This is a genomic window from Pseudophaeobacter sp. EL27, from assembly GCF_900313025.1.
Taxonomy (GTDB): Bacteria; Pseudomonadota; Alphaproteobacteria; order Rhodobacterales; family Rhodobacteraceae; genus Pseudophaeobacter.
Map to the genome: position 1 here is coordinate 57,672 of NZ_OMPQ01000012.1, position 46,504 is coordinate 104,175.

Genomic DNA, 46,504 nt, shown 5'->3' on the forward strand with positions numbered 1-46,504 from the left:
CCACCCAGGGGTTGGATCAACCCGGCTCCGCCGCCTTTTACCAACAAATCGAGAGCCTGCGACAAACTCTGGGCTGTGCAATACTGATGGTCAGCCACGAGCTGCACGTGGTGATGGCCGCGTCAGATCGGGTGATCTGCCTCAACGGTCATATCTGCTGCGAAGGCGAACCCGAACATGTGGCCTCGGCACCAGAATACCGCGCCCTGTTTGGCAGCGGCACCCAGGGCGCCCTGGCCCTGTATCGCCACGAACATAATCACAGCCACGACCACAGTTGCGGCCATGATCACGGCCTGGAAGAGGCTATCTCCCAAGCCTCCCATGCCAGGGAAGAGACCAAAAGATGATCACCCTGTTTGACAGTTTTCTGCTGCGTGCGGCCTTTGCCGGAACTGGAGTAGCGATCGCCGCTGCCCCACTGGGCTGTTTTGTGATCTGGCGCCGCATGGCCTATTTTGGCGATGCCACGGCGCATGCCTCGATCCTGGGTGTTGCTCTGGCCCTGGGATTTCAGGTCCCGATCTTTGCCGGTGTGCTGATCATTGCCCTGCTGATGGCCACCGCTGTCTCCAGCTTGAGCGGCCGGGGTTTTGCAATGGATACTCTGCTGGGCGTATTGGCACATTCATCCCTGGCCTTTGGACTGGTCGCCGTATCCTTTTTGCAGGGCATCCGTATTGATCTGATGGCCTATCTGTTTGGGGACATCCTGGCGGTAAGCCGGATGGATCTGGCGGTGATCTGGGGCGGCGCCGCCCTGGTTCTGCTGCTGCTCTGGGCCAGATGGTCCGCTCTGCTCACCGCCACGCTCAGCCCTGATCTTGCCTATGCTGCAGGGATCAACCCAAAGCGTGAACAACTGGTCCTGACCATTGCCTTGGCTCTGGTAGTGGCTGTGGCCATCAAGGTGGTCGGGGTTTTGCTGATCTCTGCCCTGCTGCTCATCCCCGCCGCCGCTGCCCGTCCTTTTGCCACAACACCCGAACGTATGGCCGCGATTGCCGCCGGGATCGGTGCTCTCGCAGCCCTTGCCGGTCTGCAGCTGTCCTTTATGCTCGACACTCCGACCGGGCCAACTATTGTCTGCGTTGCTGCTGTGCTGTTTGCGCTGACAAATCTGGGTAGCACGGCCTATCGCCAGATGGCGGCCAATTCAGACAGGCGAACCTAGGTCTGACAGTAAACCATCAGGTCTGGCGCAGCCGAACTTCAGCCCCGAGATCTTGAGGGTCTTCGATCCAATCGTGTATGGCTGCAAGCAGCGCCTTTTTGCTTATCGGTTTGCTGAGGAAATCATCCATGCCAGCCGCAAGGCATTTTTCACGGTGGGACTCCAACGCATTGGCGGTCAGGGCGATGATATGACAGCCCGGGCTTTGACTGGCGGATTCAATCTCGCGGATCTTCATCGTTGCCTCGACCCCATCCATCACCGGCATCATCATATCCATCAGGACAATATCTGGCCGCACCTCCTTAAACCGCTCGACGGCCTCCGCCCCATTTGCGGCGATAACAATATCAAACCCAGCATCCTTGAGCATCCGGGTCACCACCAACTGGTTGGTCCGGTTGTCTTCTGCAATCATCAGCTTGATACAATGGGCCTTCTGCGGGTGCACCGAGCTGGGAGAGGTGGCGCTCTGCTCTGGTTGCTCATGGCTGTGTGCCCGCCCCAGAACCTGCTTCAACTGCGCCGCGCGCAGGGGCTTATGTATGATATTACAGCCCTCCAGCCCAACCTGATCGGGTTGCATCGCCGCGAGATCACCTGACGAGAGCATGACAATTGGCAGTGTCGCAAATTCTGGCATGGCATGAATGCGCCGCGCCAGTTCACGCCCGTCCATCCCCGGCATTTGGTCTTCCATGATGACAAGATCTAAACGGTCGGAAGTCAGACGCAAATCCAACATCACCTCCACGGTCTGACTTGCGCTACTGGCCTCAAGACTGTGCATGCCCCAGGCGTTCAACTGTTCCGTCAAAATCAGACGATTCAGCTCCTGACTACCAACAACCAGGCCCGTCAATCCCTGAAGAGCCAGCGGTTTTACAGGGATCTCTTCAACCTGTTCAGCAAGCGGCAAAGGCAGTTGAACCACAAAAACAGAGCCCTCCCCGGCTGTGGATTGCACTGTAACCTCCCCCCCCATCAAGGTCAGCAAACGCGCTGAGATAGCCAGGCCAAGCCCAGTACCTTCAAAATTGCGCGTCGCACCACTATCCACCTGTTCAAAGGCACTAAAGACCGTATCAAGCCGATCTTCGGGAATGCCTATCCCAGTATCAGTGACGTTGATCGTCAGGCCGTAGCCGTTGGAATTTTTCTCACCAGAGACATCAACATAGACATGGCCGATATCAGTGAATTTGACCGCATTGCCAATGATATTGGTAACCACCTGACGGATCCGGCCAACATCGCCCTCAAAGAACTCCGGCAGCTCGGGATCATATCGCAAGATGATCTCAATCCCCTTGGAAGTGGCCTTGGGTGAGAGCAGAGTGACCACATCCTCGATCGCGGTCTGTAGATTAAAAGGCGCTAAATCCAATTCGATCTTACCTGCTTCGATCTTGGAAAAGTTGAGGATATCATTGATAATTGTCAGCAGCGCCGCGCCAGATTTTGAAATGGTTTTCGCATAGAATCTCTGATCCTCATCCAGATCGGTCTCCATGATCAGCTCTGCCATGCCAATCACCCCATTCATCGGCGTGCGGATCTCATGGCTCATGTTGGCCAGGAATTCCGACTTGGCCTGATTGGCAATGTCAGCTTCTTCGCAGGCCCGCTCCAGAGCCAATTCGCGTTCGTTGCGCTCAATAAAGGTATCTTCCAGTACACCCACCGAGAAGTTGAGCGCCCAAAACTCCCGCGAGGCGTACCAGGGCAGTTTCCCCACTCGCCCATGTGCACCGGCTAGAACCTCCGACATCCTGAGGTGGATAGTTTGCAACGGCTGCAAGGCCAGCATGTTCAGCAAACCCAGAATGGCAGCCGACAAAGCGGCAACCGCAAGAACTGTCCACAAAATCGCATAGCGGACTCTTTCCTGGACCATGGCCTGCCCTTCCAGCATAGACCACTGCACAATCATTGTGCCGAACTTGAACCCTTCCATTTCCACCGGTTGTTCATAGGTCACAAATTCTTCCTGTGCCGCCGCCCCCCTTCGCGTGGCAGTGGCAATCATCATGTCCTCGGCATTCAGAATTTGGATGGAGCGGATTTTTGGGGTTCGCTCCAAAGCCTCATAAAGCCCGGTTTCCAACACAGGCACATCTTCCACAATGATGGATTCAAGCATCAACCCACTGAGCAGAGAAATAGTCAGCCCGGCCTGTTCACTCAACTGCTCGCGCATCCGATTGCCTTCGGAGCGCTGTGCAGCAGCACCCACAACCAGCGCAACCAAAAGGGCGGCCAGCGACAGCGACAGCACGATCTGAAACAGGATACCAGTGCGTTTCATTTCTCTGCTTTTCCAGCGCTAAAAGCTACGGCTTTGTTCGATAGCGTCGCGGATCAGATCGTAGTCGGCATCTTCGCTCGCCAAAAACCCATTCTTGGAAACACGCCGGACAATCTCTTCGTTTTGCGTTGCCAACATGATGTCCTGCATCGCCTGCACGATCTCACCATCAAGGTCGGCTGCCGCCAGCCAGGGCTTTGTCACATTTTCAAAAGAGAGAAGAACCCGGATAGGAACCCCCTTGGCAACAAGTTTTCTATAGGTGCTTTCTTTCAACGCCCCAGCCGCAAACTTCCCGGCGCCAACCGCTTCGCCGACCAAATCATGCCTACCCAGATAGGAAAAACTGTGCAGATCCTCGCCTGAAATACCAACATCGAGCAATTGCGCCTGTGCCAAGTACCGTCCGATTGTGGACAGCTCATCCCCAAAGGCGAAGGTCAGCCCCGCCAGCTCTTCCAGAGATTGGACCGGGCTGTCACGATGAACCACAATTACCCCATTGAACCGCTTTTTGCCCTTCTTGGACTCGATCGCCACGATCCGAATCTGCGGATTGAGATCCTTGACCATGACATAGGAGGCTGGGCCAAAACGGGCGAAATCCACTTCGCCTTCGGCCAGCTGGCGAACGCCTTCGGCATATTCCTTGGCAATCGTCATCTTGATCGTGACTTTTTCTCCCAACCGCTCGGTCATCCGGTCCGCCAAAAAGGTCAGGAAGGGACGATACTTACGTACCGTTTCGGTCGGTTTGTCAGCCGCATAAGTTCCAAAAGTAAGAGTTATCTCAGCACGCGCATCATTTGGTGCAAAGCTCAACAACCCCAAGACCAGCAAAAGCAGGCCCTTCTGGGCAAAAGAAAATACAAAGCTATAAAATTGCCGCATGGTTGAGCCTCCTGGCTTAGTTGCTGCGTACCGACCACGTTGGTTATGTCTTGTATCAACCAATAAGTGCGTTGATCACGTTAATTTTCCTTCACCTCTTCCAGAAAATTTAAGTGAAAACCCGGCTCAAGGTCTACATTTAACCATTCGGTAATACTTTGGGTATTTTTTCATAAAATTGTTACAACTATAAAGATCTCCTCAACGGACAACAGGTCACTCAGTGCACATACCCTCCTTCTCCCAGAAAAAACGCAGACAATGCTGCACGTCCCTATCGGCGGCAATTCTTTTGGTTGTACCCCTTGAAGCCCAGGCCATTCCCTCACCCGAGTTGGTCATTGGCTCTGTCACCTCACTGTCGCAAGTTTTTGCTGTTGGCCTGGCCATGCTTTCCGGTGCAGGCGCAATTGTAGCTTCAAAACTGGGCCTCAAACCCACCGCCGCGGCGCAGCGCTACCCGGTTAAGCTCATTAGTGCTTTGTCGCTCTTTGTGGCCCTGCTGGCGGCGGCAAATTACTGGCAATTCAACGCACAGAAGACTGCAGAGCAGACCCGCCTGCAAGCCACTTTGCTGCGCCCTGCACAGTTTGCAGGCACTGAAATCAAGGATGACACCCTAAAAGAAACCAGTTTCTCCAAACAGGAAGGCAATCCTCTGGCCATCTCTACCGATCAGGCCGCCGCCCTGCTGGCAACCGGAGAGGCCGCTTTCTTTGACATCCGCGAAACCGGCGAAAACGCCATGGGCAGCCTGCCCGGCGCCGCCCATATCCGTTTCCCTGATTTTCTAGAGTCCCGTCCGCTTCAGCCCGGACAGCGCGCGGTGGTGTTTTGTCACAACGGCAATCGCAGCTCCGAGACCTGCGCCGAACTTGCCAAGCTGGGCATTGATTGCAGCTTTATTGCCGGGGGCATCGAGAAATGGATCGTCGAAGGGCGCTCCTTCAGCGATGCTGATGTGCAGACCCTTGCCGATCTGCGCGCCATTCCGGAATATGACAACAAGGATACCCTGCTCAGCACCGCCGACTTTACCGCGCTGGTCGAAACCGAAGATCTGCAGATCGTCGATACCCGCTACCCCGGTGATTTTGCGGCAGGCCACCTGCCGGGTGCCATCAATATTCCAATCCGCGCCCTACCAACGGATGAGCTGATGCGCCGCATCGCCGCGCTGGACGACAGGCCAACCGTGGCCGCCTGCTATGATCGACGCAGCTGCTTCATGGGGCAGGTTCTGGGGCTAGAGCTGACCCAACAGGGTATCGATTATCAGGGGCGCTACACCCTGCCATGGGAATACTTCATTGCCCCTGCCCCCAAACCCCATGTTCAGGACTGGCTGGCAGAGCAACAACAGACCTATTGGCAACAGGCGGTCTCGGCAGTTGCTGCGGCTTTGATCTGGACGCATGAGCGCAGCCACCTCTTGCTTGGGCTATTTGCCCTGTCTCTGCTGACCCGCCTGCTGGTACTACCTGTGGCGCTCAAATCAGAACGCGACCAGATCATTACCAATGACAGCGCCAACGAACTTGCGGCGCTCAAATCCAAACTTGCCCAGGATCCCGTGCGCAAGGCCCGTGCCATTCAGGCCTTTTATGCTGCCAAGGGGCTGACGCCTTTGCGCAACCTGACTGCACTTCTGTTTTTGCCCGTGATGATGCTTGGCGTCTCTGCCGCCGGCGAGGCCAGCGGCTTGCTCTCAATCAACCTGCTCTGGATCGCGGATCTTGGTCTGCCGGATCCGCTGTTTGCCCTGCCGCTGCTGTTTTGTGGATTGGCGGCACTCTATCTGGTCTGGGCTGTCGCCAAGACGGCGCGCCAGGTCAAGATTTGGCTGTTTCTCGGCGTGCCCGTGTTGTTTGCAATGGTCTACGGGCTCAGCGCGGCGGCCAATGCCTACCTCTGCTTCAGTCTTAGCCTGTTGCTCCTGCAACGAGCCTATGTGACAGGACTGCACCGCGCTATGAACCAGCGCTTGTCCCTGTGGCGCCATCAGCGCCGCTTGGCACAGCTGCCCGCCGGGGTGATCCCTATGGGTTATACCGAAGAACTGGCAACCGCTGGCAATAAGGCACTGCGCCTGTCAGTGTTGAAAAATGCAGGACTACCAGTTCCCGGCGGTGTTGTACTGCGCCAGGAAGCCATTGCCAGTTTTCAACAAATGACCCAGCCACAGCAGGAACGCTTTGCCGCAACCCTCTGGCAGCTGCTGGGTGAGAAACCCTGTGCCGTGCGCAGCAGCGCCAGCAACGAAGACGGCGCCGATCAAAGCTTTGCCGGTGTGTTTGAATCTGAGCTGGACGTCACAGGCGATACCCTGCGCGCAGCACTGAACAGCGTGATCGCCAGTTTTTCTTCCGAACGGGCCGCCAGCTACGAAGGGCAAGCCCAGGACGAGACAGCCGCCAATATCCTGGTGCAACATATGGTAGAGGCCGACTATGCCGGGGTATTGTTCACCCAAGATCCCACTGCCCCTGGCATGACCATGGTGGAATGGGTGCAGGGCTGCGGAGAAGATCTCGTCTCTGGCCGGGTGACCCCAGTTTCACTGCGCTTTGGGCGCTGCACTGGCTTGCCCGCCACAGACGATCAGGATCAAACCCTCGATCTGGCGCCGCTCCTGGCGCTGGCGCAGCGGGTTGAAGAGAGCTTTGGCTGTCCTCAGGATATCGAATGGGCCTATGCAGATGGTCAGTTCCAGATCCTGCAAAGCCGCGATATTACCACTCTGGCACGTGGCCCCGAGGCAGAACAGATCCGCCTAGCCGAATGGCGCGAGGTTCTGGACAATTTTGGCGCTGCGGAACCCGATGAGATAATCCTGGAACAGGACGAAATGTCCGAAGTCCTGCCCCGCCCGACGCCACTGTCTTTTTCCCTCATGGGCAGTCTTTGGGCCCCCGGTGGCAGCGTTGACCACGCTTGTCGTGCGCTAGGTGTCCCCTATGGCCTGCCCGAGGGGCGTGACGGCCATCTGGTCAATCTCTTCGGCAAGACCTATGTCGATGCGCGCCTAAAAACGGCGATGACCCTGAAACTGTCAAAGACCAAAGCAAAACAGTTGCGCCGTCAGGCCCGCCCGCTGGTCAAAGACTTCCGCACTCAAACTCTGCCGGATCTAACCGACAGGCTGGCGATCTGGCAGGCCATCGACTACGCCGCCCTGCCCCAGCACAAGCTGATTGAGGTCATTCAGACCCTGCACGGGCTCTTTGCCCATGAGATTTATGTCGAGGCGGAGAAGATCAATATCCTCGCGGGTTTCACCATGGGGGAAGCCACGGCCACCACGGCCGGCGATGCCACACTGCGCAAACTTCTGATGCAGGCAGAGCTGCCCAACGCCCCCTCTACGCTGCTGGGATCCTGTCACGGCAACCGCGACAAAGCTCTGGCCCTGATGGGACATCGCTCCATCTTTGACTATGAGCTCAGTTCACCGCGCTACAGCGAGGCCCCTGCCCTGCTCTGGCCCTTGCTGGAAAACCCGGTTGAACAGATCTCTGGTCCAACACCCCTGCCCGCCAATCTGCCGCATGAGTTGAAGGACAGCATCTCACTGGCACTGACCTTTCAGGATCTCAAGGAGCAGGCCAAACACGAGGCTCTGCGCATTCTGGCAGAACTGCGCCGGGCTGTGCTGGCCTTGGGGGCGAATTCAGGGCTCGATGATTTGGTTTTCCAGCTCACCCTGGAAGAGCTGCACCTCAGCGACTGGTCCAACCCCAAAGAGCTGCTGTGCCTGGCGCAGGCGCGCAAGTCCCATGAAGATCTGCGCAAGACCTCCGCGCCAACCCAGGTGCAGCTGACCCTGCGCGATTGCGAATTGCTGTCTCTCGGGGCACAGGCAACGCTGGCAGAGGGCGCCTTGGGCGGAACCTGCGTGGCAGGTAGTGGCGCTGTGACGGGCCGGGCCTTTTGGGTCACGGATGAAACCGCCACCGGGCCAGAGGTGTTTGCCGGGTTTAACGACGGCGACATTCTGGTTTGCAGCATGATCAACCCGGCCTGGTTGCCCTATGTACAGCGCTCTGGCGCGGTGCTGAGCGAGGTTGGCGGCTGGTTGAGCCATATGGCCATTGTCGCCCGTGAAAAACACATCCTGATGCAGGTCGCCTGCAAGGGGCTTGGCCAGATCGAAACAGGCGCCTGGGTAACTGTCAGCGAGGACGGCAGCATCCTCCTACAAGAGAACGAAAATCCTCAGGCCGTCTCTGCCTGAGGGACCAAAGGGGCTGCCCGGCTGAAAGCCGGGTGGCATTCCATGACCAAACCAACAGAACAGATGTTTTGAATTCCATATGGGGCAATCATATGATTTTATTGCCCCATGGATCCACATCTCGACCCAAAACAAACCGCCCGCCTGATTGCGGCCCTAAAAGAGCAGATTGCGCAGATGCCTGCCAAACTGGCTTTGGCGGCAAAATACATTATCGACAACCCGGGCAGCTTTGCGCTGGATCCGGTGCGTGACACGGCGCACAAAGCTGGCATCAGCGCCAATAGTTTTGTCCGCCTTGCCGATCGGCTGGGCTATGACAGTTTTGAGGCCCTGCGCCACCCCTTTCGCGATGCTCTGATCACCACCAATGAGAGCCACCTCGGGGCGGGTTGGCTGGACCAGATGGCGGGGCAAGGGCATGCCGCAGCGCTACAGGCGCGTGCTGTTCAAAGCGAGCTGAACATGGTCGCCCGGTCGCTGCGCCAGATGGGAGCACAGCGCACCAATGCCATTGTGGAGACCCTGCTCACCGCCAAACAGTGCTATGTGACTGCAAGCCGCGCCAGCTATGCGCTGGCCTACTATTTTCACTATGTGGCCCGTATGGCGCTGCCCGCAATTGATCTGGTGCCGCGTCATGTGGGCACCACGTTGGATGATCTGATTGGATTGGGGCCTGAGGATTGCCTGATCGCCATCACCTTTGCCCCCTATTCGACCAGCACCATTCAGGCCCTGCGTCAGGCCCGCAAGCAGGGCGCCCGTATTGTGCTGATTTCAGACAGCGAGGTCATCGCACCGGGGGTTGAGGCGGATCATGTGCTCACGGTGACCACAGCCTCATTGCACCCTTTTGGCGCCTATGCCGGGGCGATGGCGGTGCTGGATTGCCTGCTGTCCCATCTGATCGAGGCCGGCGGCACCGAAGCGCGCCAGCGGATCGAGGCCTATGAAGCGCTGAGACAAGACAGTGGCGCCTATTGGACAGGCGCAAAACTGCCGCAGATCCGCAGCTGAGCAGATCTGCGGGGCAAGCTCAGATCAAAACCGCAGCGACAGGCAGGACATGCCACCATCCAGCTTGGCGCAGTCACTATTGTCGATCTGCACCACTTCAAACCCGGCCTTGTCCAGCATCTCGGCTGTGCGCGGGAAGCCTGCGGGACAAAGCACCAGATTATTGAACCGGATCGCATTGGCCGCCGCCTCTTCGCCCTCAGCCACGTCCAGAATGCGATACCCTTCAAAACAGCCTGAGGCCGACAACCGTTTGGTCGACAGGATGGTTTCACCATCCATCAAGGAACAGTCGGTCTTGAAATGCAAAACACCAGGCGGGGTAAACACCTCGCGTAAGTTATGCCCCCAGTCAGCCAGGACCTCTACCAGTTCGGCAACCCCAGCGGCATCGGTGCGCTCCGAGCGCCCCACCAAAACTTCACGCGCTGTCACCAGAACATCGCCTCCTTCGACATGTCCTGGCCCGCTGATTTCGCGGACATCCTCGTAGCAGCTCCGCAAGATTGGCGCCATTTCTGCCACTTCGCCCATGCGCGATGGGGCACCGGGGCGCATCAGAACCGCTCCCTGTGGCAGGCAGAGCGCGGTATCCTCAACAAAAACCGCATCCGGAAACGCCTCCAGAGGTTCCAGTTCGATCACCTCTGCACCAGTGCTTTTGAGCGCTGCCACATACTGTGTATGAGCCGATAGCATGCCCTCCAGACTGGGTGTGCCCATATCGGTGGCGCGTAGCCCATCGATGATGCTGGCTGCCGGGCGGCGGGTGACGGCACGAGAGAATTCAAAACTTGGGTTTCTCATCAGTTTATTCCTCAGCTGGCGTAAAACCAGGCGCAGTAACTTCGACGATGCGGGGCCCCTGCCCTAGGTTTTTGGCAATGGCCGTCGCAACATCTGCCGGATCAGTCGTGACAGAGACATGCGGAATACCGAAGGATCGTGCCGTGGCCGCAAAACTTGGCGGTGTCGGATCGCAACCGATAACCGCAACGCCGACATCCTCCATCGAAGTGGCGATCTCGCGGTAGCCCTGATTGTTCCAGATCACAAAGGTAATCGACAGGTTCTCGTCCACCGCTGTCATCACTTCGGGCAGCGAGAACTGGGCGCCGCCATCACCAACGATGCAAATGACTGGCCTATTCGGCGCAGCAATCGCAGCCCCGATAGCAGCCGGTATCGCATAGCCTAGCGCACCATAGCCGGTGGCCGCATTGAACCAGCCACCGGGTCGGTCGTGATCATAAAAGAGATTGCCTGCATAGATCGGCTGGGTGGAATCCCCCACCATCAGGCTACCAGGCATCGCCTCCCGCATCGCCCCGAGAAGGGCCACTTGCCCCCGGTAATCTGCGCCAATTTCCTCAAAGGCCGCTGCGCGGGTCTCCGTCGCACGGGCCTCGCCACCCGACCCGGCACATTCAGCAGGCAAAGCTGCAAGCAGTTCAGCGGCAAAACCAGCAGCCTCAGCCCTAATCGGCAAGGCCGCCGCGTGACGGTCCAGTTGCTGATCGCAGATATCCACCCGGATCAACTGCTGCATCTGCGGCCACTCACCGGTGGCATACATGTCGTAATCTGTGGGCCCAAATTCACTCCCCAGCGCCAGGACAACATCGGCCCCCTCGATCAGGGAGCGCACTGCCTTCAGGCTCGGGCTTGCTGGCACGCCAAGGGGGTGTTGATACATCAATCCCCGGGCATTTGCGGTTTGCACCACTGGGGCATCCAGGCGCTCAGCCAAGGCCCGCAGCGCCTCCCCTGCCCGTTTGGCACCCCCACCGGCTAGAATGACCGGGTGCTTGGCCGCAGCCAGAAGGCGCGCAGCCTGCTGCACCAGTGCCACCTCCACCGGGGGAGCCTCTGTCACCTTTGGAGCAGAGAGCCCCGTTGCGGCACTGCCCGCAACATCCAGCGGGATCTGAATATGGGTTGGGCCGGGTCGGCCTGATGAAAAGGGCGAAAAAGCCTTGTTTAGAGCCGGTTCCAACTCTTCAGCCTTGGCGACATGCTGCGAGGTCAAGGCCACAGTCTGCGCCAGCGCATGCTGGTCTGGCAACTCATGCAAATGGCCCATGCCCTTGCCGAGGCTTGATTGGGCATTGGCACCGGAGACCACCAGCATTGGCACTGAATCCGCCCGCGCCTGAGCCATTGGTGTCAGCGTATTGGTCAGCCCCGGCCCAGTGATAACAAAAGCAACACCCGGCTTGCCGGACACCCGCGCATAGCCATCGGCCATAAACCCCGCGCCCTGCTCGTGGCGCGGTGTCACATGTCGTATACCTGATGCCGCAAGGCCACGGTACAGTTCAACCGTGTGCACCCCGGGGATGCCAAAGACACAAGAGACATCCCGGGCCTTCAGCCCGTCTACCAGTGTCTCACCAATTGTTTTTACAGGATCAGTCATGCCGCCCCCTTTGCCAAAGTATGTGCGTGGGAAACAAGCCGCGCGAGAGCCATCTCAAACGCCGCATCCTCAATAGTCAGTGCCACCCGCACCCAGGAGGTCAGGCTGTCACTAAAGGCCGATCCAGGCATCACTGCAACGCCATGTTCCAACAGATCCCAGGCATATTCATCACCAGTCATTCCGGTTGCCGCTACATTGATCATGGCAAACATGCCGGCTTCGGGGCGGTGCACCTGCAGGGCGGTTTCCGCCTCCAGCCGTTCAGCAAGCAGCTGCGCCCGTCGGCAAAAGCGTTGGCTCATCCCGGCGGAGACCGAAGAGCCCTCGCGGATCGCCAGTTCGGTCATATCAGCAATAAAGGGCTGGTTGCCAAAGAGCATGGTTTCGGAAAAGGGCAGCAAGGCATCGCAAAACGCCTTGGAACCCACACACCAGCCACTGCGAAACCCGGGGGAGGCATGTGATTTTGAAATGGATGAGACCGCAATGACCCGGTCTGCATAGTCCGGCAAGGAAAGTGGCGAGGCAAATTTCGCGCCTTCAAAAACCAACTGCTCATAGACTTCATCTGAAAGGATCCAGAAATCATGGACCCGTGCCAATTCGCACAGCGCCATGAGCTCAGACTGGCCCAGAATGGCTCCGGTTGGGTTGTGGGGACTGGTCAGCAATAAGGCGCGAGTGCGCGGAGTTATCCGTGCGGCCACATCAGCAGCCTGCATGCGGAACCCATTTTCTGGGCTAAGCGGTACGGGCACCAGGCTCGCCCCACTGGCTGCAACCACGCCTTCGTAGGTGGCATACATCGGATCGCCGACCAGAACTTCATCCCCATGCTGTGCCACCCCCATCATCGCGGCAAACAAGGCCGTCTGGGTGCCGGGGAAACACAGAAAGTTATCCGGTTCAAAAGCCCGCCCACGACTGGCGGTGTAACTCTCCGCCAAGGCGCGGCGCAGATTGATTTCGCCCCGCCCGTCTGAATAGCCGGTGCGCCCTGCCCGCATCGAGGTGATTGACTGTTCCATCAGTTCCGCCGGAACCGGCACATCAGGCTCGCCAATAGTCATCTCGATGATATCCGCACCTGATGCCACACGGTCCCGCGCGGCAAGGTGGAGATCCCATTTGGCGCCACCAAGGGAGGCCAGCCGTGACGTCACATCCGTGGTTTTCATGATTCCCGCCTTTTGAGCGCAGCTCCCGGTCTTCCCTGCCTTGATAAGCCGTTGGGATTGTTGGGGAGCCTGCGCGTTCCAGTAATTATGCAGTTGTATAATTACTGGAACGCGCATTTTCGGCAAGCCCCAAAATCACATAGGTTTTTTGATGGCCAACTCTTGGTTTCACCTTCTTAATCTCAATGTGAAACCAAATTCCATTTGAAATCAAACCACTACTTTGATGTCGGAGATCTGAGCGTCAACATCGCGACAGGCGGCCAGTAGTCTGGGTTTGAGATGCGACAAGACATAATTGGCGTGAAAACGGCTGGGCGCCGTCAAAACCAGCCGCCCCCCTGCCCGTTCACTGCGCGTCAGCGCATCAATCCAGGCTGTGTAGATGGCTGGGTCATCGCGGTGTAGAACAGCCTTCGCCAGGCTCCATTCATTGCCGTCACTCAAATCAGGTGCGGCAGCAACCTGGCCGGTACGCAGGGGAACAACATTTGTTGGCGGGGCTTCTTGTCCGTTCATTCGGTGTTCATAGTCAGGGCCGACATTGGCCCAACATGCGCGGGTATCCTCATAGATCAGATCCAGATCCAGGCCATGCTCGCTGACCCGACCGCGCACGCCCTGCTTTTTGACGACCAGCCACCCCATCGCCCGGAGTTTTGCCATTTCACGTTTGACGGTGCGCTCATCAACACACCACAATCTGGCTATTTCGCGTTGCCCCACGGCAAGTTCGTTGCGGGACCAGTTGTAGCGAGCCGTGACAAGGGTCATGAACCGCAGCACCAGCCGTTGTGGCGATTTCGGCTGTGACAAAGCAAAAGCGCCAAGGGCAGTCAGGATATCGTATTTCACTACCGAAGCATGTCGCCCGGCGGGTCGCTTCACCTGCATGGGTCTCTTGGTCCTTCTAGATTTACCCAAGCCATTATTCAAAGTGGCCAATCAAACATGGCTTCAGATTTGAAGCCAAGCAGTGATCCGGGGTAGGCTGCCTCATTTCATCGGGTTAGTCCCGAATTTACGTTGGCCCCTGATGACAGCAACTCAACGCTATTTACTCAATGTAGACGATTTGCGTCCTAGATGTCGATTCTGTCAAGGGCTGAGTTGGTTTCACCATCCCCCCAATTCCTTTTTAGAAATAAAAAATTGGTATCAATGGTATTGGGGGACATGCTGGCTGTCCCCCAATGGGGCGAAAATGTCCCCCATTAGGTAGCGGTTTGTCATTCACTGTCACCCTATATTTGGTGTGCAGCTCGATCTAGATCGTGCCGTGTCAGGGGGAGTGGGCACGGCGAATCGCGAATCGGTTCTGTCCCTCTCGCTCTTGTTTTTAAGGTCTTTTCTTTCCTGTGTCCCCGCGGGGACAGGACGCTCATTTTCAGAGTAATAGGTTTTGCGTTTTTGGCAAATCCGGCGTAAATGGGTATCTAGGAAAGATTAGCGTCCTGCCGAAAAAGGGCGAACCATATAGAAAGAGCGAGAGGCAGTCATGTTTACGCACGAAGACTTGGCAAAATTGCAGGCCCAATCCCTTAAGATGCAGAGCTGGATCCGGCAGCAGACCTTTTCCCCCGAGATGGAAAAGACCCTGCGGCGGTTTTCCAGTTGGGAGGTGGCTGAGCTGATCTTTAAGGTCAATCAGTCCACTTTGCGGGGGCGGCTGGCAGCAGATCCTTCGCTGCCCCAGGGCCATGTCGAGGAGGACGGGCGCCAGCGGTGGTATTCGCTGGAGGAGATCAACGAGCTGCGGCGGCGTATCAAGATCAACCGCAAATCGCTGATGCCGCCACGCCCTGAAGGCAAACGCGCCCTGCGGGTGGCAATTTCCAACTTCAAAGGTGGGGCTGGAAAATCGACCGTGGCGCTGCATTTCGCCCATGCCGCCGCGCTGGATGGCTACCGGGTGCTCTGCGTCGATTTTGACCCCCAGGCAACACTGTCCCATTCCATGGGGCTGAGCGACGTGACCGAAGACTACACCGTCTGGGGCATCATGGCGCGGGATCTGGTACGGGAGACCGAACGGATGAATGCCTCGGCCCGTGGCGCAGAGTCTGGGGCCGCCCTGCCTGAGCGCGTCCTTCCAGATGCCATCACCGGTATGGGTCTGCAGGATCTGCGCATCAATGACTTCATCAAGCCCACCAGCTGGCCAACAATCGACCTGGTGCCTAGCTGCGCCAATGCCGCCTTTGTCGAATTCGCCAGCGCCCAGTATCGTCACCTCAATCCGGAGTGGTCCTTCTTTGCCGCGGTCTCGCGCTACCTCGATCAGGTCTCGTCTGATGATTATGACATGATCATCTTTGATTGCCCGCCCGCCATTGGCTACCAGTCGATGAATGCGGTTTTTGCTGCCGACATGCTCTATATCCCCTCTGGCCCAGGCTATTGGGAGTATGACTCGACGACCTCCTTTATCGGCCAGCTCTCTGAGGCGCTGGAGGACCTGTCAGCCTTTAACGGTGTTGTCCCCGCGGGGACATTCACCCTGCCCAAGGCTTTCCTTGATGTGCGTTTTCTGCTGACACGCTATGAGAGCGGCAATGATCTGCACCGCGCCATGCGGGATGCCTTTATCAAGGTCTTTGACGGGCGCATGGCGGACCATCCGATCGAGATGACCCGCGCTGTTGAGCAATCGGGACGGTTCCTCAGTTCGATCTACGAGATCGATTACCGGGACATGACCCGCGAAACTTGGCGCCGCGCACGGGCTTCCTTTGATCAGGCCTATGAAGAATTCAAAGGCTACGCCGCCGAAGCCTGGGAACAGATGGAGGATAAGCCATGAGCAAACGTCGCGTATTTGATATTAACTTTCCTACGGACCCCGCGCCCAAAACACCAGCCGCCTCCCCTGCCCCGGACGTGGCTAAGGACGACAACGCCGCTGCGACCGAGAGTCGCCGAGGCCCCATGGCCACGGCGATCTCGGAAAACGCCGAGGCCCTCAAGGCCCGTGCGGCAACCGAGCAAAATATCCGCGCTGAAAATGACCGTTTGGCACATGAGTTTGTGCGGCTCAAAAAACTGGGGCTGGTGGTGGACCGGATCCCGCTGGATCAGATCTCGACCAGCAAATTGGTCCGGGACCGGGCGACCTCTCGTGATCCCGAGTTGGAGGAGTTGCAGGCCTCGATCCGCAGCATTGGTCTGTCCAATCCGATCCGCGTCGAAGAAGAGGCGGATGGCAGTTATCAGCTGATCCAGGGGTTTCGCCGTCTTTCTGCCTACCGCGCGCTTTATGCAGAAACAGGTGCAGAAGAATTCGCTGCAATCCCCGCTGGGTTGATTGCCAAGGGCCAGGATCTGCAGGGGCTGTATCGCCGCATGGTCGATGAAAACCTTGTGCGCCGTGATATTTCCTTTGCGGAAATGGCGCAGCTGGCCCTCTCCTATGCCCAGGACCCAGAGACCGGCTGTGAACTGGTAGAAGATGCGGTCGCTCATCTCTATGCCTCGGCGGGGCGGCAAAAACGCAGCTACATTCGCCATTTTGCAGAGCTGCTGGAGATGATCGGAGCGCGCCTGCGCTTTGCGGAGGCAATTCCGCGGGCGCTGGGGTTGGACCTGAAGAAGCGGCTATCTGAAGACGAAAGCCTGGTGCAACAGTTGAACGCCCTATTGCAGAGCACGCCCCGCCCCAATGCCGAGGCAGAGCTCACGGTGCTGCGTGGATTTCTGTCTGGCTCGTTGGGCGGCAAGGCAACTATCAAGCAGGATGAAAGTGGTGGAGGGCAGGCTAGAGCGGGTGTCGCCAAGACCACATTGCGCTGCGCTGTACCCTCGGGGACGGTGCGCTGTCAGGCGCGGGACGGGCGGATTGAGCTGGCAATGGAACGCGATTTCTCTGTGATTGATCGCTACCGGTTGGAAACCGCGATCTCGGCTTTCTTTGCGGCGCTCGAGGAGGGGGAACCACCCGAGTGATTTTGAATGAGGTGATTTGAAATCCAAAAAGGGCTGTCCCCGCGGGGACAGCCCTTTTGCCATTCTTGGTTATCTGCACGAAACTAGTTGAGAACCTTGAAGGCAATACGTCGGTTCTTTGCCCGGTTCTGAGCAGTATCATTGGGGACCAAAGGCGTCGCTTCGCCGTAGCCTACGGATTGCAAACGTTCCTGAGGGATCCCCTTGTTGGACAGGTAGCGGACCACAGAGTTTGCGCGTTTCTGGCTCAGCCGGGTATTGGATGCAGCACTGCCTTTGTCATCGGTGTGACCTCCTACCTCGACGACCATGTCCGGACAGCGGCTGACGATGTCAAACAAGCTGTCCAAAAAGCTGGTGGAGCGCTGGTCCAACCGTGAGGTGCCCGGTGCAAAATTCACGCTGCGGCTTCGAGACAGAATGTCAAAGCGTCCAATGCAGGCCTCGCGGCTGAAATCGCCTGCGGCTTCCAATGCTGCGGTTGCCCCGCTTGTCGCAGGTGCCGCCAAGACAGGGGTGCCTGGCGCTCGCCGATCAAAGGCGAGGTTCAGATTAACAATGCCAAGAGGCGTGATGGTGACATTTGCCGCTTCCTGTAGCTTGTCACGCCCGCCCATCAGGTTGAAATCTTCGAGTTGCAGAATAACGGGGTTAAGCGTCGAGATATTTATCCGGTCATTGCTAACCAGGGTGACGGCAACTTCGACCTCCAGCTCGACCTCAACGCCATGCAGCGACAGGGTGACGGGTAGGGCAATTACCTTGCGCCGCAGGCTGGGCAAGTCCTGTAGCGGCACCGGATCAAGTACCGCAGTGACAGTAGCCTCGGGGAAGGTGAAGGTTTCAAAAAACAGGAACCGCATGCGGACATTGCGCAGGTCAATCTTTGTATCAACAGAATCCAGTGCAATGACCAATTGGGCGACACCGCCTTCGGTGATCTGACCGCTGACGGCAGCAAATCGGCTGGTTTCTGCAACCTTGTCTTTTTTCACCGACAGGAATGTGATGGCCGAAGCATCAGCATCGAGCTGCCAACCATGTTCAAAGGGATCCGCTGCCAGCGCAGGCTGTGCCAACAGATATAATAGGATTAGGAGCGGGCGAAGAAACTGGCGTAACATGGCAAAATACTCATACTAGAAAGGACAATTGGGGCAGCCCCGTAGATGGCCGGATGTTGGGTCCCTGCTTAGATTAACGAAAATCCTAGGGTAAATTGCAAGTAAAGCGTAGCCTCGGTCAATAAATACCTCGAGTTCGCGAGGTGTCCCCGCGGGGACAGTGTTTTTGGAGTTTACTATAGTGACTGGTTTTTGGGCAAAATGCCTGTTTCGCATATCCGTGCTTATTGCACTCCTATCAGTGCCGGCGCGCGCCTCTGCGACGGAGGATGCTGCCCGGCTCGCCCTGATCATCGGCAATGCCTCTTACGGTACCGTTTCCGCTTTGGATAACCCGGCAAATGATGCGCGGATGATCTCCAAAACGCTGGAGGGGCTTGGTTTTACGGTTACCCTGGCAGTTGATCTTGGTCAGATCGAGATGAAACGGACCATTGCCCAGTTTGGCCGCGATCTAAGGGCCGCAGGCACAGAAGCCACCGGGTTGTTCTACTATGCGGGGCACGGGGTTCAGAGCTTTGGCAATAACTATCTCTTGCCGGTTGATGTCGCCCTGTCCGACGCGGCAGATCTGGATCTGATGGCGGTTGAGGCGCAGTCGGTGCTGCGGCAGATGGCCTCCGCGCGCAATCGTACAAATCTGGTGATCCTTGATGCCTGCCGCAACAATCCGTTTGAAAATGTTCCGGACCTGAACGAAAGCGGCCTGGCAGAAATGAAGGCCCCAACCGGAACCTTCCTGGCCTATGCTACGGCTCCGGGAAGTGTCGCCTTGGATGGTCAGGAGCAAAACAGCCCCTTTACCGAAGCCCTGGTCGAACAGATCGTGGTGCCAGGACAACCAATCGAGCAGGCCTTCAAAGAGGTCCGCCGCGCGGTGCTTGCCCAAAGTGGTGGGCAGCAGACCCCCTGGGATACCTCCTCTTTGGTGAGTGACTTTATGTTCGCCCAGGCGCCCCCCAGTCCGATTCTGACGGCGGCGGAAACAGAAGAGCTGCAGCTTTGGCGTTCTGTAAGTGCGGCGCGGGACCCCGTGCAGTTGATGCTGTTTTTGCGGGGCTATCCTGACGGAAGATTTGCACAGGAAGCACGCGACTTGCTGGCAGAAGTCATGGCAGAGGAACTCTCGGTAGGATCTTCGGCACCTACAAAACCCTCACCAGCTCCGGCCACACCAGATGAAGCCGAAACGGCCCTGTTCAAAGCTGCGCAGGAAGACGGGTCTTTGGCGGCTTATGAGGCCTATCTGCAAAGCTACCCTGCGGGGACATATGCTGAAATCGCGACCTCCGAAATAGCGGCCCTGAAAGTGGGGGAAAGCACGGATCCGATTGGCGAGGGAGTTGAGAGTGCCAGGGTGGCGCCAAGCCCGCAGCCTGGCGCCTTGCCGCGTCAACCGGAGGCGGGGCCGGTGACTTTTGCCAGCCCATTGGTGTCTGATTTGAGTGAGATCAGCGGTCTCAGTCTTGCCGAGATAATCGAGCAGGCTCCGATGTTCCCACCGGTTGAAGGCCTGCCGGAAAGCTATTGGAAGACGCAGAACTGCAGCGCTTGCCATCAGTGGACACGCGCACGGCTCTGTACCCAGGCCAATACCTATTTGAGCCTGAACATGCAGCGATCGCTGAGCAAACAACATCCCTTTGGTGGGGTTCTGAAGCGGAGTCTGAAATCCTGGGCTGCGGGCGGGTGCCAGTAGCGGGAGAAACAGGCGGGGGAGAGACTGGCGTGGCCAGACCTAAGCTCCGCTTAAAACGCTGCCACAAAGGGGGGGCTCCCGCCCAAGACCGTGCAATCAAAGATTACCCAATCTTCGTTGGGCCGGGCAGCATGCCTTTGGCATGCTGCAGAGTCCTAATTGGCCCGTGTTTCGATCAAAAAGTACACCCATTCTCCTTTAAAATCAGTATCTTGATCTCGCTTTACAGCCACTCGGCTGCGTAGGAAATCGAGATAGGGAGCGGCAGGCTCACTAAGGGGGCGTTGGGTATCGTAGAGGGGCGAGGATGCCGCAAAAGCCACGGCGATTTCCTGGCCATAGGGTGGCCCAACGGTGATTTGCAGGCCGGGGTCCTCCGGGGTTTTTGCTCCAACGCGTTGCGCAGTTTTAGGCGCGGCGAGTTTTAGCGGGATATGCGCATTGGGGCTGAGATGGATGACATCGCCGGCCGCGTCAAAATAGTCAACATAGAGATAGGCTGGGTAGTCCGGAGCGGTCAGGTCAAAGTAGAGCTGCTCGCCGCCGGAATAGCCCAGAACCCGGGCCTGGGCATCGGCGCCCAGGAGCAGGGGGTTGGTGATTTGGTCGGTGCTTTGTGGCAGTCCAACTGAGGAAATGCCGCTGAGCGCGCCACACTGCGGGCGCGGTAGCAGCCGCATTTTGTCGGAGACCGCTATATCGCGACCCATCTGGGCCTGTAACGCGGCCAAAACGGGCCCGCGCAGCCCGTCTTCGGGCAGGTGCCCGCGCAGTTCCAGCCGCGCGGTTTCGGGATCAAAGACCACCTGTAGACGGGAACAGGGCACGGCGCCCAGCAGCCCTGCCAGACCGTCCCGTAGACCTGCTGCCTGGCTGCTGGGGTCTCCGGGTCTGGTAAAGCTTTGAAAGGCAGCGATTGAAGCGGGGTCTAGATCCTTGGTGGCATCGCCCTGAAAGGCCAGTGCTGCGGTGATTGCATCAGAATTGGGCTGGATTTCGGGGGTCGGCTGCGGGTTGGTCACGACTGAGAGGAGAGGCCTGGTTTCAGCGGGCTTGGGCTGGGCCACCTCGGCATGGGCCTGTGTTGGCACATAGTTGGCTGTGTTGGATCTTGGCGCTGTTAAGGAGACCTCAAGCAGGGAGGGCACCTGAGCCTGTGCGGAGGGGAGATCAGGGTTTTGGGCGACAAGGGGTTGGGTCGGGGCAGGGCGGGCCGGTAGGGATTGCCCGGGTGCCGCCAGAGCGGGGGAGACCTGTGGTTCGGGCGCTTGTGTGGATGCGACGGTGCCTGAGTCCACAAGACTGGCGATCTGATCACCCAAGGCTGATGCCGCGGCAACAGGCTGCAGGGCAGGGGGGCTGGCGCGGGCGCTGGTTTCTCTCACTGTTCCCGCATCCAGGTTCTCGCCCTGGGCTGGTACTTGCTTGCTGGGGTCTGGATTGGCGGCTTGCTCCTGTGCTCTACTGTGCACAACCTGTTGCGACTCCATCGATAGCGCACTTTGTGGGCTGGGTTGCTGCGGTACAGGGTCTGGATCAAGAAACGGTATGAGGACAGCCAGTATCGCAAGATGTAGGCAGGCAGAGCCCCCTAGCCCCAGAACCCAAAGCGCCCCTCCGGATTTAAACGCATCCGGGGCTGGAATGTTTGACTGCGGTTTCACGGGCGGCCACCTGATGGCAGGGATCGTTCCGGTGTGACCACAAGGATGACATCAAGAATACCCAAGGCCTCTGCCTGGCTGACAAGCGGCAGAACATGGCGCAGATCCGCGTCACGGTGGGCATTTATGCGGAGCCTGAAGGCCGGATCCTTCGTCAGTTCTTTTGTCAGTGCAGCGGGAAGGACCCCGGCAGAAATTCCGTTGCCATCCAGGGCGAGATCCCCGTCTTCAGAGACTGCCAGGGTAATGCCACCAGCGGGCATGTCACGTCCGGTTTGGGCCTGCGGCGGGACGACGTCAAAGGGCGCGGTGGCATCCATGCGGCCTATCAGCATAAAGAACACCAACAGGAAAAAAACCACATCGATCAGCGCAATAATGGTCTCTGACTGGGGGGCGCGGTGGGCGCGTTTCAGCTTCATTGCCGCGCCTCCAACCGCAACACACGCATGTTCTGCACCCCCGCAGTTGCGGATTGGTCCATCACCGAAATCAGCGCCTGCGTTGGCGCCGAACCGGAGGGCAGAATGACCAGCTGTGCCGATGGATCTTTGGCCAGGGCCTGTGCCAGAACCCGGTCCAGATCCTGTGGCGACAGGGTCTCTCCGCGCAGGCTGGGCCTGCCATCTGCCTGAATACGGACCATCAGGCGCAGATCTGATGTGGCGGTGGGACTTGCCGCACCCTCAGCGGGGCGCAGGGCCGGGATCATATCCAGATTGAGATAGGTTGAGGTCACCATAAAGAACACCAACAGGATCAACATGACGTCGATCATCGGCACCAGTGAGATCAGGGCCTTGGGGGGGATGCGGCGGTTCAGGACCATCAGGGCTCACTCCATGCGCTAGCGGGCATGATCCGCCAGCATCAACTGCCCAACAGCGCTCTCAATCTGCATCGCGGCGCTATCGATACGGGCCGAGAACAGTCCGGCTGCAATGGCGGCGGGAATTGCCACAACCAGACCCGCGGCGGTGGTCAACAGGGCCTGCCAGATCCCCCCGGCCAGCACCGAGGCATTGGCGGCGCCCTGCGCCAGCTCCAACTCTTGAAACGACTGAATCATGCCCAGCACGGTGCCAAGCAACCCCAACAGGGGCGAGACCATGGCAATGAGCTCCAACAGCCGGATCAGGCCATTCATACGCTGGACCTCTTCATTGCCGCGCCGTTCCAGTTCGGAGGTCAATACCGGACCTTTGAGCCCCCCCTGCATCGCGCCCATGGCAAAATGAAGGATCCTGTCGGCGGGTGATTTGCCCGCTGTTAATTTGGCCTGGGCGCCATGTTTGTCGCCGCCCTGCCACAGCTCGATTGCGGACTCGCGTTGTTCCTTGCCGGAGGTCACCCCCCAGAGCTGCGCCAATTTTACCCCAATTAGGGTGAGCGACAAAAGTGAGATCACGGCCAATAGGGCGATTACCGGCCCGCCAGTGGTAAGGTTTTGCAGAATTGCCCCCATGGCTATTTCACCAGTTTGGCGCTGGCGCGTGAGCCAAGCGTGAGGATTGGGAAGCAATCCATCTCAGCCTCGTTCTGGGGCTGGCAGGAGGTCACGTCATGGAGCAGAATTTCAGAGATATTGCCGCATGAAATCTCAGGAACTTCAAAGAGTTTTAGGGTTGTTCGCTGGACGGGCAGGGGGGAGGCATCCACCGAGAGAAGCCGATCAATTATGCCGTCGCCATTTAGAATTGCCAGGGACATTTCAAAGCCGGCAAAGCTTTTGCCAGTTTGGTTGCGAAACAGGAAAAAGGCGCGACAACCGCCGCCGTCTATCTCCTCCATCTTGTTCAGCTCGACCAAGAGCGGCCCGGTTTCGGCCCGGCTGAGCTGCGGCACCATAAGCAGCAAGACAATGGCAAAGCTGCGGCACAGCAGGGATAGGAGTGAGGAGGTGAAGGGCATCGCGGTCTCCGGCTTTGATAGGATTAGCTGTTCAAATTGGTTCTTTATCTTTGGGCTTTGGGCGTTGGATCTGGTTTGTTTGAAACGTAGCAATTGGGTCTTGTTGAGGGGGTCAAACCAGTGAAGTCAGGGCCTTTTCGATCTTGTCCATGGCGTCTTTGGCGCCGTTCAGGTCGCGCTGCTTCAGCAGTCTTGCGGCTTTGTGGATTGCCTGTGTCAGCCGGTCCCGGGCAGGGCCAGGGGCGCGGGCCACATGCGCCTGCAACCCCTGCGCCCGTTTGACCTGGGCCCCGAGAGAGCGCTGGTCAGACTCACGCTGGCCGCGTTTCAAGGTGGTTTCCTCGTCTTCACGATCCTTGCCAAGTGCGGCCAGGGCGCGTTCGATCACCAAAATCAAAGTTTCGGCCTCCTGCAGCCGACCGGCATTGATGAGGGTGACGGATTTACCCAGAGCGCGGTTCAATTTCAGTTCCAGTGGGCCGGGGGCCAGGGCGATTCGAGGTTGGATGCGTTTTAGCCTGCGTTTCAGCGGTTGGATTGCTTTTGAGTCAATTCCTGGGGCCGAAATATCCCCGCTGTCAGCCTGCTTTGCAGCGGCATCATTTGCGGCTTCAGGCTTGATACTGTCGAGGGTATTGCCACCATCGTCTAAGAACAGCACGTTCACCTTGGGGCGGTTGGCTTTGAGAAAACGTTTGAGCTGCAAGAGCATTTGGGTTGGCGCCTGCTCGCAGGTCATTTCCATCTGATCGCCTTGTACAACATATGTCCCCCAAAGCATGGGCGGCTTACCACCGGCCTGTTTAAGGGGCGCACGTAGGGCTTCGGGTTTGCTGCCCGGCTGGATCATCATCAGCGGGTCTTTGAGAGGATCCAGACAGAAAGCAAAGCTCGTCCGTCGCTTGGCGCCTTCACGCACCATGGCCCTGATTTCGTCACCAGTAACACGGTCTGCACACATCACTACCACTCACAAAAAGGTGCAAAAACAATTGACTTTAAGATGGCGATAAGGCTCACTCGACGTCAAGTTATTGTTTTGTTAGTGGCGCACCTGGGGTCGCCGCATGTCTGTATGTTAGTATAGTGTGTGGGTTTTCAGACTGCGTTTGACCTGTTTTTTGGGGGGTCAGCCGTATGGATCTGGCTGTTTTTCTACAGTCCATTGGGGAGGACTCCCCAAGTGGGGATAACCTCGTTTACGACCCGGGTTTTGCCGAAATGGAGCGCGCCGCTCAACCCAATCAAGATGACAGTGGCAATGATACTCCTCCGGACTATCCGACCGTAGAAGAGAAGGCGCTTGAGATACTCGGGCGTAGCCATGAGATGCGCGCGGCGGTGTTCTTGGCTGAAGCGCTATTGGCACGTGGTGAGCTGGAGAGCTTCGCCGAGGTGAGCAGTTATATGCGCAGCTGTCTTGAGCAGTTTTGGGAAACCTGCCATCCCGAGCTGGACGAAGACGATGGTGATCCGATCATGCGGATCAATGCGGTACAGGATCTTTGCGGTCAACCGGATGGCATGGCCGGTCCTTCGCCGGTGTATCGCGCTTTGCGGCGCGTTCATCTGAGTGACAGCCGGAACTTTGGTCGCTTTTCGCTGCGGGATATTGAAATCGCAGAGGGGCATTTGAATGCGCCCGAAGATATGGACACCATTCCGGACCAGGCCACCATTGGTGCTGCGTTTCAGGATAGCGATGATGCGTTTATCGCGGCGCGGCTGACGGCAATCGAGCTGGCAGAAGAGAACATCAAGGCGATCTCTGATGTGTTTTCTGAACAGACGCCTGGGCAGGGACCGGAATTGGATCCGCTGGTGAAACTGCTGCGTCAGATCAGCAAGCGGCTGCGTGACTATGGCAATTTGGCTGAGACCAGCGAGGCCGAAGAGGACGAGGCCGGTGAAGCGATCGATGAGGCTGAAGATGCGCCGGTCGCAGGTGGGGCTGCGCGGGTTGTGGCGGCGCCTGGGGCGATCAATTCGCCAACTGACGTGGCCAATACGCTGGACCGGATTATTGCCTATTACCAGCGGGAAGAACCCTCTAGCCCGCTGCCGCTGCTTTTGGAGCGCGCCAAGCGGTTGGTGGGGGCCGACTTCCTCACGATTGTGAATGATATGGCGCCGCGCGGGCTCGAGAATGTGCAGCTGATCGGCGGCCTGGAGGACGAAGACTAAAGGGGAGGCAAGGGGCTTTGGCGACCTGAGGAGATCCGGACGCTGCACCTTTTGTTAAGTTAGATTACGAGTTGAAGGAGAGCTAGATGGCTGGAAGTGCACAAAAATTTGTTGGCCGCAATCGGGCGCCACGGGTCCAGATCGAATATGATGTGGAACTATACGGCGCTGAGAAAAAAGTTCAGCTGCCCTTTGTCATGGGTGTTCTGGCGGATCTCACCGGGAAATCCGAAGTCGAGCAACCTTCAGTTGCGGATCGTAAGTTTCTCGAAATCGATGTCGATAACTTTGACAAGCGGATGAAATCCATGGCCCCGCGTGCGGCCTTTACCGTGCCCAACACGCTGACCGGCGAGGGCAATATGGCGGTGGATATCACCTTTGAAAGCATGGATGACTTCAAACCTGCCGCCATCGCCGCCAAGGTTGAGCCGCTCAAAGAGCTGTTGGAGGCCCGCACCCAGCTCAGCAATCTGATGACCTATATGGATGGCAAGACCGGTGCAGAGGATCTGATCACCAAGATCATGCAGGATCCGAGCCTTTTGAAAACTCTGGCAGCCCAGCCGAAACCCGGCGGCGACGCCGGTGGTGAGACGGAATAAGGAGGGATAAAATGGCAGACGAAGCACTCCAAACCGAAGCCGCCCCGGCAGAAGCCGCTTTTGGCTCTAGTGAATTTGCAAACCTGTTGCACAAGGAGTTTCGCCCCAAGTCGGATCAGGCCAAGACCGCAGTTGAAAGTGCCGTAAAAACCCTGGCGGAACAGGCCCTAGCCAATACCGGTCTGATCTCTGATGACGCTCTGCGCTCCATTGAGAGCATTGTCGCCGAGATCGATAAAAAGCTGACCGAACAGGTGAATCTGATCCTGCACAACAAAGAGTTCCAGCAACTCGAAAGTGCCTGGCGCGGGTTGCACTATCTGGTGAACAACACCGAAACCGACGAGATGCTGAAGATCCGGGTGATCCCGATCACCAAAAAGGAACTGGGCAAGAGCCTGGCCAAGTTCAAAGGCACGGCGATGGATCAGTCGCCGATCTTCAAAAAGCTCTATACCGAAGAGTTCAGCCAGCTGGGCGGGGAGCCCTATGGCTCGTTGGTTGCTGATTTCCATTTTGATCATTCGCCGCCGGATATCGAACTGCTGGGCGAGATGTCCAAAATCGCCGCTGCAGCCCATGCACCCCTGATCACCGGGGCGGAACCCTCGCTGTTCCAGATGGATAGCTGGTCCGAGCTGTCGAACCCGCGCGATCTGACCAAGATTTTTCAGACACCGGAATATGCGGCTTGGCGCTCTCTGCGCGAGAGTGAGGATTCCAAATATGTCGGCTTGGCAATGCCACGGTTCCTCGGGCGGATGCCCTATGGATCCAAGACCGATCCGGTGGATGAGTTTGCCTTTGAGGAAGACACCACAGGCGCTGAGAGCGACAAGTATTCCTGGGTCAATGCTGCCTACGGCATGGCCACGAATATCACCCGGTCCTTCAAATCCTACGGCTGGTGTTCGCGTATCCGTGGTGTGGAAAGCGGCGGCACGCTGGAAGAACTGCCCTCACATACTTTCCCGACCACCGATGGCGGTGTGGATCAGAAATGTCCAACCGAGATTGCCATTGACGATCGGAGGGAGGCGGAGCTTGCCAAGAATGGCATGATGCCGCTCTTGCATCGAAAGAACACCGATGTGGCGACATTCATGGGCGCACAGTCCCTGCATAAGCCCACCGAATATGACGACCCGGATGCAACGGCCAATGCGAACCTCGGCGCGCGTTTGCCCTATCTTTTTGCCACCTGCCGGTTTGCCCACTATCTGAAATGTATGGTGCGCGATAAGGTCGGGTCGTTCAAAAGCCGTCAGGATATGGAATCCTGGCTGCAGAACTGGATCAACAATTACGTTGATTTTAATGCCGATATCTCTTCGGAGAACGAAAAGGCGCGCAAACCTCTGGCTGCTGCCGAAGTGGTGGTCGAAGAGGTCGAGGGCAACCCGGGTTATTACAGCTCAAAATTCTTCCTGCGCCCGCACTATCAGCTGGAGGGCCTGTCGGTTTCTCTGCGGCTAGTGTCGAAACTGCCCTCGGAAAAAGGAGGCTAAAAACCACTCATGCCTCAAAATTTGTCAATGAGTTACGTTTTGAAAGGATAGCAAAATGGCTGCTAGCATGTTCGTGGAAATCTCGGATATCGAGGGTGACGCCACCGAAGACAAGCACAAGAAATGGATCGTCATTCAATCAGCGAACTGGAATGTCGAACGCGCTGTTGAGATGACAGATCTTGGCTCTTCTCAGCGGATGCATGCCAATTCGAACTTTGGTAAGGTCGAGCTGACATCGCAAATGGGCAAGGCCTCGAATGAATTGGCCAAATCGGTTGCCAACGGCACGGTCCGCCCTGAAATCATCATGCACTGGTGTCGCTCTGGTGATGCTCAGGCTGAAGGTTTGCTGGATTATTCCGTTTGGAAGATGAAGGATGTGGTGATCGACAGCTATTCGATTTCGGCAAGCGAAGACGGCATTCCTGAAGAGACCTGGTCGCTGGCCTATGCCGCCATCGAACACACCTACAAATCGACCAACCAGAAGACTGGTAAGTTGGAAAACCCGGTTGTTTTCCAATGGAACGTCCAAAGCGGCAAATTCGAGTATTGATTTGCACCACCCCGGGCGTGTTTCCACGCCCGGGGTTTCTATTGTTTTGACTTGTTTGACATGGCGGAGTTTTGCCCATGACCCCCGAAGAGCATTTGCGCGCTGGTGATCCGCAGCAGGCTCTTGCTGTGCTGCAAGAGCTGGTGCGTGTGGATCCCTCCAATGCCAAGCTGCGGATTTTCCTGTTCCAGCTGCTGTGCATTCTGGGGGATTGGAAGCGAGCAGTGGCACAATTGCGGCTGAGCGCCGAACTGGATGCAGGTGCCACGGTCATGGCCCAGGCCTACCGCGAGGCGATCCTCTGCGAGGTCTACCGCGAGAAGGTATTTAAGGGTGAAAAAGACCCATTGATACTGGGCGAGCCAGAGGTATGGCTGGCACAGTTAATCGAGGCGCAAAAACTGTTGGCTCAGGGCCATATGGCTCAGGCAGCTGCCCTGCGTGAGGCCGCCTACGAGGCGGCGCCGACCTCTTCCGGCACGGTGAATGGTACTGCCTTTGACTGGATTGCAGATGCCGATATGCGACTGGGCCCGGTGCTGGAGGTTATCCTCAATGGGCGCTATTTCTGGCTGCCTTTTTCGCAGATCCAAAGTCTTGAAATTGATGAACCCTCTGATCTGCGCGATACGGTCTGGATGGCGGGTACGCTCACTCTCGCCAATGAGGGGGCGCTGGCGGTGTTGATCCCGACGCGCTATCCGGGCAGCGAAACTGCTGAGGCCGGCGCCAGGCTGGCACGGCTGACCAGCTGGACGGAGATGGGCGGCGACACCTATATTGGTACTGGCCAGCGCTTGTTGACCATTGGCGATCAGGATTTTCCACTGATGGATATCCGGCAGTTGCAGATTGGCGCACAGGACGACCCTGATGGCTGACAAGATGCTTGCCGAACGCCTGCAACCCTCGCTTTTGGACCGGCTGACAGACAATAACCCATCAGACCTCAAAGAAACACGTGAGAGCCGGGTCATTGATCTGAACCGCCTGCGCGAAATCATTCAGCGGGACCTTTCTTGGTTGCTCAACACCCAGAATGCGGGGTCTCAGATAGATGCTGACCGCTATCCGATGGTGGCGGCTTCGGTGTTGAATTTTGGCTTGAGCGAAGTCACGGGCGAATTCAGCACCACGGAAAAGGCCGAGAGGATCCGCCGCGCGATTGAGCAGGCGGTGACAAGTTTTGAGCCTCGCATCATTGAGGGCACGGTGGATGTACAATTGATCGGTGACGTCGAAGTGGCGGGTATGACCATCGGGCTGGATATCCGGGCGGACATGTGGGCCCAGCCCTTACCGCTGGAGCTATACCTGCGCAGCAAGGTCGATGTGACCACGGGTGAGGTCAAGATGGAAAGGGGGCTCTGACATGGATACCCGCCTGCTGGGCCACTATGAAAACGAGCTGAATTATCTGCGGGACATGGGCGCTGAATTTGCAGCCGCCTACCCCAAGATCGCCTCGCGCCTGGGGATGGAGGGGGTTGAAGTTCTCGACCCCTACGTGGAACGCCTGCTTGAAGGCGTGGCTTTTCTGTCTGCCCGCGTGCAGCTGGAGCTGGAACTGCAGTATCCGAATTTCACCTCCAATCTGCTGGAGATCATCTACCCGCATTATCTGGCGCCAACGCCTTCGATGATGATCGCGCATTTTGAACCAGACCCGAGCAATTCGGCGGTGAAAAGCGGCTATCTGATGCCACGTGGTTCGGTTCTGCGGTCGCGTCTGGATGAGGGAGGGCAGACGCCCTGTGAATTTCGCACCGCAGCGGATCTGACGCTTTGGCCGATCGAGATCGCGGAGGCGCAGTATATTGATGGGCGTGGCGATCTGGTCGCGGCGGGCGTGGCCGCTGGCTATGAGGCCCGCGCCGGTATCCGCCTGCGTCTGAAACGCTCGGACGGGGAACCGTTGCGCGATCTTGATATGGATCGGTTGCAGATCTATCTGGGCAGCGCCGCGGGCAACAGTTGGCCGCTGCTTGAGCTGTTATGCACCCAGGTCCAGGGTATCGTGGCGCACTCGACCGATCGGCGGGCGGATTGGCAGCTGCCGCTGCCCGAGGGGCGCATCGTACAAAAGGGCTTCTCCCGCGAGGAGGCGCTGCTGCCAGTGCCAGCCCGGGTTTTTGACGGTTACCGCCTGTTGCAGGAATTCTTTGCCATGCCCGAGCGGTTTCGGTTTGTGGAGTTGCAGGGATTGCGCCCGGCGCTGCAAAAGGCGGAAGGCGCCGAGATTGATCTCTATATTCCACTGCGCGAGGGCATGCGTGAGGTTGCCCCGGTGGTGCTGCCCGAGGTGTTTCAGCTCAATTGCATTCCTGCAGTGAACCTGTTTGAAAAACGCTGTGATCGGGTGCGCCTGATGGTGCGCGATACCGAACATCAGGTTGTTCCCAACCGGACTGCGGGGCTGGATTTTGAAATCTACGCACTGAAGAAAGTCACTGGTATCAGCGGTGAAGGCGCCGATGATGTGGAGTTCCGCCCCTTCTATTCGACTAATGATTTCACCGCTTCTGGCGAAACCCACCCGGCCTATTACACCTTGAAGCGGCGTATGCGGGAACGCTCGGAAAAGGAGCGTCTGCGCGGGGTGCGCTCGTCCTATTTGGGATCCGAGGTCTATCTGACGCTGGTGGACCGGGCGCAGGCGCCATACGGGCCGGATCTGGAGCAACTGGCGGTTCAGGCGCTTTGCACCAATCGGGATCTGCCGCTCTTGCTGGCAACGGGCAACGAGAATGTGTTTCACCTACCCGAGGGCGGCCCGGTGAAGCAGATCAACCTGCCGATTTCACCCACCCGGCCGCATCCGTCATTGGGGCAGGGGGACACCGCCTGGCGGCTGATCTCGCATCTCAGCCTCAACTACGTTTCGATTGCCGACAGTGGGCGGGGCAATGCTGCCGAAGCCCTGCGCGAACTGGTTGGGCTTTACGCGCCGCTGGGAGATCGGGTGACGGAAAAACAGCTCGAAGGGATTGTTTCGGTGTCGAGCCGTCCCATTGTGCGCCGCATGAGTGATGAAATCCTGTCAACGGCGGTGCGTGGGATGGAGATCTCCATCGGCTTTGACGAGAGCTTTTTTGAAGGCAGCAATATCTACGCGCTGGGGGCTGTATTGGAGCGGTTCTTCCATGGCTATGCCAGCATCAACACATTTACCGAAACGGTACTGACAACTGAAAAACGGGGGGAAATCGCCAGATGGCGACCGCAAAAGGGACTGGGCCGAATGATCTGAGCCTCTTTGACCGCTTGGTCGAAGCCCCTGAGGAACATCATGTTTTTCAGGCCCTCAGGGTATTGGAAGCGCATTACTCCGATGCGCCGCGCCTGGGCGAGAGCCGCCGCCCCCGACAGGATCCTTTGCGTCTGGGACAAGAGGCGGAACTGGCCTTTCCCCCCTCAACGATTGCGGACTTCACCCCGGCCACCAAAGAGGGCCCCGCGCGGCTGACAAACCGGTTTTTTGGCCTTTTTGGGCCGCAGGGGTCGCTGCCGCTGCATCTGACCGAATATGCCCGCGATCGCAAACGCAACCATCGTGACCCCACCCTGGTGGGTTTTGCTGATATGTTGACGCATCGGATGATGTCGCTGCTTTATCGGGCCTGGACCGAGGGTGCGCCTGCGGTCAGTTTTGATCGCGATGAAGATCCTCTGGCGGATCGGGTGGCAGCGCTGGCGGGCTATCACGGCAAGGGGCTGCATGACCGCGACGAGATGCCGGACCTGGCCAAGCTGCATTTCACCGGCATTCTGGGGCAGGGGACCAAGACCCCGGCGGGTCTGGTGGCGATGCTGTCAGATTTCTTTGACGTGCCAGTGCATCTGGAAGAATTTGTAGGCAGCTGGTTGCAGCTGGAACCGGATGACCGCTGGCAAATGGGCCGGGGGCAGGGGGGGCTGGGGCAAAGCACCAGTCTGGGTGAAAAGGTCTGGAGCCGCTCTGCCAAGTTCCGTCTGCGTATCGGCCCGCTGAACCTGGAAGACTATGAACGTCTGTTGCCGGGTGGTGCGGCGCTGGATCGCCTGCGCTCCATTGTGCGCAGCTATGTCGGCGATTTCCTGGACTGGGATGTGAATCTGGTTCTGGCGGGCGATGCGGTGCCACGGTCAAGCCTTGGGGGGGCAACTCGCCTTGGCCATACCAGCTGGATCCGCAGTCGACCGGACCCGGACAAAGACCAGCTCGATGTTGACGATTTGTTTTTGTACCCCGGCATCAGCCCAGGGAATTAAGAGTGCCTATAGGGAGTAAGTACCATGACCGAGATCAGCCGAGTGGCGCTATTCGGGAAGCTCAACAAACTGGGCTATCAAGCGGTGGAAGGGGCAACCGTGTTCTGCAAGATGCGGGGCAACCCCTATGTGGAGCTGGTGCACTGGATGCATCAGTTGCTGGCGCAGCAGGACAGCGATCTGCACCGGATCATTGCGCATTACGATCTCGACACTGGAAAAATCGCCACTGAACTGACCCGGGCATTGGACATGTTGCCGCGCGGCGCCTCGGCAATCTCAGACCTCAGCGATCACTTGATGGACGCGATGGAGCGCGGCTGGGTCTGGGGATCGCTGCTCTATTCGGCCTCGCAGGTGCGCAGTGGTTATCTGCTGCTGAGCATGCTGAAAACGCCTGCCCTGCGCAATATCCTCTCCTCCATGTCACCTGAACTGGCTAGCATCGGGGCTGATGATTTGGCCGATAACTTTGTCGAGGCCACTGACGGCTCCCCCGAGGCCACAATGTCGGCGCAGGATGGCAGCAATGTCACCGGCGGCGGGGCCGAACCGGGAGAGGCCTCGGGCGCCATGGCCCCCGGCGCCATGGGCAAGGGGGAAGCGCTGGAGCAGTTCTGTACTGATCTCACCGAACAGGCGCGCAATGGCGAGATTGACCCCATCGTGGGGCGTGATGAAGAAATCCGCCAGATCGTCGATATCCTGATGCGCCGACGCCAGAACAATCCGATCCTTACCGGTGAGGCGGGCGTTGGCAAAACGGCGGTGGTCGAAGGCTTCGCGCTGCGGATTGCCCGTGGAGATGTGCCGCCTGCCTTGAGCAATGTACGGCTCTTGGTGCTGGACATTGGGTTGTTGCAGGCTGGGGCCTCGATGAAGGGAGAGTTTGAAAACCGCTTGCGTCAGGTGATTGATGAGGTTCAGGCCAGCGCTGAACCCATCGTGATGTTTGTCGATGAAACCCACACGCTTGTTGGCGCTGGTGGCGCTGCTGGCACAGGCGATGCTGCCAATTTGCTGAAACCGGCCCTGGCGCGTGGTACTCTGCGTACCATCGGTGCCACCACCTGGACGGAATACAAAAAATACATTGAAAAAGATCCGGCGCTTACCCGGCGTTTCCAGGTGGTCAAAATTGATGAACCCTCGGTGCCCAAGGCGATCCTGATGATGCGGGGCATTGCCTCGATGTTGGAAAATCATCACCGGGTTCAGGTTCTGGACGAAGGTATCGAGGCGGCTGTCAGCCTCTCGGCCCGCTACATCCCGGCGCGGCAGTTGCCGGATAAATCGGTCAGCCTGTTGGACACAGCCTGTGCCCGCGTTGCGGTCAGCCAGCATGCGGTTCCTGCAGAAGTGGATGACAGCCAGCGCCGGATCGAGGCGCTCACCACCGAGCTGGAAATCATCAGCCGGGATGAAACGGCAGGGTATGAGGTTGCAGACCGACGCGAAGCAGTGAGAACGGCCAAGACCTCTGAGGAAGAACGGCTCGCGGGACTCACCAGCCGTTGGGAGAAGGAAAAAGCGGTGGTCGTAGACATCCTCGACCTGCGCGCCAAACTCCGGGAGGGGGCCGCGCCCGTAGACGAAGTCCTGGACGCGGGGGAAGACCTGGCCGAGGGCGCATCGAACAGCCCGCTAAGCGAGGAAGATCGCGCGACTTTGATGCAGCAGCTTAAGGAGAAAAACGCCGAGCTGGAAGTGCTGCAGGGCGACAGCGCCTTGATCTTGCCCATCGTGGACCACCAGGCGATTGCTAGCGTGGTTGGCGATTGGACGGGTATCCCCGTTGGCCGCATGGTCAAAGATGAGATCGACACCATCCTGCATCTGGAAGAACATCTGGCCAAGCGGGTGATTGGTCAGGACCACGCGATGAAGATGATCGCCAAACGGATCCAGACCAGCCGCGCTGGATTGGACAACCCCAACAAACCCATTGGTGTTTTCATGCTGGCGGGCACCTCGGGCGTCGGTAAAACCGAAACCGCCCTGGCCCTGGCCGAGGTGCTGTATGGCGGTGAGCAGAATGTCATCACCATCAATATGTCGGAATACCAGGAGGCCCACACGGTCAGTTCCCTGAAGGGCGCACCTCCCGGCTATGTCGGATACGGCGAAGGCGGTGTGCTGACCGAGGCGGTGCGCCGCAAACCCTATTCGGTGGTGCTGCTGGATGAGGTCGAGAAGGCCCACCCGGATGTGCATGAGATCTTTTTTCAGGTCTTTGACAAGGGGGTGATGGAGGATGGCGAAGGCCGGGTGATTGATTTCAAGAACACCCTGATCCTGCTCACCTCCAATGCAGGGTCCGACATGATCATGGATATGTGCGCCGACCCGGATCTGATGCCGGCCCCTGAAGGTATCGCCAAGGCACTGCGGGATCCGCTGCTGAAAATCTTCCCGGCGGCCCTGTTGGGGCGGCTGGTCACCATCCCGTATTATCCGCTTAGCCCGGATATGATTGGCAAGATCACCCGGCTGCAGCTGGGCCGGATCAAAAAGCGTGTGGAAGAGGCCCATGATGTGCCGTTTTCCTACACCGATGCTGTTGTCGACAAGATCGTTGAGCAGTGCCAAGAGCTGGAAAGCGGCGGGCGGATGATTGATGCAATTGTGACCAATTCCATGTTGCCAGACATCTCCAATGAATTCCTGCGCCGCTTGATGGCGGGGGAAGAGGTGAAATCCGTGAAGATAGACGTAACAGACGGAGCGTTCTCATACAGTTTTGATGATTAGGCGCGCCCCCGTCGGCAACAGTTTCAAGCCTCCGGAAACGGGGGGATCCAGCAGTTTTAGGGAGGAAGACCAATGGCCAAAGTCGTTTTGATTGAAAATGATATCGCTCGGTATCTGCGCGATAAGTGCAAGCCCAAAGGATTGAAACTGGACAAACCACTGATCTGCAAGGTCCTGCTGGATGTGGACTCTGATGCTTACAAGGCACTGGATGATGACCCCCTGCTGCTCGCCAAGGTGACTGAGGCGGCGTCAAAAGAATATTACGATTTGGTCAATGGCATGGTGATCAAACTACGCCAGGTCGATGCGCTCTATGTCAAAACCAACAGCAAGTCGGACCGGGCAAAACTGGTGGAAGCCTATGAGGGCTTTGCCCGAAAACAGTTCATGCAGTTCGCCAAGGACGGCAAGAAGGCAGCGGAAAAAGCCTGGGCTGAGGTCTCCATGATCAAGGCGGAGTACCGCACCTATAGGATCAAGGCTGGTGTTGATCTGGCAATTGATGGGCTCAATGTGGTGGGTGGCGTTGCCAGTGCTGTTGGCACCGGCGGCTTTGCTCTGATTGTTGGCCTCTATGGCATCATCAAGACGCTGATTGGCATGGCGATGAAGATCTACAAACTGGCGATTGAGGCCGACAAAATGCAAAAGCGGGTGACCAAGAACCTCGCTAAAATCCAAAAGAGTTTTGACAAGAAGAAAAAGGAACTCTCAGGCGCCAAAGACAGCGGCAAAGCCTTTGTGAACTCCCTGTTGGGTGCGGATTTTCTACCGACTGTCAGTTCGGTCAAATCCGACAATGAGCAATATAAAAACAAGATCCAAGGAGTCGATGTTGGGGCTCATAAGATTGCGCAAAAGCTCAACCAGGTGCTGAAGGAAATGGATAAGATTTCCAAAATGCCGGACGTGAAATCCTCCAAAAAAGTGAGTGCCCTGCTGTCCAAACTGCAAAAATCCACCGCCAAGCTGATCGGCAAGATCATTGATATGCAAGGCCAGGTGCAAAAAGGCACGGCCTTTCAGAAACAAACCGCCGTCGCCATTGCAGAGCTGGAAACCCTGCAGCCCAAGAAATGGAAATACATCCAAAAAGGCATGGTTTTGACCGATATTGTTTTGGCAGGTGGCGATTTTTCCAAAGCCGGGGAAACGCTGCTAGCCGTGGGCACTGCCATCGTCACTGAGGTGGACAAGGAGTTGCTCGAAAAGGTCTGACCCAATGACAACCTTCATCTTTCCCGCCCTCTTTGCGACCGCAGAACGGTAGATATCCTCATGAGTGAAACAGCCTCCTTGTCTCTCCAGGACCGTGCTCGACATTTTGTCGAGCGTCCGGTCGTGACCAATTCCATCCTCGGGATCATCATCTTCAACGCGGTGACGCTGGGATTGAGCACCTCTGACGCGGTGAATGCGCATATCGGTGGATTGCTGGCGGTTATCGACAAACTGGTTCTGGCGATTTTTGTGGCGGAACTGGCGTTGAAACTCTTTGCCTATGGGCTGAGATTTTTTGCGTCAGCCTGGAACATCTTTGACCTGTTGGTGGTGAGCGTCGGCCTGCTGCCGGATCGCCAGGGATTGTCGGCGCTACGGGGACTGCGGGTCATTCGGGCGCTACGATTGCTGTCGGTGATCCCGCAGATGCGCAAGGTGGTGCAGGCATTGCTGGATGCGCTGCCGGGGATGGGGGCGGTGATCGTGATGATCTCGATTGTCTTCTACGTTTTTGCGGTGATGGCAACGCTGATGTACGGCGCTACCTTTGACGAATGGTTCGGCACGCTTGGCCGCTCGCTCTATTCCCTGTTCCAGATCATGACCCTGGAAAGCTGGTCTATGGGCATCGTGCGTCCGGTGATGGAGGTCTACCCGATGGCCTGGTCCTTCTTTGTGCCCTTCATCGTCATCACGGCCTTTTCGGTGCTGAACCTGTTTATCGGTCTTTTGGTCAATACCATGCAGTCGGCGGTGGAGGCCGAGGCTGAAGCGGAATTTGAACAGTTGCGGGATCTGGTGCGCAAGGAAACCGATGTTGTGGATGCGCATGTGCTGGAGCTGCATGCCGAGCTGAAGGCCCTGCGACGGGAACTCAGCGCGCTAAAGGGAGGCTACAATGGCTGATAGTTCGCAGAAATTCATTGGCCGCAACCGCGCCCCTCGGGTGCAGATCGAATATGATGTGGAGCTATACGGCGCGGAAAAGAAGGTGCAGCTGCCTTTTGTCATGGGGGTGATGAGCGACCTTCTGGGCAAGAGCAAAACACCACAGCCCGCGATTGCCGACCGCAAGTTTCTTGAAATTGATGTCGATAACTTTGATAGCCGGATGAAGGCCATGGCCCCAAGAGCCGCCTTTACGGTGCCAAATACCCTGACCGGAGAGGGCAATCTCGCAATTGATCTCACCTTTGAGAGTCTGAAAGATTTCAGCCCCGGCACGATTGCTTCCAAGGTCGATAGCCTGCGACCCCTGCTGGAGGCACGCAGTCAGCTGCAAAACTTGATGGCCTATATGGATGGCAAATCCGGGGCCGAAGAGTTGATCGAAAAAATCCTGCAAAACCCGGCTTTGATGTCCACGCTAGCTCAGGGCGGATCAGCCTCTGATGCTGATCAGGTCAACGCTTTGGACAGTCTTCGTGATGTCGCCTTGTCTGAAGACGTGAGAGATCAAAGCGACGAAGTGCTTGCCGCCCTGGCAGCGGATGTACGGCCAGAGGCCGAGCTTGACGATGGTGTGGAGGATGCGCTGGCCTCTCTCGCGGCTCATGCACCAGAAACCTCAACCAACCAGGAAGCGGCCGCGACGGAAGCGGCGCTTGCAGCTCTGGCGGCCGCGGCTCCCGAGGAGAGCACAGTGGCGGAGTTGGGGAAGGGTGCTTTGGCATCTTTGCGAGATCTGGAGCCAGTCGCAGACGTGGTGCCAGAGGATACCTCGGATGTCCTGAGCGATCTGGCCCGCGTAGGCGAAGAACTCAAACCCGCAGAAACGCCGTCGAGTGACGGGATCTTGGAGGGGCTGGCAGCGGCGGAGATACCGGAAACCGAGGCGCCAGATCAGCTTGCGGAAATCCTGTCCGGTGTGGAGGCTACAGAACCTGAGCCCCAACAACAGGAAGATGATCTTGCCGATGTGCTGGGATCCTTGCAGGGGTTGCCCACCCCGGATGAGGATGCAGCCGAAGGGGAAACCTCTGATGCGATCCTTGAAGGGTTGGCAGCACAGGAGGCAACTCCGGAGCCAGAGGCGGAAGAGCTCTCTTCAGTTTTGGATGACCTCTCTGCCGCTGCCCCTGATGAGGTTGAGCGTGAAGACAGTGATCTGACGGATATCTTGGGCACTCTCGATGAGAGCGACGCAGACGAGCAGAGCGCACCTGAGGTGGGTGATATTCTGGCAGAGGTGCTTGCCACTGGCCCGGATGTTTCGGAGGAGACGGCTCAGGCGGATGACCTCGCGGATATTCTGAGCGGATTGGAGCAGGGGGGCGAGGCTGAAGCGCCCGAGGCGGATGTGGATTTACAGGACCTGCTGGGGGATATCTCCGCGTCGGATCTGGAGGTCTCGGGGGAGACGGTGGCGCTTGATGATGTGCTCGCAGGGCTGGAGCCGACTGATGATCCGACCGACTCAGAGGCTCTGAGCGATCTGGAGGATGTGCTGTCTGACTTGGCCACGCAATCCCCAACCACGAGAGAGGCAGAGAGCGCAGAAGATCTGAGCTTGGAGGCGCTGCTCTCTGATCTGGATCTGGACGAAGACAGCCCTGCTGATGGGGCGGATGTGGACAGCATCCTGTCGGATCTGGAGCTCACTGAGGAGACAGATGGCAGTGAAGATCCCGAGGCAAGCCTGAGCGAGCTTTTGGGCACAACCGATACGGAGGAGGCTGATCTGGATGAGCTGCTGGGGTCTTCTGACCCGGGGGACGATACGGTTGAGGATGAGCTTAACCTTGACGATCTCCTCGGGGATCTGACGGATGAACCCTCGGGCGATACCCCTGCTGGGGCAGATGGGCTGGATGATCTGTTGGCCGATTTGGCCGATGAAACAGAACCGGATCAGGCGGCGGATGATCTGTTGGATCTGGATGCCTTGCTTGGCGATCTTGAAAGTGAGGCATCTCCGGCGGATGGGACGAAGACAATAGAACCAGAGCCTGGAGAGCGGAAAGCAGAGCAGCGGGCCACAATTGCGGAGCCTGAATTTGCCTATGGAACCATCAGCGCGGAACGCCCCGAAGCGCAGCAACTGACCCGCAAGCGATTTCGCATCGCCCTGTTTGGGGATTTCTCCGGCCGGGCAGCGCGCGGGCAGGTGGAAACCGGCGAGGCCCTGGCGAAGCGGCCCGGAATTCTGCTGGATCCGGACACGGTGGAGGAGGTGATCGAAGGTTTTGCCTGCGAATTGATCCTGCCTCTTGGTCAGGATGAGGGTGGTATTGCGGTCAAGCTGAAGGAGTTTGACGACCTGCACCCGGATGAGCTGTTTGAAAATGTCGCTTTGTTTGCCGAGCTGGTGAGCCTGCGTAGCCAGTTGCAATCGGGGGTCACAGTCGATCATGCCAGCCGCAGTCTGGCCAGCTGGGCCGAGCAATATGGCACTCCGGTAAGGGTGCCCAAACGGTCCTCACCCAGCAATTCAGTCCCTGCGGACCGGCGGTTGAGTGCCTTTCAACAGCTGATTGGAGATAGCGACAACACCCTGCGGGAGGCCTCGCCGATTGAGGAGCTGCTGGCCCGAGTTGTTGGCCCCCATATACGCGCGTTGCCCAGCCCGGAGCTGCCCGCGATGCAGGCCGCAGTGGATGCGGCCTTGTCGGATGCGATGCGTCTTGTCCTGCATCACCCGGAGTTTCAGTCGCTGGAGGCACAGTGGCGCTCGCTGGACCTAATTGCCCGCTCGGTTGAGGTCGACGACAGTCTTGAGGTGGTGCTTTATGATGTCTCGGCGGAGGAATTGGCGGCGGATCTGGCAGCTCAGGATGATCTGACGGAATCTGGCTTTACCCGTTTGCTGACCGAGGAGCCGATGGATCCCGACCTGGGGCGGGGCGGCTATTCGGCGCTGATCGGTATGTATGGATTTGAAGAAACCCCTCCCCACGCGGAACTGCTGGGCCGGATCGCCCGGGTGGCGGCCCATGTGGATGCGCCCTTCTTTACCAGCCTGTCGCCAGAATTTCTGAAGACCGCCAAAAAGGACCGTCCCGCTCTGGTCGGGAATGCCTGGGATACGCTGCAACAGATGCCCGAGGCCGGGCATCTGGCCCTGGCCAGCCCCCGGTTTTTGCTGCGTCGCCCCTATGGTGCCAAGAGCAACCCGGTTGATGCCTTTGACTTTGAGGAATTCTCGGAAGCCGAAGGGTTGAAGGGAATGCTCTGGGGCAATCCGGTGGTTCTGGTGACAATCTTGCTGGCGCGTTCCTTCAAGCAAAATGGCGCCTCAATGCAGCTGGGTTCCATCATGTCGCTGGGCGGTATGCCCTTTCATACGGTCAATGACCATTTTGGCGATCAGGTGGCGCTGCCCTGCACCGAACGCAACATTGACCTCGACAAAATCGTCATGGCGAATGAGCGGGGGGTGATGGCGATTAGTGCGGTCAAGGGACGCGATGAGCTGCGTCTGACCTCGTTTTCCTCCCTTGCAGGGGGCGAAGTCCTTGGCCCCTGGAGCGGAGTCCCGGCCCCGGCGCCATCGCCTGCGGACCCGCGCGACAAGACCGGCATCGCGCCAGCAAAACCCGCAGAACCTGCGGTGGATGCAGAGACAGAGGCGGATGACCTGGATCTGAGTGATCTCGGTCTGGATGACTTGGGCCTGGATGATTTGGATCTCAGCGGTGAGGAAAGTGGTGATGCTACGGCTGAGGCTGGAGATCTGGATGCGCTATTGGCCGGGTTTGGCGATGAGACGGATGCGGATGAAGATAATGACGAGATGGACGCCGAATTGGCGGCCTTACTAGCGGATTTGTAATGACAAAATTTGAGTTGGCAGCGGTGTATTTTCGCCCAGTTTTTAACCCGATCCTGATCGGGGAAAGGAGGAGCCATGGTTGAGAGCAAAGCACATGACAGTGACATGGTCTGGATGTCCGGCAGTTATTCTGTGCGGGATCTCTTGCTGAAACGCGCCATCGTGCGCGAAGGCCTGAGCAAATTGACGGAAACCACTGTGGAGTTTCAGTCAAAGAACAAAGCAATCAAACTGGAAGACATCGTTGGGCAGACGATGAACCTGCATGTCCAGACCGAGGATCAGACAGATCAGAAGTTTTCGGGTCTCTGTATTTCAGTGGAGAACATGGGGTTTCGCGATGGCTACGGGCTCTATGTGGCCGAGGTGCGCCCCTGGTTTTGGTTGCTGACGCGCACCACCGACAGCCGCGTGTTCCAGGAACTTTCTGCGGTGGATATTATCAAACAGATCTTCAGCGAAAACGGCTTTAGCGACTTCCGGGACCGCCTGAGCGAAAGCTACGAGCCGCGCGAGTATTGCCTGCAATACCGCGAGACCGATTATGACTTTATCTGCCGCCTGATGGAGGAGGAGGGGATCTATTTCTACTTCGACAGTGCCAGCGATAAAAACGCGGCGGAAAAACTGGTGCTCTGTGATGGCATGAGTGGTCATTCTCCGGTGAACGGAAAATCGGAGGTGGAGTTCCATGCCCGTGATGATCGCGACAGACGGCGCGAAGATCATGTCTCAGAATGGGCGCAGGAAGAGGTGATTACCACCGGCAAGGTGACCCTGAATGACTTTGATTTCCTGTCGCCAGCAGCAGATCTGAAGGTCAAAAACGCAATTCCCAAAGGCAGTCATAGCCATAAGGATTTTGAGCAATACGACTATCAGGGCCATTATCGCAAAGACACAGGTCTGGGCAACAAACGGGCCCGTGTTCAGATGGAGGCGGAGGCGATCCGGCACAAGCGCTGGCGTGGCGCTGCCAGTCTACGGACCCTGGGAACGGGCTATACCTTTCAGTTGAAGAACCACCCGGACAAGCCGGCCAATGGTGAATACCTGGTGGTGGATGCGGTGCACTATCTGCAGGTGGCCGGGGACTACAATGAACGCGAAAAACGCACCACTGCTGCGGCGGAAGAGGGCGAAATGCGTCATGATATCAAGCCGCGCAACATGGACTTCCCCGAGGAAATCAAGGGCGATGCCTATGCCAGCACCTTTGGTGCCATCGAAAAGCACGAGCAATACCGTGCACCGCTTACGACGCATTGGCCGCGGGTGCCGGGTCTGCAAACGGCGACCGTGGTCGGCCCCAGCGGTGAAGAAATCCTCACCGATAAACACGGGCGCATCAAGATCGAGTTCCATTGGGACCGTGAGGGTAAGGCGGATGAGAAGTCTTCTTGCTTTGTGCGGGTGGTGACGCCCTGGTCCGGCAAGAACTGGGGTATGGTTGCGGTGCCGCGCATCGGCCAGGAGGTTGTGGTGCAGTTTGAGGATGGCAACCCGGATCGTCCGATCTGCACCGGCATGCTCTACAATGCTGATACCATGCCACCCTACAATTACCCGGATGATCAGACCCAGCTGGGGATCAAGACCAACTCCTCCAAGGGGGGGGGCGGCTACAACGAGCTGATGTTCGACGACAAGAAGGGCGAAGAACTGATGCGGGTGCAGGCGGAAAAGGATCACCAGATGCTGATCAAGGACCGCTCGGCGGTAACCATCGGGCTGGATGCGCCGGAACCGGATGCGCCGGGCACGGATGAGAAAAGCTATGCCATGACTGTCAAACAGCACATGGATGAGGTGGTCAAAAGCGGTAATCGCACTGAAGTGGTCGAGACTGGCGACAAGGCGGAAACCATTCAGACAGGCAATATGACCCTGGATGTGGACACCGGAAACTTGACCGAGACCATTGCCAAGGGCAATCATGAGGAAACCGTCAGCCTGGGCAATATCACGGTGGATGCAACGGCCGGCAAGATCAAGATGACAGCCGGTCTGGAGATCCTGCTTCAGGTTGGGCCTTCCTCGGTGAAGATCGACAACTCTGGTGTGACGATCAAAGGGCCCATGATCAAGGTCGAAGGCAGCGCCATGGTGGAAGCCAAGGCTCCGATGACAACCGTCAAGGGGGACGCCATGCTGACCCTCAAAGGCGGCCTGACGATGATCAACTAGGTGGGAAATATGTCAGAGAATTTTGAAAACCTGGTCAAGCTTCCCGCTGACCCCGTGGCCAAGCTGCTGTCGCATGCCAATGTCCTGCTGAAAACTCCCCTGCAGGCGCCGCCCTCTGCGGCGGCGGGTGTTGTTCTGCAAGAGCTTTTTGAGAAAGAGGCGCTGGTGGATCTGTTGCGGCTGTTGGGCGTATTATTGCCCCCGCGCGAGCGGGTCTGGTGGGCCTGTATGGCTGCGCGGGATTACATCGGGCCGCGCTCGGACAAAGATCCAGCCTCGCTCAGCTGTTCGGAAGCCTGGGTGCGTGACCCCTCCGAGGAAAACCGCGATGCGGCGCGCATGTCGCTGGATCATGCTTATGTCGACGATGACACGGTGAACTGCGCCCTGTCGGTGCTGTATGCGCCGGGGACATTGGGGCCGGGGGATCTCAATCAGTATCCGGCGCCGGCGGGGGCTTCGGAAGCGGCGGCCTTTGCGATGAATATGGTAGCATTGAGCCAATTGTCTGATAAGTTTGAAGAACACGGCCGTGTTTTGGTCGCACGTGCATTGGATATTGCGCGTGGTGGTAATGGACAGGGGAAGGCAAAAACAGCCGATCCTGATCCAGGTAACGAGAAGGAGGCCTGAGATGGGTATGCCCCAGGCGCGGTTATTGGATCTGCATGCGTGCATGTTACCCTCGATTCCACCGCCGCCGGTTTTGCCGGTTCCCACACCTATTATGCCTCCCTGTGCGGTTACGGTTCTGGTGGGCAAAATGCCTGCTGCCCGGTTGAGTGATATGTGCACGGCCGCGCCGCCGCACCCCATTATCAAAGGATCGATGACCGTATTGATCAACAAGCTGCCTGCGGCGCGTATCACGGATAACGCCGCCTGTGGCGGTTTGATCGTTAAGGGTGAGTTCACCGTATTGGTGGGAGGCTAAGCGACCCATGGGGGTGACACTCAAGTTTCAGAACTCGGGCGCAATGCCCGGCAATGCAGAGCCGGTTTCAATGCTGGGACCCAGCTTGACCATTGGTCGTGGTGACAGCAATGACATGGTTCTGCCGGATCCGGATCAGCTCTTGTCGCGCAACCATTGCGCCATCGAGGATCACAACGGCAATGTCTTGGTGGTGGATCTCAGCGCCAATGGCACCTTTCTGAACTACTCCAAAATCCCGCTTGGGCGCACACCGACGCCGCTCAACAATGGCGATGTGCTCTGTGTCGGCGGCTACGAGCTGCTGGTCGAAATTCACAGCAACTCAACGGCCCAAATGATCCCGGACCCACTGTCCGATGCTCCTGTCTCGCATGGCGTGGCGAGCAACGCACCCGATCCTTTGGCGTTGCTGGATGATGCCGGTCCAGCCGGAGATTTTCTGGATGACCTGTTGGGGGCGTCAAATCCCACAGGGCCATCGCAGCTCAATCCCGTTGATCCCATCGATGACCTACTGCCACCCCTGGGCGAAGAGGAAGATCCGTTTTTTCAAAAACCCAGTGATGGACGCGAAGGTGTGGGGGCAAGCCTGCCCAGTCACTCCGCTTCGGCGGCGGATAGTTTTGCGGCCCCGGCTTCGCATGTATCGACAATTCCGGATGACTGGGACGATGATTTCCTGTCAGGCATCGGTGAACCCGCCGCGCCCGAACCGGTAACCCAGGCCCCTCCCATACCAGCTGAGCCAATTGCTGCCAGTCCAGCCCCGGTACCTGCTCCCGCAGCAGTCCAGAGCGTCGAGGTCACTGAAGAACCTGCGCCTGCCCCTGTTGCTGATCAGTCATCAGACCCTTTTGCCGAACCCTCGGACACTGTTGCCACAACGCGAGAGCCCTCCGATGCGGTCCCGGTGGACAAGGCAGCGGCCAAAGAGAAACCAAAGCAGGTTGCGACGGAACCCGTTGCCAAGCCTGAACTGCCTTCAAACGCGGTATCTGCATTCCTGGGAGGGCTTGGCGTCGATGAGGATGTTCTGGGGGATGAAGATCCCAGCAAGTCCATGGGGCGCATGGGGCGGGTGTTGCAGACCCTGGTGACAGGGATCCGTGAAATCCTGATGACACGGACCTCGATCAAATCCGAATTTCGTATCGAACAGACGATGATCTCAGCTGGGGGCAATAACCCGCTGAAATTCTCGATCACCCCAGAGCAGGCGGTCGAGGCCATGCTGAAACCCGCGACCAAGGGCTATCTCAGCCCGGAAACTGCTGCGGAAGAGGCGCTCAAGGATATCAAGGCCCATGAGGTTGCCATGGTGACCGGTATGGAGGCGGCGCTGAAGGGCGTTCTCATCCGGCTCGATCCCAAGGCGCTGGAGGCACAGATTGAAGACAAAGGCGGGTTGAGCGGTCTCTTGCGGGGCAAAAAGGCCCGGTATTGGGATGTCTATGAGCGGTTGTATTCCGAGATTTCGGATCAGGCCGAAAACGATTTTCATGACTTGTTCAGCCGCGAATTTGCGCGCGCCTACAAGGCGCAATTGGACAAACTAAAAGACTGAACCGTGCCAATTTGCGCGGGCAATTGAAGGGAGAACCAGGTGTCCTGGGACAGCAAGGTGCTTTGGACTGAGGGGCTATTTTTACAGCCGCATCACTTCCAGCAATCAGATCGCTATACCGAAGGCCTGGTGACAGGCCTGGCCCGTCGTCTTGGTCCCTATGCCTGGGGGGTCAATGCCTTGGAGATTGACCACGAGGCGTTAAAAATTGGCCAGTTTGCGCTCAAATCCTGTGAGGGCTTGACTCAGGATGGCTGTATTTTTCGGGTGCCTATGGCCGACCCGCATCCCCCGGCACTGGAGGTGCCGACCACCATCAAGGACTGCGTTGTCTATCTGACCGTGCCGCAGCGCCGTCAGGGCGCCGTCGAGGTGGATCTGAGCGGCGCTGAACGT

The 46,504-nt window shown here is 57.8% G+C and carries 37 protein-coding genes and 1 pseudogene (1 of these 38 running past the window's edge); 25 read left to right on the plus strand and 13 right to left on the minus strand.

Going from position 1 to position 46,504, the window contains the following annotated elements:
• Both znuC and ED661_RS14945 read left to right on the plus strand, forming a co-directional pair.
• Positions 1-350: the 3' portion of a zinc ABC transporter ATP-binding protein ZnuC gene (znuC, locus tag ED661_RS14940; RefSeq protein ID WP_122074728.1), read on the plus strand. The gene continues 436 nt to the left of window position 1, outside the view; only the last 350 of its 786 coding nucleotides appear in the window; its start codon lies beyond the left edge, outside the window; the stop codon is at positions 348-350.
• Positions 347-1,174, plus strand: a complete 828-nt coding sequence (locus ED661_RS14945; protein WP_122074729.1) for a metal ABC transporter permease — start codon at positions 347-349, stop codon at positions 1,172-1,174. Before znuC ends, ED661_RS14945 begins: the two co-directional genes overlap by 4 nt.
• Positions 1,175-1,190: 16 nt before the next feature.
• Here the strand turns inward: ED661_RS14945 and ED661_RS14950 are convergent, their stop codons facing one another.
• Positions 1,191-3,482, minus strand: coding sequence for a response regulator (locus ED661_RS14950; protein WP_122074730.1), 2,292 nt, complete (start codon positions 3,480-3,482; stop codon positions 1,191-1,193).
• A gap of 18 nt (positions 3,483-3,500) precedes the next feature.
• Positions 3,501-4,373, minus strand: coding sequence for a PhnD/SsuA/transferrin family substrate-binding protein (locus tag ED661_RS14955; RefSeq protein ID WP_122074731.1), 873 nt, complete (start codon positions 4,371-4,373; stop codon positions 3,501-3,503).
• Positions 4,374-4,761: 388 nt separating this feature from the next.
• On the opposite strand from ED661_RS14955, the gene ED661_RS14960 reads away from it, so the two are divergent.
• Together ED661_RS14960 and ED661_RS14965 are read left to right on the plus strand one after the other, a co-directional pair.
• A complete protein-coding gene (locus ED661_RS14960) occupies positions 4,762-8,607 on the plus strand; it encodes a PEP/pyruvate-binding domain-containing protein (protein ID WP_122074768.1) in 3,846 nt (1,281 codons plus the stop codon).
• Between the two features lie 108 nt (positions 8,608-8,715).
• Entirely contained in the window at positions 8,716-9,627 is a 912-nt protein-coding gene (locus ED661_RS14965) for a MurR/RpiR family transcriptional regulator (protein WP_122074732.1), read from the plus strand.
• Between the two features lie 24 nt (positions 9,628-9,651).
• Here the strand turns inward: ED661_RS14965 and ED661_RS14970 are convergent, their stop codons facing one another.
• From ED661_RS14970 to ED661_RS14985, 4 genes are all read right to left on the minus strand, one after another.
• Positions 9,652-10,434: an arginine deiminase family protein gene (locus ED661_RS14970; RefSeq protein WP_122074733.1), complete on the minus strand. Its 783-nt coding sequence runs from the start codon at positions 10,432-10,434 to the stop codon at positions 9,652-9,654.
• A gap of 4 nt (positions 10,435-10,438) precedes the next feature.
• A complete protein-coding gene (locus ED661_RS14975) occupies positions 10,439-12,046 on the minus strand; it encodes a 5-guanidino-2-oxopentanoate decarboxylase (protein WP_122074734.1) in 1,608 nt (535 codons plus the stop codon).
• A complete protein-coding gene (locus tag ED661_RS14980) occupies positions 12,043-13,227 on the minus strand; it encodes a pyridoxal phosphate-dependent aminotransferase (protein ID WP_122074735.1) in 1,185 nt (394 codons plus the stop codon). The genes ED661_RS14975 and ED661_RS14980 overlap by 4 nt, the downstream gene beginning before the upstream one ends.
• A gap of 210 nt (positions 13,228-13,437) precedes the next feature.
• Positions 13,438-14,121, minus strand: coding sequence for a hypothetical protein (locus ED661_RS14985; RefSeq protein ID WP_122074736.1), 684 nt, complete (start codon positions 14,119-14,121; stop codon positions 13,438-13,440).
• Between the two features lie 604 nt (positions 14,122-14,725).
• Here ED661_RS14985 and ED661_RS14990 point away from each other — a divergent pair.
• Complete coding sequence (locus ED661_RS14990) at positions 14,726-16,030, plus strand: AAA family ATPase (RefSeq protein WP_122074737.1); 1,305 nt, start codon at positions 14,726-14,728, stop codon at positions 16,028-16,030.
• Positions 16,027-17,169, plus strand: coding sequence for a ParB N-terminal domain-containing protein (locus ED661_RS14995; protein ID WP_122074738.1), 1,143 nt, complete (start codon positions 16,027-16,029; stop codon positions 17,167-17,169). The genes ED661_RS14990 and ED661_RS14995 overlap by 4 nt, the downstream gene beginning before the upstream one ends.
• Before the next feature lie 83 nt (positions 17,170-17,252).
• Here ED661_RS14995 and ED661_RS15000 read toward each other — a convergent pair whose 3' ends face one another.
• Positions 17,253-18,293: an OmpA family protein gene (locus ED661_RS15000; protein ID WP_122074739.1), complete on the minus strand. Its 1,041-nt coding sequence runs from the start codon at positions 18,291-18,293 to the stop codon at positions 17,253-17,255.
• Positions 18,294-18,474: 181 nt separating this feature from the next.
• Between ED661_RS15000 and ED661_RS15005 the strand changes: the two genes are divergently transcribed.
• On the plus strand, positions 18,475-19,992 hold the full coding sequence (locus ED661_RS15005) for a caspase family protein (protein WP_122074740.1): 1,518 nt from the start codon (positions 18,475-18,477) through the stop codon (positions 19,990-19,992).
• Positions 19,993-20,147: 155 nt separating this feature from the next.
• Here the strand turns inward: ED661_RS15005 and ED661_RS15010 are convergent, their stop codons facing one another.
• The 6 genes from ED661_RS15010 to ED661_RS15035 all read right to left on the minus strand — a co-directional run bounded on the left by ED661_RS15010 (position 20,148) and on the right by ED661_RS15035 (position 24,528).
• Positions 20,148-21,482, minus strand: a complete 1,335-nt coding sequence (locus ED661_RS15010) for a DUF4384 domain-containing protein (RefSeq protein WP_122074741.1) — start codon at positions 21,480-21,482, stop codon at positions 20,148-20,150.
• A 170-nt stretch (positions 21,483-21,652) separates the two neighbouring features.
• The gene (locus ED661_RS15015) at positions 21,653-22,078 is read right to left on the minus strand and encodes a biopolymer transporter ExbD (protein ID WP_122074742.1); all 426 of its coding nucleotides are present in this window, start codon (positions 22,076-22,078) and stop codon (positions 21,653-21,655) included.
• Entirely contained in the window at positions 22,075-22,485 is a 411-nt protein-coding gene (locus ED661_RS15020) for a biopolymer transporter ExbD (protein WP_122074743.1), read from the minus strand. Before ED661_RS15020 ends, ED661_RS15015 begins: the two co-directional genes overlap by 4 nt.
• An 18-nt stretch (positions 22,486-22,503) precedes the next feature.
• Positions 22,504-23,121 carry a MotA/TolQ/ExbB proton channel family protein gene (locus ED661_RS15025; protein WP_122074744.1) on the minus strand — a complete coding sequence of 206 codons (618 nt, stop codon included), beginning with the start codon at positions 23,119-23,121 and terminating at the stop codon, positions 22,504-22,506.
• Positions 23,122-23,123: 2 nt separating this feature from the next.
• Positions 23,124-23,567 (minus strand): hypothetical protein, encoded by a 444-nt coding sequence (locus tag ED661_RS15030; protein WP_122074745.1) that lies wholly within the window; start codon positions 23,565-23,567, stop codon positions 23,124-23,126.
• Positions 23,568-23,679: 112 nt separating this feature from the next.
• The gene (locus tag ED661_RS15035; protein WP_254054855.1) at positions 23,680-24,528 is read right to left on the minus strand and encodes a hypothetical protein; all 849 of its coding nucleotides are present in this window, start codon (positions 24,526-24,528) and stop codon (positions 23,680-23,682) included.
• A gap of 176 nt (positions 24,529-24,704) precedes the next feature.
• Here ED661_RS15035 and tssA point away from each other — a divergent pair, with 176 nt between their 5' ends.
• The 18 genes and pseudogenes from tssA to tssK form a co-directional block, all read left to right on the plus strand.
• Positions 24,705-25,751 (plus strand): type VI secretion system protein TssA, encoded by a 1,047-nt coding sequence (gene tssA / locus ED661_RS15040; protein WP_122074747.1) that lies wholly within the window; start codon positions 24,705-24,707, stop codon positions 25,749-25,751.
• An 86-nt stretch (positions 25,752-25,837) separates the two neighbouring features.
• The gene (tssB, locus tag ED661_RS15045; protein ID WP_122074748.1) at positions 25,838-26,356 is read left to right on the plus strand and encodes a type VI secretion system contractile sheath small subunit; all 519 of its coding nucleotides are present in this window, start codon (positions 25,838-25,840) and stop codon (positions 26,354-26,356) included.
• 11 nt (positions 26,357-26,367) lie between these two features.
• Positions 26,368-27,864 (plus strand): type VI secretion system contractile sheath large subunit, encoded by a 1,497-nt coding sequence (gene tssC / locus ED661_RS15050; protein WP_122074749.1) that lies wholly within the window; start codon positions 26,368-26,370, stop codon positions 27,862-27,864.
• A 55-nt stretch (positions 27,865-27,919) separates the two neighbouring features.
• Positions 27,920-28,423, plus strand: coding sequence for a type VI secretion system tube protein Hcp (locus ED661_RS15055; RefSeq protein WP_122074750.1), 504 nt, complete (start codon positions 27,920-27,922; stop codon positions 28,421-28,423).
• 77 nt (positions 28,424-28,500) lie between these two features.
• Positions 28,501-29,304, plus strand: a complete 804-nt coding sequence (locus ED661_RS15060; RefSeq protein WP_122074751.1) for a type VI secretion system accessory protein TagJ — start codon at positions 28,501-28,503, stop codon at positions 29,302-29,304.
• Positions 29,297-29,794: a type VI secretion system baseplate subunit TssE gene (gene tssE / locus ED661_RS15065; RefSeq protein WP_122074752.1), complete on the plus strand. Its 498-nt coding sequence runs from the start codon at positions 29,297-29,299 to the stop codon at positions 29,792-29,794. The genes ED661_RS15060 and tssE overlap by 8 nt, the downstream gene beginning before the upstream one ends.
• Position 29,795: 1 nt before the next feature.
• Positions 29,796-31,673: a type VI secretion system baseplate subunit TssF gene (gene tssF / locus ED661_RS15070; RefSeq protein ID WP_122074753.1), complete on the plus strand. Its 1,878-nt coding sequence runs from the start codon at positions 29,796-29,798 to the stop codon at positions 31,671-31,673.
• On the plus strand, positions 31,637-32,674 hold the full coding sequence (gene tssG / locus ED661_RS15075; protein WP_122074754.1) for a type VI secretion system baseplate subunit TssG: 1,038 nt from the start codon (positions 31,637-31,639) through the stop codon (positions 32,672-32,674). Before tssF ends, tssG begins: the two co-directional genes overlap by 37 nt.
• Positions 32,675-32,698: 24 nt before the next feature.
• Positions 32,699-35,425 carry a type VI secretion system ATPase TssH gene (gene tssH / locus ED661_RS15080; protein ID WP_122074755.1) on the plus strand — a complete coding sequence of 909 codons (2,727 nt, stop codon included), beginning with the start codon at positions 32,699-32,701 and terminating at the stop codon, positions 35,423-35,425.
• 72 nt (positions 35,426-35,497) lie between these two features.
• Positions 35,498-36,646: a hypothetical protein gene (locus ED661_RS15085; RefSeq protein WP_122074756.1), complete on the plus strand. Its 1,149-nt coding sequence runs from the start codon at positions 35,498-35,500 to the stop codon at positions 36,644-36,646.
• A 60-nt stretch (positions 36,647-36,706) separates the two neighbouring features.
• Positions 36,707-37,555, plus strand: a complete 849-nt coding sequence (locus ED661_RS15090) for an ion transporter (protein ID WP_122074757.1) — start codon at positions 36,707-36,709, stop codon at positions 37,553-37,555.
• Positions 37,548-38,021, plus strand: a pseudogene (gene tssB / locus ED661_RS22265) (type VI secretion system contractile sheath small subunit); the annotation flags it as partial. The gene ED661_RS15090 and the pseudogene tssB (ED661_RS22265), both read left to right, overlap by 8 nt.
• Entirely contained in the window at positions 38,007-41,420 is a 3,414-nt protein-coding gene (locus ED661_RS15095; protein ID WP_254054856.1) for a type VI secretion system contractile sheath domain-containing protein, read from the plus strand. The pseudogene tssB (ED661_RS22265) and the gene ED661_RS15095, both read left to right, overlap by 15 nt.
• 75 nt (positions 41,421-41,495) lie before the next feature.
• Positions 41,496-43,607, plus strand: a complete 2,112-nt coding sequence (locus tag ED661_RS15100; RefSeq protein WP_122074759.1) for a type VI secretion system Vgr family protein — start codon at positions 41,496-41,498, stop codon at positions 43,605-43,607.
• A gap of 9 nt (positions 43,608-43,616) precedes the next feature.
• Positions 43,617-44,240 (plus strand): hypothetical protein, encoded by a 624-nt coding sequence (locus tag ED661_RS15105; protein WP_122074760.1) that lies wholly within the window; start codon positions 43,617-43,619, stop codon positions 44,238-44,240.
• A 1-nt stretch (position 44,241) separates the two neighbouring features.
• Positions 44,242-44,541, plus strand: a complete 300-nt coding sequence (locus tag ED661_RS15110; protein ID WP_122074761.1) for a PAAR domain-containing protein — start codon at positions 44,242-44,244, stop codon at positions 44,539-44,541.
• A 7-nt stretch (positions 44,542-44,548) separates the two neighbouring features.
• The gene (tagH, locus tag ED661_RS15115) at positions 44,549-46,108 is read left to right on the plus strand and encodes a type VI secretion system-associated FHA domain protein TagH (protein WP_122074762.1); all 1,560 of its coding nucleotides are present in this window, start codon (positions 44,549-44,551) and stop codon (positions 46,106-46,108) included.
• A 39-nt stretch (positions 46,109-46,147) separates the two neighbouring features.
• The coding region (gene tssK, locus ED661_RS15120) for a type VI secretion system baseplate subunit TssK (protein WP_162930143.1) at positions 46,148-46,504 on the plus strand (357 nt) is incomplete at its 3' end.

Bases quoted from the DNA above. Each gene is read 5' to 3' on its own strand.
- ED661_RS14990 (WP_122074737.1), top strand. From the start codon at position 14,726: ATGTTTACGCACGAAGACTTGGCAAAATTGCAGGCCCAATCCCTTAAG.
- ED661_RS14985 (WP_122074736.1), bottom strand. From the start codon at position 14,121: ATGCAGGTGAAGCGACCCGCCGGGCGACATGCTTCGGTAGTGAAATAC.
- tssH (WP_122074755.1), top strand. From the start codon at position 32,699: ATGACCGAGATCAGCCGAGTGGCGCTATTCGGGAAGCTCAACAAACTG.
- ED661_RS14980 (WP_122074735.1), bottom strand. From the start codon at position 13,227: ATGAAAACCACGGATGTGACGTCACGGCTGGCCTCCCTTGGTGGCGCC.
- ED661_RS15060 (WP_122074751.1), top strand. From the start codon at position 28,501: ATGACCCCCGAAGAGCATTTGCGCGCTGGTGATCCGCAGCAGGCTCTT.
- tssA (WP_122074747.1), top strand. From the start codon at position 24,705: ATGGATCTGGCTGTTTTTCTACAGTCCATTGGGGAGGACTCCCCAAGT.
- ED661_RS14965 (WP_122074732.1), top strand. From the start codon at position 8,716: ATGGATCCACATCTCGACCCAAAACAAACCGCCCGCCTGATTGCGGCC.
- tssB (WP_122074748.1), top strand. From the start codon at position 25,838: ATGGCTGGAAGTGCACAAAAATTTGTTGGCCGCAATCGGGCGCCACGG.
- ED661_RS15000 (WP_122074739.1), bottom strand. From the start codon at position 18,293: ATGTTACGCCAGTTTCTTCGCCCGCTCCTAATCCTATTATATCTGTTG.
- ED661_RS15025 (WP_122074744.1), bottom strand. From the start codon at position 23,121: ATGGGGGCAATTCTGCAAAACCTTACCACTGGCGGGCCGGTAATCGCC.
- ED661_RS15085 (WP_122074756.1), top strand. From the start codon at position 35,498: ATGGCCAAAGTCGTTTTGATTGAAAATGATATCGCTCGGTATCTGCGC.
- tssC (WP_122074749.1), top strand. From the start codon at position 26,368: ATGGCAGACGAAGCACTCCAAACCGAAGCCGCCCCGGCAGAAGCCGCT.
- ED661_RS15035 (WP_254054855.1), bottom strand. From the start codon at position 24,528: ATGTGTGCAGACCGTGTTACTGGTGACGAAATCAGGGCCATGGTGCGT.
- ED661_RS15015 (WP_122074742.1), bottom strand. From the start codon at position 22,078: ATGAAGCTGAAACGCGCCCACCGCGCCCCCCAGTCAGAGACCATTATT.
- ED661_RS15010 (WP_122074741.1), bottom strand. From the start codon at position 21,482: ATGGAGTCGCAACAGGTTGTGCACAGTAGAGCACAGGAGCAAGCCGCC.
- tssE (WP_122074752.1), top strand. From the start codon at position 29,297: ATGGCTGACAAGATGCTTGCCGAACGCCTGCAACCCTCGCTTTTGGAC.
- tagH (WP_122074762.1), top strand. From the start codon at position 44,549: ATGGGGGTGACACTCAAGTTTCAGAACTCGGGCGCAATGCCCGGCAAT.
- ED661_RS14955 (WP_122074731.1), bottom strand. From the start codon at position 4,373: ATGCGGCAATTTTATAGCTTTGTATTTTCTTTTGCCCAGAAGGGCCTG.
- ED661_RS14945 (WP_122074729.1), top strand. From the start codon at position 347: ATGATCACCCTGTTTGACAGTTTTCTGCTGCGTGCGGCCTTTGCCGGA.
- ED661_RS14975 (WP_122074734.1), bottom strand. From the start codon at position 12,046: ATGACTGATCCTGTAAAAACAATTGGTGAGACACTGGTAGACGGGCTG.
- ED661_RS15055 (WP_122074750.1), top strand. From the start codon at position 27,920: ATGGCTGCTAGCATGTTCGTGGAAATCTCGGATATCGAGGGTGACGCC.
- ED661_RS15095 (WP_254054856.1), top strand. From the start codon at position 38,007: ATGTCCACGCTAGCTCAGGGCGGATCAGCCTCTGATGCTGATCAGGTC.
- ED661_RS14960 (WP_122074768.1), top strand. From the start codon at position 4,762: ATGCTTTCCGGTGCAGGCGCAATTGTAGCTTCAAAACTGGGCCTCAAA.
- ED661_RS14950 (WP_122074730.1), bottom strand. From the start codon at position 3,482: ATGAAACGCACTGGTATCCTGTTTCAGATCGTGCTGTCGCTGTCGCTG.
- tssG (WP_122074754.1), top strand. From the start codon at position 31,637: ATGGCGACCGCAAAAGGGACTGGGCCGAATGATCTGAGCCTCTTTGAC.
- ED661_RS15020 (WP_122074743.1), bottom strand. From the start codon at position 22,485: ATGGTCCTGAACCGCCGCATCCCCCCCAAGGCCCTGATCTCACTGGTG.
- ED661_RS15105 (WP_122074760.1), top strand. From the start codon at position 43,617: ATGTCAGAGAATTTTGAAAACCTGGTCAAGCTTCCCGCTGACCCCGTG.
- tssF (WP_122074753.1), top strand. From the start codon at position 29,796: ATGGATACCCGCCTGCTGGGCCACTATGAAAACGAGCTGAATTATCTG.
- ED661_RS14970 (WP_122074733.1), bottom strand. From the start codon at position 10,434: ATGAGAAACCCAAGTTTTGAATTCTCTCGTGCCGTCACCCGCCGCCCG.
- ED661_RS15110 (WP_122074761.1), top strand. From the start codon at position 44,242: ATGGGTATGCCCCAGGCGCGGTTATTGGATCTGCATGCGTGCATGTTA.
- ED661_RS15100 (WP_122074759.1), top strand. From the start codon at position 41,496: ATGGTTGAGAGCAAAGCACATGACAGTGACATGGTCTGGATGTCCGGC.
- ED661_RS15030 (WP_122074745.1), bottom strand. From the start codon at position 23,567: ATGCCCTTCACCTCCTCACTCCTATCCCTGCTGTGCCGCAGCTTTGCC.
- ED661_RS14995 (WP_122074738.1), top strand. From the start codon at position 16,027: ATGAGCAAACGTCGCGTATTTGATATTAACTTTCCTACGGACCCCGCG.
- ED661_RS15090 (WP_122074757.1), top strand. From the start codon at position 36,707: ATGAGTGAAACAGCCTCCTTGTCTCTCCAGGACCGTGCTCGACATTTT.